54 protein-coding genes and 1 pseudogene (2 of these 55 cut by a window edge) are annotated in these 57,671 nt (G+C 44.1%); 9 read left to right on the forward strand and 46 right to left on the reverse strand.

Translation table 11 applies throughout. The features are described 5' to 3' along the window. From IE064_RS08495 to IE064_RS08510, 4 genes are all read right to left on the reverse strand, one after another. A protein-coding gene (locus tag IE064_RS08495; RefSeq protein ID WP_189617460.1) for a nucleotidyltransferase domain-containing protein crosses the window boundary here: on the reverse strand, positions 1–977 show its 5' portion. 238 nt of this gene lie to the left of the window's left edge; the window shows 977 of its 1,215 coding nt (coding positions 1–977); it begins with the start codon at positions 975–977; its stop codon lies off the left edge, out of view. Further along, positions 937–2,646, reverse strand: a complete 1,710-nt coding sequence (locus IE064_RS08500; protein WP_189617461.1) for an ABC transporter ATP-binding protein — start codon at positions 2,644–2,646, stop codon at positions 937–939. Before IE064_RS08500 ends, IE064_RS08495 begins: the two co-directional genes overlap by 41 nt. Before the next feature lie 70 nt (positions 2,647–2,716). Next, positions 2,717–3,163, reverse strand: a complete 447-nt coding sequence (locus IE064_RS08505) for a lasso peptide biosynthesis B2 protein (protein WP_229799923.1) — start codon at positions 3,161–3,163, stop codon at positions 2,717–2,719. Between the two features lie 8 nt (positions 3,164–3,171). Next, positions 3,172–3,456, reverse strand: coding sequence for a lasso peptide biosynthesis PqqD family chaperone (locus IE064_RS08510; RefSeq protein ID WP_189617463.1), 285 nt, complete (start codon positions 3,454–3,456; stop codon positions 3,172–3,174). Between the two features lie 201 nt (positions 3,457–3,657). Between IE064_RS08510 and IE064_RS08515 the strand changes: the two genes are divergently transcribed. The 6 genes from IE064_RS08515 (at position 3,658) to IE064_RS08540 (ending at position 9,879) form a co-directional block, all read left to right on the forward strand. Further along, positions 3,658–5,526: an asparagine synthetase B family protein gene (locus IE064_RS08515; RefSeq protein WP_189617464.1), complete on the forward strand. Its 1,869-nt coding sequence runs from the start codon at positions 3,658–3,660 to the stop codon at positions 5,524–5,526. 120 nt (positions 5,527–5,646) lie between these two features. Continuing rightward, positions 5,647–5,814 carry a hypothetical protein gene (locus tag IE064_RS08520; RefSeq protein ID WP_189617465.1) on the forward strand — a complete coding sequence of 56 codons (168 nt, stop codon included), beginning with the start codon at positions 5,647–5,649 and terminating at the stop codon, positions 5,812–5,814. Positions 5,815–6,283: 469 nt separating this feature from the next. Then, positions 6,284–6,445 (forward strand): hypothetical protein, encoded by a 162-nt coding sequence (locus IE064_RS08525; RefSeq protein ID WP_189617466.1) that lies wholly within the window; start codon positions 6,284–6,286, stop codon positions 6,443–6,445. Positions 6,446–6,882: 437 nt separating this feature from the next. Continuing rightward, the gene (locus IE064_RS08530) at positions 6,883–7,770 is read left to right on the forward strand and encodes a hypothetical protein (RefSeq protein WP_189617467.1); all 888 of its coding nucleotides are present in this window, start codon (positions 6,883–6,885) and stop codon (positions 7,768–7,770) included. After that, positions 7,767–8,696: a sulfotransferase domain-containing protein gene (locus IE064_RS08535; RefSeq protein WP_189617468.1), complete on the forward strand. Its 930-nt coding sequence runs from the start codon at positions 7,767–7,769 to the stop codon at positions 8,694–8,696. The genes IE064_RS08530 and IE064_RS08535 overlap by 4 nt, the downstream gene beginning before the upstream one ends. Continuing rightward, entirely contained in the window at positions 8,653–9,879 is a 1,227-nt protein-coding gene (locus tag IE064_RS08540) for a sugar-transfer associated ATP-grasp domain-containing protein (protein ID WP_189617469.1), read from the forward strand. Before IE064_RS08535 ends, IE064_RS08540 begins: the two co-directional genes overlap by 44 nt. Before the next feature lie 797 nt (positions 9,880–10,676). On the opposite strand, the gene IE064_RS08545 is transcribed toward IE064_RS08540, so the two are convergent. From IE064_RS08545 to rfaH, 17 genes are all read right to left on the reverse strand, one after another. After that, entirely contained in the window at positions 10,677–11,732 is a 1,056-nt protein-coding gene (locus tag IE064_RS08545) for a DUF1972 domain-containing protein (RefSeq protein WP_189617470.1), read from the reverse strand. Next, positions 11,732–12,280, reverse strand: coding sequence for a dTDP-4-dehydrorhamnose 3,5-epimerase (gene rfbC / locus IE064_RS08550; protein WP_189617471.1), 549 nt, complete (start codon positions 12,278–12,280; stop codon positions 11,732–11,734). Before rfbC ends, IE064_RS08545 begins: the two co-directional genes overlap by 1 nt. 8 nt (positions 12,281–12,288) lie before the next feature. Continuing rightward, positions 12,289–13,167, reverse strand: a complete 879-nt coding sequence (gene rfbD / locus IE064_RS08555; RefSeq protein ID WP_189617472.1) for a dTDP-4-dehydrorhamnose reductase — start codon at positions 13,165–13,167, stop codon at positions 12,289–12,291. A 143-nt stretch (positions 13,168–13,310) separates the two neighbouring features. Then, complete coding sequence (gene rfbA, locus IE064_RS08560) at positions 13,311–14,180, reverse strand: glucose-1-phosphate thymidylyltransferase RfbA (protein ID WP_189617473.1); 870 nt, start codon at positions 14,178–14,180, stop codon at positions 13,311–13,313. A gap of 75 nt (positions 14,181–14,255) precedes the next feature. After that, positions 14,256–15,320: a dTDP-glucose 4,6-dehydratase gene (rfbB, locus tag IE064_RS08565; protein ID WP_189617474.1), complete on the reverse strand. Its 1,065-nt coding sequence runs from the start codon at positions 15,318–15,320 to the stop codon at positions 14,256–14,258. Positions 15,321–15,331: 11 nt separating this feature from the next. After that, positions 15,332–16,495, reverse strand: a complete 1,164-nt coding sequence (locus tag IE064_RS08570; protein ID WP_189617475.1) for a glycosyltransferase family protein — start codon at positions 16,493–16,495, stop codon at positions 15,332–15,334. Next, entirely contained in the window at positions 16,485–17,456 is a 972-nt protein-coding gene (locus IE064_RS08575; protein WP_189617476.1) for a glycosyltransferase family protein, read from the reverse strand. Before IE064_RS08575 ends, IE064_RS08570 begins: the two co-directional genes overlap by 11 nt. Before the next feature lie 962 nt (positions 17,457–18,418). Continuing rightward, entirely contained in the window at positions 18,419–19,489 is a 1,071-nt protein-coding gene (locus IE064_RS08580; RefSeq protein ID WP_189617477.1) for an EpsG family protein, read from the reverse strand. Positions 19,490–19,548: 59 nt separating this feature from the next. Continuing rightward, positions 19,549–20,484, reverse strand: coding sequence for a WavQ (locus IE064_RS08585; protein WP_189617478.1), 936 nt, complete (start codon positions 20,482–20,484; stop codon positions 19,549–19,551). Continuing rightward, positions 20,481–21,983: a lipopolysaccharide biosynthesis protein gene (locus IE064_RS08590; protein ID WP_189617479.1), complete on the reverse strand. Its 1,503-nt coding sequence runs from the start codon at positions 21,981–21,983 to the stop codon at positions 20,481–20,483. Before IE064_RS08590 ends, IE064_RS08585 begins: the two co-directional genes overlap by 4 nt. Positions 21,984–21,988: 5 nt before the next feature. Continuing rightward, complete coding sequence (gene rffA, locus IE064_RS08595; RefSeq protein WP_189617480.1) at positions 21,989–23,125, reverse strand: dTDP-4-amino-4,6-dideoxygalactose transaminase; 1,137 nt, start codon at positions 23,123–23,125, stop codon at positions 21,989–21,991. Beyond that, complete coding sequence (locus tag IE064_RS08600) at positions 23,122–23,682, reverse strand: acyltransferase (protein WP_189617481.1); 561 nt, start codon at positions 23,680–23,682, stop codon at positions 23,122–23,124. Before IE064_RS08600 ends, rffA begins: the two co-directional genes overlap by 4 nt. 15 nt (positions 23,683–23,697) lie before the next feature. Next, positions 23,698–24,936 carry a nucleotide sugar dehydrogenase gene (locus IE064_RS08605; RefSeq protein ID WP_189617482.1) on the reverse strand — a complete coding sequence of 413 codons (1,239 nt, stop codon included), beginning with the start codon at positions 24,934–24,936 and terminating at the stop codon, positions 23,698–23,700. 169 nt (positions 24,937–25,105) lie between these two features. After that, the gene (gene wecA, locus IE064_RS08610; RefSeq protein WP_189617483.1) at positions 25,106–26,146 is read right to left on the reverse strand and encodes a UDP-N-acetylglucosamine--undecaprenyl-phosphate N-acetylglucosaminephosphotransferase; all 1,041 of its coding nucleotides are present in this window, start codon (positions 26,144–26,146) and stop codon (positions 25,106–25,108) included. Positions 26,147–26,190: 44 nt separating this feature from the next. Then, a complete protein-coding gene (locus tag IE064_RS08615; protein WP_189617484.1) occupies positions 26,191–27,162 on the reverse strand; it encodes a Wzz/FepE/Etk N-terminal domain-containing protein in 972 nt (323 codons plus the stop codon). A gap of 192 nt (positions 27,163–27,354) precedes the next feature. Beyond that, on the reverse strand, positions 27,355–30,141 hold the full coding sequence (locus IE064_RS08620; protein ID WP_189617485.1) for an SLBB domain-containing protein: 2,787 nt from the start codon (positions 30,139–30,141) through the stop codon (positions 27,355–27,357). A 509-nt stretch (positions 30,142–30,650) separates the two neighbouring features. Further along, complete coding sequence (rfaH, locus tag IE064_RS08625; protein ID WP_189617486.1) at positions 30,651–31,151, reverse strand: transcription/translation regulatory transformer protein RfaH; 501 nt, start codon at positions 31,149–31,151, stop codon at positions 30,651–30,653. Positions 31,152–31,546: 395 nt separating this feature from the next. Here rfaH and IE064_RS08630 point away from each other — a divergent pair, with 395 nt between their 5' ends. After that, positions 31,547–33,022, forward strand: a complete 1,476-nt coding sequence (locus tag IE064_RS08630; protein ID WP_189617487.1) for a peptide MFS transporter — start codon at positions 31,547–31,549, stop codon at positions 33,020–33,022. A gap of 42 nt (positions 33,023–33,064) precedes the next feature. On the opposite strand, the gene IE064_RS08635 is transcribed toward IE064_RS08630, so the two are convergent. Both IE064_RS08635 and IE064_RS08640 read right to left on the reverse strand, forming a co-directional pair. Continuing rightward, positions 33,065–34,174, reverse strand: a complete 1,110-nt coding sequence (locus IE064_RS08635) for a response regulator (protein ID WP_189617488.1) — start codon at positions 34,172–34,174, stop codon at positions 33,065–33,067. A gap of 90 nt (positions 34,175–34,264) precedes the next feature. Next, positions 34,265–35,053: an MlaA family lipoprotein gene (locus IE064_RS08640; RefSeq protein ID WP_189617489.1), complete on the reverse strand. Its 789-nt coding sequence runs from the start codon at positions 35,051–35,053 to the stop codon at positions 34,265–34,267. Positions 35,054–35,278: 225 nt separating this feature from the next. Between IE064_RS08640 and IE064_RS08645 the strand changes: the two genes are divergently transcribed. Together IE064_RS08645 and IE064_RS08650 are read left to right on the forward strand one after the other, a co-directional pair. After that, on the forward strand, positions 35,279–37,099 hold the full coding sequence (locus IE064_RS08645; protein ID WP_189617490.1) for a hypothetical protein: 1,821 nt from the start codon (positions 35,279–35,281) through the stop codon (positions 37,097–37,099). A 12-nt stretch (positions 37,100–37,111) separates the two neighbouring features. Next, a complete protein-coding gene (locus tag IE064_RS08650; RefSeq protein WP_189617491.1) occupies positions 37,112–37,429 on the forward strand; it encodes an EscU/YscU/HrcU family type III secretion system export apparatus switch protein in 318 nt (105 codons plus the stop codon). Positions 37,430–37,453: 24 nt separating this feature from the next. Here IE064_RS08650 and IE064_RS08655 read toward each other — a convergent pair whose 3' ends face one another. The 23 genes and pseudogenes from IE064_RS08655 to fliJ form a co-directional block, all read right to left on the reverse strand. Then, on the reverse strand, positions 37,454–37,855 hold the full coding sequence (locus tag IE064_RS08655) for a DUF2802 domain-containing protein (protein WP_133038623.1): 402 nt from the start codon (positions 37,853–37,855) through the stop codon (positions 37,454–37,456). Positions 37,856–37,914: 59 nt separating this feature from the next. Beyond that, the gene (locus IE064_RS08660) at positions 37,915–38,409 is read right to left on the reverse strand and encodes a chemotaxis protein CheW (protein WP_189617492.1); all 495 of its coding nucleotides are present in this window, start codon (positions 38,407–38,409) and stop codon (positions 37,915–37,917) included. Positions 38,410–38,416: 7 nt separating this feature from the next. Further along, positions 38,417–39,307, reverse strand: coding sequence for a chemotaxis protein CheW (locus IE064_RS08665; protein WP_189617493.1), 891 nt, complete (start codon positions 39,305–39,307; stop codon positions 38,417–38,419). Then, positions 39,291–40,082: a ParA family protein gene (locus tag IE064_RS08670; RefSeq protein ID WP_189617494.1), complete on the reverse strand. Its 792-nt coding sequence runs from the start codon at positions 40,080–40,082 to the stop codon at positions 39,291–39,293. The genes IE064_RS08665 and IE064_RS08670 overlap by 17 nt, the downstream gene beginning before the upstream one ends. A gap of 41 nt (positions 40,083–40,123) precedes the next feature. Beyond that, the gene (locus IE064_RS08675) at positions 40,124–40,612 is read right to left on the reverse strand and encodes a hypothetical protein (RefSeq protein ID WP_189617495.1); all 489 of its coding nucleotides are present in this window, start codon (positions 40,610–40,612) and stop codon (positions 40,124–40,126) included. Further along, on the reverse strand, positions 40,605–41,723 hold the full coding sequence (locus IE064_RS08680; protein WP_133038535.1) for a protein-glutamate methylesterase/protein-glutamine glutaminase: 1,119 nt from the start codon (positions 41,721–41,723) through the stop codon (positions 40,605–40,607). Before IE064_RS08680 ends, IE064_RS08675 begins: the two co-directional genes overlap by 8 nt. Positions 41,724–41,742: 19 nt before the next feature. After that, entirely contained in the window at positions 41,743–44,061 is a 2,319-nt protein-coding gene (locus IE064_RS08685; RefSeq protein WP_189617496.1) for a chemotaxis protein CheA, read from the reverse strand. Positions 44,062–44,076: 15 nt separating this feature from the next. Beyond that, positions 44,077–44,814, reverse strand: coding sequence for a protein phosphatase CheZ (locus IE064_RS08690; RefSeq protein WP_189617497.1), 738 nt, complete (start codon positions 44,812–44,814; stop codon positions 44,077–44,079). Between the two features lie 13 nt (positions 44,815–44,827). Further along, on the reverse strand, positions 44,828–45,211 hold the full coding sequence (cheY, locus tag IE064_RS08695) for a chemotaxis response regulator CheY (protein ID WP_133038538.1): 384 nt from the start codon (positions 45,209–45,211) through the stop codon (positions 44,828–44,830). 45 nt (positions 45,212–45,256) lie between these two features. Beyond that, positions 45,257–45,976 carry an RNA polymerase sigma factor FliA gene (locus IE064_RS08700; protein ID WP_189617498.1) on the reverse strand — a complete coding sequence of 240 codons (720 nt, stop codon included), beginning with the start codon at positions 45,974–45,976 and terminating at the stop codon, positions 45,257–45,259. Then, positions 45,969–46,850, reverse strand: coding sequence for a MinD/ParA family protein (locus tag IE064_RS08705; RefSeq protein WP_133038539.1), 882 nt, complete (start codon positions 46,848–46,850; stop codon positions 45,969–45,971). Before IE064_RS08705 ends, IE064_RS08700 begins: the two co-directional genes overlap by 8 nt. A gap of 7 nt (positions 46,851–46,857) precedes the next feature. After that, on the reverse strand, positions 46,858–48,243 hold the full coding sequence (gene flhF / locus IE064_RS08710; protein WP_189617499.1) for a flagellar biosynthesis GTPase FlhF: 1,386 nt from the start codon (positions 48,241–48,243) through the stop codon (positions 46,858–46,860). Between the two features lie 12 nt (positions 48,244–48,255). Next, a complete protein-coding gene (gene flhA, locus IE064_RS08715) occupies positions 48,256–50,355 on the reverse strand; it encodes a flagellar biosynthesis protein FlhA (RefSeq protein ID WP_133038541.1) in 2,100 nt (699 codons plus the stop codon). A gap of 58 nt (positions 50,356–50,413) precedes the next feature. Then, positions 50,414–51,550, reverse strand: a complete 1,137-nt coding sequence (gene flhB / locus IE064_RS08720) for a flagellar biosynthesis protein FlhB (protein WP_133038542.1) — start codon at positions 51,548–51,550, stop codon at positions 50,414–50,416. Further along, positions 51,550–52,347: a flagellar biosynthetic protein FliR gene (gene fliR, locus IE064_RS08725; protein WP_133038543.1), complete on the reverse strand. Its 798-nt coding sequence runs from the start codon at positions 52,345–52,347 to the stop codon at positions 51,550–51,552. The genes flhB and fliR overlap by 1 nt, the downstream gene beginning before the upstream one ends. Before the next feature lie 3 nt (positions 52,348–52,350). Beyond that, complete coding sequence (gene fliQ, locus IE064_RS08730; RefSeq protein ID WP_133038544.1) at positions 52,351–52,620, reverse strand: flagellar biosynthesis protein FliQ; 270 nt, start codon at positions 52,618–52,620, stop codon at positions 52,351–52,353. 9 nt (positions 52,621–52,629) lie between these two features. Further along, positions 52,630–53,376, reverse strand: a pseudogene (fliP, locus tag IE064_RS08735) (flagellar type III secretion system pore protein FliP). Beyond that, positions 53,373–53,741: a flagellar biosynthetic protein FliO gene (gene fliO, locus IE064_RS08740; protein WP_189617500.1), complete on the reverse strand. Its 369-nt coding sequence runs from the start codon at positions 53,739–53,741 to the stop codon at positions 53,373–53,375. The pseudogene fliP and the gene fliO overlap by 4 nt, the downstream one beginning before the upstream one ends. Positions 53,742–53,748: 7 nt before the next feature. Beyond that, positions 53,749–54,126, reverse strand: a complete 378-nt coding sequence (gene fliN, locus IE064_RS08745) for a flagellar motor switch protein FliN (RefSeq protein WP_133038547.1) — start codon at positions 54,124–54,126, stop codon at positions 53,749–53,751. A 12-nt stretch (positions 54,127–54,138) separates the two neighbouring features. After that, on the reverse strand, positions 54,139–55,167 hold the full coding sequence (gene fliM, locus IE064_RS08750; RefSeq protein ID WP_133038548.1) for a flagellar motor switch protein FliM: 1,029 nt from the start codon (positions 55,165–55,167) through the stop codon (positions 54,139–54,141). A gap of 30 nt (positions 55,168–55,197) precedes the next feature. Continuing rightward, positions 55,198–55,719, reverse strand: coding sequence for a flagellar basal body-associated protein FliL (gene fliL, locus IE064_RS08755; protein WP_189617501.1), 522 nt, complete (start codon positions 55,717–55,719; stop codon positions 55,198–55,200). A 54-nt stretch (positions 55,720–55,773) separates the two neighbouring features. Beyond that, entirely contained in the window at positions 55,774–57,399 is a 1,626-nt protein-coding gene (locus IE064_RS08760) for a flagellar hook-length control protein FliK (protein WP_189617502.1), read from the reverse strand. A gap of 109 nt (positions 57,400–57,508) precedes the next feature. Beyond that, positions 57,509–57,671, reverse strand: partial view of a flagellar export protein FliJ gene (gene fliJ, locus IE064_RS08765; protein ID WP_189617503.1) — the end only. Its footprint extends 293 nt past the window's final position; the window shows 163 of its 456 coding nt (coding positions 294–456); its start codon lies off the right edge, out of view; it ends in the stop codon at positions 57,509–57,511.

The following is a 57,671-nucleotide window of genomic DNA, read 5'->3' on the forward strand; positions in this document are numbered from 1 at the left end:
ATTTTGCTTAATGTGGCATGAACCGCGCGGGACTCATAATCCTGTAGCATTAATAGCGCAAATCGCGCAGCATCCATTGCTAAGTTTTGGCCCTTACTACCTATATCATCAAGCGACTCCATCTGTATCTCTGGGAAATAATACTTCACCATATGCAACACTAAAGAACAGCCATCTTTACCATTACCAACTTGCACCTTTTGCCAAAATAACGACCAGTCAATGGTGCAATGTTCGATCAAATAGGCAATATCGGTCAGAACCAGCGGACCATTATTAAATCGATGGTCATAACTAGCATGCATAATCAGATGCAGCAATAAATCGGTAGGTGACATAAATGGGATTTGTTGGCCTGCAACATTCGCGACAATACAACGATGCCAAAAATTATCATCGGCCACTAAGTCTTCACTCGGACAATTTTTTGGGTGAAAAACCTTATCATGCAGTTCTACTACAACTCCGGTTGGAGAAAGCAATGGTGGAATATGCTTACTGAATTTTAGCCAATTATCTGGGCTTCCTTTGTATTTTGGCGGGTGGCGATATCCATGCTTAATCAGTTGTTCATAAACGCCAGCCAGTTGGGTCTTGGGGATCAGCAGATCAATATCACGCATGGGTCTAAGTGCGGCATGAGGGTATACCACGCTGGCGAGATAACTCCCTTTCAGGGCAATATAACGGCTCTGCTGCGATGACAACAGTTGGTGTAACTTGAGCAGTTCTGCTTGCATCTTAACCGTTCTTATAGCTGACTTTTTATAGACTTTTTGCAAACGCTCGCTTACTGAAACAGGAACCACTAACGTTTTTTGTTTCAGTTGCCAGTAAAGTAAAGGCGCAATCCGATGCGATACGGACATATCACATACTCTTGTCCAATCAGCATCAGTTAATAGATCAAGCTGCTGCTGGGTAATGGTTTGGCGCTCAGAAATTAAGTCGAGTAATAGCCTTTTTAGATGCATCATCACCACCGTGTTGTTGTTTCAGTTGTTGCCACGTACCTTGCGCAACAACACTTCCCTGTTCAAGTTTAATGACCTGATCGGCATGTTCCAGTGTCGGTAATCGATGACCAATAACCAGCACCGTCATATTACCGTGCAAATTTTCAATCGCTTGGCGAATACGCTGTTCATTGTCCATATCAAGTGCACTGGTTGCCTCATCTAAAATAAGTAATGAAGGCCGTTTTAGCAGGGCACGAGCCAACACAATACGCTGGCGTTCTCCACCAGATAACCTGATACCGCTATCACCTACCACCGTGTCAAGTTGTTCGGGGAGTTGAAACACAAACTCCGCGGCAGCCAATGTCAATGCTTTTAATAAGTCCGCTTCCGACGCTTTGGGATTGCCCCATAGTAAGTTATTACGAATGCTGTCATTAAACAAAAATACCTCTTGCGGTACATAGGCAACCGATTGCCGCCATTGTCGGCGTAAAGGCCCAGTCAGCAAGATATCATCCAATAAAATCTCACCACTATCAGCGGCTAATAACCCCATCAACAGATCGGCTAGCGTACTCTTCCCCGCGCCAGAGTGGCCTATCACCGCCGTAGTGGTATGCACTTTCAACGTCAATGACACTTGTGCTAGTGAAGGTGAATTTTTACCCGGATATTGAAACGACACATTCTTAAGTTGAATCTGCTGGCCGATGACAATAGGTTGATGGCTGTCGAGTTTGGTAGGTTCGGCATTAACACGATAAGCATCTTGCAGTCGCTGAGCATCTTCAAGTGCCGGCAATGCATGTAAACAATGGTGTAACTGCTGTTGCGCTGACATAAACAACGGAATCATGCGCCCAAACACAATCACTAAAGTCAACAGTTGCGCGACCTCAATATGCCACAGATTCAACCCAGCTAGCAGATAGCCGATAAGCAGCGTCGCTCCAAAAATTTGAAACAATACTTTTGATAAACTAGTGTCCTTTTGGAAAGCCAGTTGTTGCTCACGTAATGTTGAAATTGTGTGGTTAAAACGTTCAATAAAACTCGATTCCTGACCTAAAATTTTGGCGAGTTTTATACCCGCTAAACTCTGCTGTACTGTTGCTTGCATGCTACGGTTAGCCAGACCTAACTGTTGCCCCAACGACAGTGCTTGTTTTCGCTGACCACTTAGCACTAACAAAATGAGGCCACCACTGATAAATGCCAGCAGCGTCACTTGCCAAGATAAACTCACCGCTGCAATCAAGTACGCCAGTAACGTCATCAACGATGCCAGCAAACCCAGTAGAAAATTAAACCCTACGCCGATGCGGTTAATGTCGACTAGCAAGCTGTTAGCCTGATCAGATTGATTTTGCTGAGTTAACCAACGCCATTCAGCATGTAACAACAGCGCGAAACTATGCAGTCGCATTTTGTCGACTAGCTGATGTTGCATAATGGCGCTGAGGCGCTCACGGGCGTACTGTAAAGTTGCTCTTAATATAATCAGCAATAATACAATGCCCATCAGGAATGAAGTTGATGTGGGAACACCTAACTCCGCCATGCGCTGTAGCATCTGCCCTGACACATTGTGTGTCACCGCAGCAGATTGTAATGATTGCAACAATGGCACCAGTAATAAAATGCCCGAACCTTCGGTTAAGCCCGCCAGAATCATGAGTAGCAATATGAGTAACACTCGTTTAAATGTCACAAGTGCAATTAGCGGCTTAATTGTAGCGTAAGAGGGCATCATCTCAGCTCATTTTCAATGTAAATAGGTAAGCACCTACTACGGTAAACTGATTAAAACTGTAACCACCAGTCACTCTTACCGGTCCAGCGCATACCCAAGCATGGGCTTTAATCTGCCCCGCGTCTCTGCATAAGCCAAAATATAACGTACCTGGAATGCCATATAAGTCCAACAATAAACGTGCGGTAATGGCTTGCGGAAAACAGTTGGATTCCCAAGGCGTATAGGGCGCAATTCCTTGAACGAGTTTACTTATAAGCTTTGCCCTTAGTCGCTGCTTTTCAGATATCAGCGGTATCCAATAACCATTATGCTGCATAACACCTAATCGTGGCGCAAGCTTGCGAAACGATAAGCGAAAAATAGCCAGCTTGCTTAGCCCTAACAGCAGCCAAGTGGGAAGTGCCCAACATTGAATAAACAGCGGTTGGCGTAAGAATTTAATCAACGCGGAGGTCAAGACTGAATATCTACCAGTTGATTGTCTACTAAAGATTGACAAAAACTTAAGGTGTCTTGCTGACACTGCTGTTCGGTAACTTCATATTCGTTACAAATCTGCTCAACAATGTCAGTAATAGATTGTGGCGCTTCAAGAAGCTCCCAAATACGGCTCCCCGTTCCGCTAATACCGAAATAATTACCAGTTTCAGGTACCATCATTACTGTATCACCATCCATATCAGTAAAAATCTGATCAGGCTTACGGCGCAGTTTGCAATCAAGTGTCAGCTCAGACATGTTCATTCCTTGTACTAAATAAGCTATTGATAAATCCGATAATACTTAATAAATAAGTTATATTCTAACAATAATAATCTAGCCATTTGAAACTTTGGCTAACATTCATCCAAGCACCGATAAAGTGATGGTGACCTAGAGATATACATTATCGATAAGTGATTATAATATGGTGCATCCATCTTTATTGTCAGATTTTTTATGTTTGCTGGAGTCTATTCTACTCATTCTCAACTTCCCGCAGTTAATACTGATGTGATAAAGCAGTCCCTTGCACCGTACCATCAACCCGATAATGATGGCTTTTATACTGAGCCGAACTTCTGGCTCTATGAACAACGCCACCACCACGGCTATTTTGACCGTGATCCGCACCTGCCACTTTATTGTGAACAAAAAGGCGTGGTCGTGGCATTTTGGGGGCGACTCGACAACCGCGAACAATTAGCCGCCACACTAGGTTTAAATCATAAAGATGAGCAACTCACCGATGCGCAGTTAGTGCTTGAGGCATGGTCACATTTCTTACAACAGCTACCCGAACAACTTTTGGGTGATTTTGCCATCGCGATTATTGATAAACCACGACAAAAACTATTTTTAGTACGCGACCCGTTAGGGGTTAAACCACTGTATTACAGCTGGCAGCAAGACAAACTGTTTTTTGCTTCATCAGCTGCGGCACTTAAAGCTATGGATAGCATTGTCCTGAGCAAAAGTACTGAGTGGATGGCGCGCTATCTTTGGCTGGGCTTATCCAAAGATCCTATCAAGACTGCGTACAACGAAATGCGCAAATTACCACCCGCCCACTGCCTGTTATTGGCGCACAATGCCGAGCCACAGCTACGTCGCTGGCATTTTTGGCGTGATGATGCACCAATAGCTAATCAACGGGATGAACGCTGGGTCAATGACTATCGGGCAGTGCTGGAAGAAAGCATCCGTTGCCGCATGCATAGCCCTTACTCTTTGGGCACCGAAAACAGCGGTGGCATCGACTCGGCAACACTCACCGCCTACCTAGCAAAATTCTTGGATAACCCAGTAGAACAACTACACAGTTTTGGCTTTGCGATGTGTGAGCAAGAGCCGGAATATATTCTTGAAACCAGCCAAGCCTGCGGTATTGCCCATAATTACTTAGTGAGTGCTCAGCTTGGTAACCAAACTGAGCGGATGGAACGTACCTTAAAAGTATTGGGGTATCCTGAGGAACATGGTAACGCCAGTTTTCATCTACCGTTTTATCAGCAATGTCAGCAGCGCAATATCAAAGTGTTGTTCTCAGGTTTTGGCGGTGATGAAGTGGTCACCAACCCGGCAAATTTGGCGCGTTATGAGTTCCTCGATAATCACCAATATGGCGCGTTATTCAACATTCTGTCTGGCAACGCAATAACTCGGCCATTACGCCTTGTTAAAGCAATATTGAAACCGCAAAACCCCGCCTATCGCCCCACTTTTTTAACCGCTTGGCGTCAGCGCTGGCCCTACTGCCTATTAAAAAAGGAGGTGATCGAGGCATACAATATTCAGCACGATTATATGGAAAGCGCCCGTTATGATGCACCTTTTAGACGAGTCAATGATTTTATTCTGCAACATCACTTGCACGAACTGCATGTGACCACTCGCCTAGATAACTGTACTCTCATGGCAAATTCATTTGGCATCGACTACCGTTGGCCACTCTGGGATGTGCGTTTAGTGCAGCAATATCTGTCCACCCCAACCATTGAAAAAATCGGTCCCAAAGGTATTGGGCGTTATCTGCACCGCCGCGCAATTACTGGCACAGTACCCAATAAAGTGGCTTGGAAGCCTAGTAAAGACATGGGCTATGGTGCTCAGCACGTAAAACGACAACAAGCAGCGATTGCTAAGCCACCAGTATTGATGGATTTACCCCCCAACATACAAGATTTGTTGGATCCGTTTAAGTTTGCACAATGGCAACACTGGTGTACTCAAAATGCTTCAAACGGTAACGTCACTGTATTAGATAGAGTATCGATTGAGAAAAACAGCCAAGCGTTAATATGGCTAACAAAATGGCAACAAGGTTGAAATCTATTTATATACAAGATAAAGTCATAAAGTTTAACTAATATCAATGTAATGACATCCAGCGCTATTCATAGGGTTGGTTGTTTAACATAAAAACTGATTGAATTGATAGGAGACGATATGAAATCATCTGTAGCAAAGACTGAAATGGTTAAAAATTCAGGAAAAGACACAGAGACTAAGCGTCCATATTGTCCTCCAAAGTTAAATAACCTCACTTTGGGCGATACACAAGGAAAAGCCTACTCGCCAGTGGAGATGTCGATTAATTCTGGAACAGGTTCCTAAGTTCAGAGATGCGGCTAGATTGAAAAGTCCCGCCCCCAGCAGCCGCAGCCAATTAGCCGCGGCTGTGTTGTTTTATGGAAATAATAGCCGTTGCATTTGCGGCGCATATACCACCTGTTGCTTTAGCCTAGCCCGCCGATAAGCCATGCCCTCCACTGCGCAAGATAACGTCGTACCACCTGCACCGGTTGTGCTTGCTCGTGAAGCTGAGCTAAATGCCGTAACAGTTGGGTTAAGGCGGTCCTGCAGGCATAAAGTGGCGTGGCGACCATTCATCAACGAGCCAGACGGTGAGTTTGGATAGAATGTCGGTTGCTAGCAACCAGTAAGCATTGGGCTGACTGACTCAATGGTCATCGCGGTATCATTTCTTGTGCTATACGAACCAGAATGTTAAAAAAACGAAACTGCTGTAATCATCACTATCTGTCTGTTTTAAAAGCTTAAGTCAATTTTCAAAGGATAAATTATGAAGTTATTACCCGAAGACACTCCCTTGATCGATGCTAAAAAAAGCATCAAATTAAAATACGCAACACCAGAATTAATCGTCATATCACAAAAAAATGTAAATGGAAAAGCATCCTCCGCACCAGGTGAAGGTGCCGTCTTTTCCTACGGTCCAAGTTAAATAACAGCAAATTGCGCTTAGATGTTCGAGGGCATTAAGGCGTTTTTTACAGCAGCTAATTAGCCGCAGCTGTGTTGTTTTATTTGGATAATAGCCGTGGCATTTGCGGCAAAAAAAGTGGTGACATGCTGCATGAGTATCGCTTACTGCCGCTTTCAAACCTCCATGCCCTTTGACATGAGTGCTTCGATGGGAAAAATGCGGTAATAGATATTGAGCGAGGAGTTGCTGCCACAATCGCTGTTGCAGCAATTCATCATTTGAATACACGGCATTGAGACGGTGTTGGCGGTAAAAGCACACAGGCATTGTTAGGGCTAAGCCTAAATTTACGCGGTTGTCGCTAATGTTTATTAAACTCAATATGTTATGCTCCTCGCTGATATTTATTATCATAATCACAATTTTTTAACCATAGCTCAGGATACTCGGACTTCATGTATTACTCCGCTTACCAACTAACCATTGCCAGTGAGTTGCCCTTACCAGAACTTGTACAAGTTAATGGCACACAGACTGACGTCACAATTCGCTTTGACAATGTTGCAGAAAACGGGCTAGCAGACGGAGAACAATTGGGACCATTTTTATGGGCAGCGCCCAATACACTGTGGTTGCAGGTACCGAACGTTGCGCGTTTTTTAGTGCGCAATGGTAACGAGATTATTATTGACCCTGCTGATGGCATTGATGACGATAGTATAAGAGTGTTTTTGTTAGGTTCCGCGTTCGGAGCCTTGCTGTTCCAACGTGGCTTGTTGGTGATCCACGGCAATGCAGTGCGCATTGGTGATGAATGTTTAATTTGTGTAGGACCGTCCGGCGCAGGTAAATCAACCTTAGCCGCGGCGTTTATGCAGCGTGGGTTTGATGTGCTGGCGGATGATGTGGTACCGGTAAATGATGCGGGTTTGGCACTGCCGGGATTTCCGCGGATTAAATTATGGCAGGATGCCGCGGAGCAATTTGAGATTGTCACTGATGACTTACGCCGTATTCGCCCCGAGATGAATAAGTTTAACCTGCCGGTTAATGGTGTAGTGCAGCAAGCATTACCGATCCGTTGGATTTATATTCTAGGTAGCGACCATATCGATGAAATCACCTTTGAAGCTATCAACGGTATGGCGAAATTTATGCCACTGCAAAACAATACTTATCGCGCTAAGTTCCTCCATGGGATGCAGCTAAAATCGCAACATTTGGCGCTGTGTGGCAAGTTAGCCAGTAAAATCCGCTTGTCACGGCTAACCCGACCTAAATTAGGATTTACCGCCAATGCGATGGTGGATGCCATCCTCAAGGATATTGAGGTTAACCCATGAGTAGTCTCTATTGGTTAGCGTCCTACCCAAAATCTGGCAACACTTGGTTTCGCGCCTTTCTGCAAAACTTGCTGGAAGATGGCGATAAGCCCGTGGTGATTGATGAACTCAGCACCGGCAGTATTGCCAGCGCGCGCGGCTGGTTAGATGAAACTTTAGGCTTTGATACGGCAGATTTGACTCAAGATGAAATCGATGCGCTGCGCCCCAGTGTGTATGACTGGCAACATGACGCTACTGAGCTTGGTTACCATAAAATTCATGATGCTTACACTACGGCTGACGACGGTACGCCTATTGTCGGTGTTGTTGGTACTAAAGGCGCGTTGTACATCGTACGCAATCCGTTAGATGTAGCCCCTTCCTACGCTAATCACTGCCAGTGTTCTTTAGATCAAGCCATTGAATATATGGGCAACACTAAACATTGCATGGCACAAAATAAACGCCGTTTAACCAGTCAAGTACGGCAACAACTGTTGACGTGGTCTGAGCATGTGCGTAGCTGGTTAGATGCGCCGCAGCTTAACCGCTTAGTTATCCGCTATGAGGATATGCTCAATCATCCGTTAGCTACCTTTACGGCAGCTTGCCAATTCTTGGAGTTACCGCTTGATCAAGCGCGCATAAAAAAGGCAATCGCCTTTAGTGATTTTAAGGTGTTATCACAACAAGAAAAGCAACACGGCTTTAAAGAGCGCCCTCCACAAACGCAGCAGTTCTTTCGACAAGGTAAAAGTGGTGATTGGCGAGATAAACTCACAGGGGAACAAGTGGCGCGGATTATCCAAGACCATGGTGAAATGATGCGGCGCTTGGGGTATTTAGATGTGAATGGTCAACCTTTGGTCACACCACGCCCATGGTGCGAGCTTTCAGTTGATGTTGAACGCCGAGGTGATGGTGTTGCATGCGTTAATCAATAGACTCAAGCGACTGTCTATGCGCCGCCACCCCCATGGCTTGCTAAGTTGGCGTTATTTACTGCCGCAATTAGCATCGCCGTTAATGCAACACCGAGCTTATTGGTGGCATAGTTGTGGGACTCGTTCGCGGCTGTTGTGGGGTCTGTGGCAGTTATATTTATGGTTACGTTGGCTCGCATTCAGCAGTTGGCGCGCGAGTTATCGTACGGTGCAGTTGCATGGGCCTCATGTCAAAAAGCAACACAACATGAGTCAATGGCAGCAATTTTGGCGTGTACAAGCATTAGCCTTGCGCTGGTGTATTCCGCCTGCGGCTGCTTATCGTTTCCAATTGTACCGTTATCCTGAGCGAGCACTAGAGTATGTCTATGATATAGAAGCGGGGGCTTATCATCGGTTACAAAGTGAAGCACTAGGACTCACTAAAAAGTCGCTACAGCTGTTGCAAGATAAGCAACGACTAGCCGAAAAACTCACGCCTTTGGGAATAACCATTGTGGATGGCTATCCCGTAGAATTTCGCAGCACTAATAAGTTAATCGACACGCTCGCTGGCGATGGGAAATTTTTTGTAAAAACGCGTAGCGGTAATCAGGGTATTGGCGCTTTTGCTGTAACAGCAAAAGATGGTCAATTGCAGGGAAAAACCTTTGCTGGGGAATTGTTACCTGATAGCAAGGCAGTGGAACGCGCATGGCAGCAATTGTTGCAACTCGACGATGCGCTGATCCAGCCATTGCTGACAAATCATCCTGCATTACAGACATTAACCTCGGCTGATGAAGCCATTACCGTGCGTGTGATTACCCAATGGTATGAGCAAAAACTAAGGGTGTTCACCGCATTCATTGAAGTACCGTTTCAAGATATACAACGCACAGTTTACAGTGTGTTGCCGATAACTTCGGCGGGTGCTTTTGCCCGTCACCCGGTAGAAATTCTGGATGAGCAAGTGGCACAGCGGGCAAATACCTTATGGCAGCATGCACAAGCAATTGGCCTACTACCCTTTTGGTCTCAATTAATAGAACAAAGCATGAAAGCTCATCAGCCGTTCTCTGATGTTAAAGCCATCGCTTGGGATTGGGTACTAACCCCACAAGGGCCAACACTACTAGAAGGCAACACGGGTTGGGGCACCACAATGCCACAACTCATTACTGGCCCATTTCTCAGTAAATAATCCAAAGCGAGTGGTAACTTTTTCTACATCCGCGATGAGTTAATCTCGCCGTTTCCTATTGGGATGATTACCGATGAGCGGATCGTCTTGCAGCGCTTCAACTCTTAATGATTGAAAAAAGCTTCTGGATGAGGGTTATCTCAACAGTTTCCTTCGGCTCATGCTTTGGGCTAGCTAACATTTTTGCATTAAGGCTCGGTAATCGTTTACGCAGTATTGACAATCTCAGACGCTGTAGACAAGCACGCCTATAGGACAGCCTCGGCGGAATAACACCTTCTTCCATCAGTCAAAAACAAGCTCAGATGTCATTCTACTTGTCATAGACCAACCTACCACCGTGCGAGAGTAAAGGCTAAAATTACAGCCAGATAGAGCCATCCTTCATCGATGTAGTAGAGTAAGAGATAGTGCGTAGTCGGACTATTTTTTTATCTCTCTTCTCCGAGCCGTACACTTTTCAGCGCATACGGGTCTCAGTTTAATCAAGGCTAACGTCCATGGCAATATCACCGTACTTCGTTATGACAGTGCTTCAGGTTTCGTCGTTAGATAGGGCTGAACGCAGAAATAGGGAAAAAGCATTCTTGACTAAATCATCAATGCCAACCACCGTGATAGAAATATTCTTTACTTCCGTTTGACTGCACCATAAGTGTAGTACAGCGACAATTGAAAGGGCGTTTATCCATCTCATAAAACCAACTAGCAATTCCAAATTATGTTCGCGAACATACCTGAGCATTCATGATAAAATAATAACTAACACTGTTTATATATTTCAGGGTGTAAAAATCTTATTTATAAGTTGATTCATACATATCAGCGATAACTTTCCATGTATAACGACTTTCAGCAATCTGCTTCATACTCTTAGAAATAATATCTAATTTTTCACTATTTGTTGATATTAACTGATAGCAAAGCTCATCAGATGATGAAAAGAACAAAGCCTTATCATCTGTGCTATATCTATTAAATGCACAATCGAAGGCAAAAATTGGCTTTCCAAAGTGCATTGCCTCAACTAAAGATGGATTTGTCCCTCCCGCAGAGTGACCATGAATATACCCCTTACATTGACTTCTTAAATTATACAACTGAGTTATATCATATATCGGATCAAGTATTTGAATGTTCGATTTAACAGAATACTTTCTTTTTAGTTCTTTCCCAAAATTACTAGCATCCCAATTGCCAACAAACTTTAATTCATGATGACTATTGGAAAATGCTTCCAAAATCATTTGAACATTATTTTCAGGTTCAATCCGGCATATAGACAAGAAATAATTATCAGTTGGTTTAGCATCAATACCGTCAATAATTGCATGATCACCACCATAAGCAATAACCACATTACTTCTTGAGTACTCTATATCAACATAATCGCCAATAGCTTTATTATCAGTTATAATCACGTCAGAAAATTTTACGGCAAATGATTCAGATAGTTTCAAAAACTTTTTGGCTAACCCGCCCCATTTTTGACGTTTCCACTCCAATCCATCTATATTAGTAACTATTTTTGAGCTTGAAAGCAAACGATATATTGGAAGAAAAAAACAACCAGAGACTCCTAAAATCAGCGTAACATCGGGCCTTTTAAAAAGACAATAGATTAGTGAAAATATATCATATGCTATACTTTGAATACCATTTGCGTTCAAAGGAATATAACTTAAACTGGCGCCATTATATTCAGTTATCTTTTCAGAATATGATTTACTAGAACAAAAAACATGATATTTTACATTGTCACTTGAATAACTAGTTAAATTCTCAACCAATGACTCAAAACCTCCATAGCAAGCAGGTATACCAACAGTACCGATAACAGCAACATTCTTCATTAAAGTAAATCCTGTTCACACATATGCAATGCAGCAATATCTTTAGCTGAAAGAAATGGTTGACTATCAAATAATGGCCAATGAATTTCTATATCTTTATCACACCAAAGAATTGATTGTTCCGCAGATGGATTATAATAATCCGTACACTTATAAACGAACTCTGCGTCATCACTGGTTACATAAAAACCATGGGCAAATCCTTCCGGGACCCATAATTGGCGTTTATTCTCAGCAGATAAATACTCGCCAACCCATTGACCAAATGTTGGTGAGTTTCTTCGAATATCTACAGCAACATCAAATACCTCACCACTAACTACTCTAACTAGTTTACCTTGAATATTTTTAGTTTGATAATGTAGACCGCGCAAAATACCTTTTTTCGACTTTGAGTGATTATCTTGCACAAAATTAGTCGGCTTACCTGTTACTAGATCTTCAAATTGCTTCTGGTTCCAGGTTTCCATAAAAAAACCACGTTCATCACCAAACACCGTTGGCTCAATAATTTTTACATCGGGAATTTTTGTATCAATAACTTTCATAATATTAATTACTTATAAGCTTGAATATTGTTTAAAGCAACACGCCAATCGCTTGGTTGAATGGCAAATTGTTTTTCGATTTTAGAACAATTTAAACGAGAGTTTGCAGGGCGTTTAGCTGGTGTTGGATAAGCAGATGTTGGAATAGCCGATAGTTTAGGTTGTTTGGTTAACACCTGATGCTGCTCTGCGGCCTGGAATATTGCTGTGGCAAAATCAAACCAACTAGCGTATGGCATACCGGAGAAGTGGTATACACCCCACTTGGCTTGCTTACCTTGCTCTATGTGTTGCACCATTGCGATCAATGCATTTGCAATGTCACCGGCATAGGTTGGGCCACCGAATTGATCTGCCACTACGCTGAGTTCATCTCGGGTTTGCGCTAAACGAAGCATAGTTTTGACAAAATTATTGCCTGTTTCGCAAAACACCCATGCTGTTCGCATAATAATATGACGTGGGCAAGAAACCGCAACAGCTAGTTCGCCTTCGAGCTTACTTTGACCATACGCCCCCTGCGGTGCTACATCATCTGTTTCAATATATTCACCGTCTTTATCACCCGCAAATACATAGTCAGTGGAAATATGTAATATTGTCGCACCAACACGATTAGCAGCTAGTGCTAGAAATTTTGGACCATCTCGATTAATGGAGTTGGAAAGCTCAACTTCTTTCTCTGCTTTATCTACTGCAGTATACGCCGCTGCATTGATAATAGCGTTTGGTTGAAATTCGTTGACCAGTTTATTTACTGCTTTACAGTCAGTTATATCTAGCCGTTCACGATCTACAGCCAAAAAATCAATCTCTGGCATCTGGTTTAATAGCTTTACTAGGCTGCTACCTACTTGGCCATTACTACCTGTGATAAGGATTTTCATAATAGCTCTCGAATTTTAGTCCGTCATTCCCATGTATACTGACAAATATTACCAAAGAATGGATCATTGCGTTAGATAACTGTTTGTGAGTTATTCTACTTTCAATATCCATACTGTCGTTCTCAGGTATGGTAAAAGCACTGTTAGTTGCATTGGGATAACGAATTTAAATACCGCCCATAATCATTTTTAAGCATAGGCTTAGCAAGCTCTTTGAGTTCGTCTGCGGTTAACCAGCCATTGCGATAAGCTATTTCCTCTAAACACGCAACCTTTAACGCTTGAACATGCTCAATTGTTTGCACAAAAGAGGATGCCTCATGCAGGCTCTCGTGTGTTCCGGTGTCTAGCCAAGCAAAACCACGCCCCAGAAGCTCGACATTTAATTCTCCTACATTGAGATACATCTCATTAAGAGTAGTTATCTCAAGCTCGCCACGGTGTGACGGCTTAACTTTTTTAGCAAATTCAACCACTTTACTATCGTAAAAATATAGTCCTGTCACAGCATAAGAAGATTTAGGTTTACTAGGCTTTTCTTCAATAGAAATTGCCTTCATATCAGCATCAAATTCAACTACGCCAAAGCGCTCGGGGTCTTTAACCTGGTAGCCAAAAACGGTTGCCCCGGTTGAGCGGCTCGCAGCATTTTTAAGTATTTTTGAAAAAGTTTGACCGTAAAAAATATTATCACCAAGTACCAAGCAAACATTTGAGTCACCAATAAAGTCTTCACCGATGATAAAAGCCTGAGCTAGACCATCGGGAGATGGTTGAACGGCATAACTTAAATTAATGCCAAAATCTGATCCATTTCCTAATAATCGTTTAAAACTATCGTTGTCCTCGGGGGTCGTGATGATCAATATATCTCTAATTCCAGCCAGCATAAGCGTGGATAACGGATAGTAAATCATTGGTTTATCATAAATAGGCAACAGCTGCTTTGACACACCACGGGTGAGTGGATACAAACGCGTACCAGACCCCCCAGCTAAAATAATTCCTTTCATTAAAAAATAAGCTCCTACATAAATAAGCTCTATGTCTATAAAAATAAGGGCCTCAATACAAAATAGTCAGAGGGATTAAATGCCTAAACGTTCGCGCTGATAAGTACCGTCCTGAACATGCTGACACCACTCTTGGTTCGCTAAATACCACTCTACTGTTTTACGTAGGCCAGTTTCAAAGGTCTCTAGAGGATGCCAATCAAGTTCTACGTTCATTTTTGTTGCATCTATAGCATAGCGACGGTCATGACCGGGTCTATCTGTCACATAGGTAATTTGATCAGCATAGGGTGCGTCTTTAGGTACTAAAGAGTCCAATATGGTGCAAATTGTTTGAACTACTTCTAGATTTTGCTTTTCATTATGCCCACCGATATTGTATGTTTCACCAATTTTGCCCTCTGTCACTACTTTGTAAAGCGCACGTGCATGGTCTTCGACATAGAGCCAGTCGCGGATTTGATCGCCTTTCCCATAAATTGGTAATGGCTTACCTTCGAGCGCATTTAGTATTACCAGTGGTATCAACTTCTCAGGGAAATGATAAGGACCATAATTATTTGAGCAGTTAGTCACAATAGTAGGTAACCCATAGGTACGCAACCAAGCTCGAACTAAATGGTCGCTAGACGCTTTTGATGCAGAATAAGGACTACTTGGTGCATATGATGTAATTTCGGTAAATAGAGGCAGCTCACCTTCTCGTTCAACTGGATGAGGCAAATCTCCGTATACTTCATCGGTAGAAATATGATGAAAACGGAACGCAGCTTTACGTTCAACATCGAGTTGCATCCAATAATGACGAGATGCCTCGAGTAATGTGTAAGTACCCACAATATTTGTTTGTATAAAATCAGCTGGCCCGGTAATAGAGCGGTCTACATGTGACTCCGCAGCAAGGTGCATTACAGCATCGGGTTGATGTTGTAAAAAGACTCTATCGAGTTCCGAACGGTCACATATATCAACTTTTTCAAAGGAATATCGCACGTTGTTAGCAACGCTTCTCAAAGATTCCAAATTACCTGCATAAGTTAGTTTATCAACGTTAATAACAGTGTTTTGAGTGTTGTTGATAATATGGCGTACGACTGCAGAACCAATAAATCCTGCCCCACCAGTAACAAGTATGTTCATGTTGTCAAAACCTATTTCAAATTTAATTTTGTTATTGAAGAAATACAATCACAAATAGACGTTATAAGTAAGTCATCATCAGATAACAAACTGAGAATCTCGGAATCACCTTCTTTAGAAATTATATCATCCAGAAAAAAATTAGCATTCACGAATGAACAAGAATTATAATTAAATATATACTTTTCGCTCTTAATTTCAAAATCTTGAGATGTTATAACAGGTTTAAGATAGCGGATATATTCATAAAGTTTAAGAGGTGAACCATCATGAGATTTAGATACAATATAAGGTAAAAGTCCAACTTTGAATGTATTAATTAAAAATGGTATCTCCGAAAAGCTAAACTCACCCATTAACGTTACATTATCAAAACTACTGAGCTGCTTTGAAATAGCGGTATCTAGAACAGCACCATATAAAACAACAGAGTATTCTTTTGGCAACCGCTCAATAAAACTAATATCAAACTTATCTGTTACAAATCCTATAAAACCGAAATCATACTTCTGTACACAGTTGTTAACTAATCGATTTCCATCACTCATGGCACTATCAATTCTACACCTATAAGAGCCATCAAAATCAAACAGCTTATTAGATACAACTTTATAAGAAAATGGCAAATCAACATTTGAATACAAATTAGCTAAACAATCATTGCTAACAGCAGTAACAAAATCAGCATTATTGAAAACAAATTGATATTTCATATTAACTAATAACTTTTGTTCTGCAGTAAATCTATTGTGCTTCATAAAGTTATCAATGAAATCATACCAGTAAATCCACCCATCTAAAGACCTTTCATCTGGGCTACCTATTGGTAGAAAATCTAAAAAAACATTACAACGGTCATCTTTATGTAAAATCTTTAATTGAAGATCTAAAAAGCCTGGATAAACCTTATGAAACCAACCTCTTTTCTTTAATGGGCCGACTAAATCATAAGATGTATAGTCAACGGTCTCTATGTCACCATAGTTAACTTTCTTTTTAGGAAACTTTTTGAATATCAATCGTTCATAAATCGAAACAGGCTTGTTTAGAATTGTAATTTCAACATCTTTAATCTTTGACAATTCGAATAAAAACTGCAAATCCCTAACTGCTGCACCATAAACATCATAGAAATAACTATCTCGATAAAGGGCTACAACAAGATTAATTTTCAAAATTATTCCTCTTTACCATTTCACACTTAAACATTTTAAAACCAGAATAAATAGCGCTGTTAAACAAAAATATTCTTTTAAAGTCCAAGTAAAAAAGAAATTGTAAAATAAATATAGGATAGAATACAATCATATTGACAAAAAACAAAAATTTTGAATTGCTATTTTTTAGCGAGAAAAAAACTTGATTTCTAACCGAATAATATAACTGCAACTTATTCGCCTTAAAATATCGATTTTGAAACAATGAATATTTTTTTGAATTTTTTTCAACCAAATGAAAACTACGTTCCAAATCATGGATTAAGGAAACTTCGGTATACAATATCTTAAAATTTTTCTGCATTACCAACCTAAAGGTGTAATCATAATCATCTGCATACAAGTAAAAAGAATCGTTAGGCAATATATTACTTTCTAAAGATGAGCGAGACAATAATAGTCCGCCATAAGGAGCAGCTAACAAATCACCATCATAAGACAAATCCTCATATGTACCACCAAAAACACTTCGGCCTAAGAAATTATTAACAGCCCCCAGTAATAAGCTTGGCTTAGATTCGTAATATGATTTATATGGTAAAACTCTATCTGGACGGTGAAAATAATATAATACATTATCTGAAAAAGTTAAGCCTCTCGCCTTATCAACAAAATCGGGCTCTAAAGCATTATCATCATCCAAAAGTAAAACTAAATCTGAAGAATCATTATCTGCAATATATTTGATCAGACGTTTATATCCACCTGCGGAACCAAGATTACGTTCACTCTCTAATATTTTAATTCTTTTACCTTCACACCATTTATGTAAGGAATTTAGAACTTCAATCTCTAACCCATTAGCAAATATATATATATTTTCAAAATCTTGAACTAAAACATTCTCTAAGGAAATAAATAAATAATTTAACCTATTACCATATGTCAAAAATGAAACTGAAAATGTTTTTTCTTTCAAAACAATACCTATGATAGTTAAAAATTAAAACAAACCAATTAATATACTTTAACTTAAAAAGTGAACTAGCAAAATATTTAATAAATATTAGAACAGACATTAAACCAATAAGCAATAATTTTCATATCTTAAGATATTTTAACTCTCTAAAAGATATAACAACATATAATTCAGAAAGGAGATACCAATTAAAATAAAACTAAAAATTTTTAATTTTTGTTACTGGCGTCTGAATCGAAAATTTATAATCCACAACAAAATAATGACCGTAGACATAGTAATCAGCATAAAGATAATAACTGGTATCAGGAAATGCTCTAAATAAGCGTTCTCAATACCAGGTCACAGAGGCCATTCCCAACGTCGACATGCATAAACCCATCCATAGGGTTCCGCCGCGCCATCCCTGACGCAGAGGTCTATTTATCGAAATAACCTCATTCCTAGGTGAATCGCAATAAGGAACAGCTAGTTAGTCCAGTTACCTTTCTCACAGCCCTGAGCAAAGTGTTACCAGTAACCAACATCTTCATAATAAGATAGCAGGATACTTTTTTTAGCCTAAATTCTTTGCCGCATTACCGGAAGCCAAGATTGATACAATCAATATTACTACTTTGTTGGTTAGTATACGATAAAAAATCAGAACCATTCAAATTGTGAAATCTATCACATGACAGAAACTATTATTATCCAGCAACAATAATTAATTCAGGTCACCAATATATATGAGCAACCGGTAATAGTTATCGAGATAACCTAAGTCGGTTTCATTAGTTAAAAATCTCACCTTTGTCTGACTATACAGCTCTCTAATTTTCTGTTGAATCTATGTGATACTTCATTGCAGAACACAAAAAATTTAGAGAAATTTTTTAATACTATTTAAAACAATTGATAGTACATCTTCCTGTTTTGATGAGTAAGGATTACGAAAAATATTTTCAAAAACAACACCAAGATTAAAATATTTGGAAGAATTCGAATGAACTATATGTTTTCGTTGTGTAAGTAACCATAGCCATTGCCAATGCCATAGCATATAGCAAACACTGAGTTTTAACAGGACATTTTGTTCTTTCAGATAAGTATGCTATTAACAAAATCTGAAAAGGATATGCTAAGAACATAAATCTATAAGCATACTCGCTGAAAGATACTGCCGCGTATAGCAATAACAAAAGTGTACTTATGTAAAATAGCCTAATAAAGATATTATCTTCTTCAATATGTTGGACCATTTTAGAAAGATATAAAATGGTTACAGACAGCAACAATGAAACAACCATAAAATAGAGTTTCACATTTTCATCCATCAATTGCTTTTCAATTACCAAATATCGAACAAACTTACTGAAAACTGAATAACCTTTTGTGTAACTATCTAAAATAGCCAATAGTTGGCTGACATCCATAACTCGCCAAAACAAAAAAATGAAAAAAACTAATACATTTAACCTTACTAACAATTTATACTTTAGTTTAAAAGATGATATAAACTGTACAAAAAGCACGATAAGAATTGAATAATGAACAGAACTGGCAATTATCACACTAATCCTGTTTAATATATTAAAACGTAACGAAAAGGTAATACAAAAACATGCAATAGATAATGCCAACCCCCCTCGAATTCCATTAGTCAGCATATCTAATCCTGGCACAAACGATACATACATTGCCAAAGGCAATATTGCATTACGACAATTAAGCAATTTTATTGAAACATACATTAAAACCAACTGAAAAGCTGTTATGAGAAATATATATGCTTCATAACTATCAAATACCGTTGTGGCCAACGAAAAATAATAAAAGCCAGGTTCAAACTGTTGATAAAAGTCACTCGGCCTAACAAGCAGATTATTATAAAATTCGACGTATCCGTGTGTATCCACACCGGAAAACTCCCCCCTCAGGCCAAGGATTAAAGAAATTATGTATACAAAAAAAAACGATAACGCCGTAATCACACTTTTATTTTTATAAAAAAACAGTGATAAAATACAAAACAATATAACTACAGCAATCAATGACTAATGTCCTATTAATAATATTTTAGACCGAATATATATCGACATTAAAATATCTGTCAACCAAAGTACCGTTGTATCTCAGCTATGCATTGTTTAACAGCAATCGTACTTTGATCTGTATGCTCCCAAACTCTACCAAGAACTAAGTGTTTTGTCTCACTTGCTTGAGATAGTTCGCTTTTACTCAAGCCATATGCAATCCCATATTGATCTTCGACGTTTGGGTACCACTGTTCTTTTGTCACACCATTATCAGGGATAACAACAGATTCGCAACCACACAAAACGGCAAAAATTGAGTATGCGGTTAAAGTATCATAAGAAATAAATCGTTTAACAGACTTAAAAATCTTTGCAGTTTCAGCATGTGATAAACCGTCAATTAAAATAGAGTTTTTTAGGTCGTGCACTAGAGGTTTTCCACGTCCTTTTCGAATACAATATGCAGTGCCTGACCGTTGTTGGGCAACGTCAATTTGATTGTAATGCTCAAGAGGATAATGAATAACCTTTAGCTCTAACGGTGACATTGTCGACCCCTGAACGTGGAAATCATAAATCGCCGAGTTAAACTTAAAGTAAAGCTCACCAGGACCATATAATATATTTCCATTATGAAACCCAGGTTGATGTAGCAACCAACGTACTACATTTTTCGCTCCAAGAGGATTTCCTAACACCACCTCTGGATAAATGACAACCCAGTTATCGCTATCAATATCTTTAGGAATATTCTTAATGATTGGTGTACTCAAACTTTTATTTGTCTTAAATCCTCGACTTAAAATTTTTAAATAATTTTTTGTTACCCCATACAAACTAGAAAAAAAGGCATTGGAGTTAAGTAAATAATTATCTCTATAATGGAAAAGATAGGCTTCTTCGCCAAGTTCATTTAAAATATGGCAGAGCTTATGCAGAACTACGACGCCACCATTTATTTCATTAAATGATGGTGACATAACGATATATTTAAACTTCTTTTTTTTCATTTTTTATATTTCATGAATTTTTTAATGAAATTGGAATAAATCAGTAAAATTCCAACCAATGATAAAGCCATCATCATTGCTATTGCTAGCGCTTTCTCAACTCGGATATCTGATTTATAAATATGAGTCCATGAAATGGCTTCAAACGAAATACAATTAATCAAAATAATAGGCAGCAACAGACATGTAAAAAAATATCTTACTCGATAAAGATATTTTTTTATTAACCAAATAGAGTAAATAGTAAAAAACAGTGCATTTTGAAAAAGCCAAAACCATGCAGCGCCCTCTTCCTTAAATAAATAAGCAATTCCAGCTGAACAAGGTATAGCAAATGCGCCGAATGTTACATACCGTTGACTATACTGTTTTATTTCATTCTTTGAATAGCTAATAAGGAATGCGAAATTGGTAAGTCCAGCAAAAAAATTTCCAGCAGCCAACAATGCTAAATAGTTATGGGCCGAGGTGGATGCTTCTAATTCTCCTGTCCAAACATACAATAACTGCTGTCCAGAAAGCCAAAATAGCATAGTTATAGATAAAAAGATGACTACATAGGAATAAAAGGCTAACGTTAACAGACGAGAGAAATCCGATTCTGAATTTTGTTGAACTAGTTTAGTAAGTCTAGGCATCAAAAGTTGGTTGAGAGGCACGCCAAGCGTCAGCATCGCACCAGAGGCTGTTACGGCCAACGTATAAATACCGAAATCGGCTAAACTAATTGTTGACGATAATGTTAGTTTATCAATCTGACTTAGAAGTACCCAAGTCAGCGACAACAGCCATAATACGCTGGAAAAGCGCACCAACTCTCTAAGTGATAGTTCTGAGGTTACTTTTGAGCTTGGTTCTAGTTTGGTATGTATTATGACTTTGTTCAAATATCTCACAGAACAGCTAAACAACAGAGCTAGCTCGAGCAACATAACGCCAAGTTGAAATTCAAAATACAGACTGACATCGTTTTCGATATAACTCAGTAGCAGTACTGCACCTGGATATCGCAACGTTGCCACGAGTAGGTTAATTGAGCTTATAGCTCTATGCTTCTCAAACCCGATGATAACGCTTCGACCCAATAATCCGACATATTTAACACAGATTATCACTATCATAAGCAATACACAGTAGTTAACGGTCGTTGTAGCTAGGTTAGATTTGAACCACCCAGAGAACAGCGCATTATGATACATCAGCAACGAAATTGTGATAATCAAAAAACATATGCTGGTTAATAACAGTTGCAGGTGTTTAAGATTTCGTCTGAACTGACTAAAACAGCATTGATTTTGCGAGCTGATGGCGGCCTGTCGAGACAAGCTACCACTTATGCCACCGTCAAGAATTTGTAATACCGTTTGAATAACTAAAAAGAAGCCAATCAGTCCAAAACCATCAGCCCCCACTAAACTCAATAGAAAGGGTGTAAAAAGAATAGTGATCACCACTGAATAAATTTGTACACCGTAAACGGAGAGCAGATTTTTAATCATTATAACTATTTAGCATCAAAAAAATTAACAATACTTTTGATGATATGGTCCGACTCGGCACTAGATAAACCATAAAAAAGTGGTAACCTCACCAACCGCTCACTCTCTTTGGTAGTATGTACATCTTTACCGCAAAATTCACCGTAGGTTAAACCCGCACTAGATGAGTGCAGTGGGATGTAATGGAACACAGCCATAACTCCCTGCTCAGCAAGATATGAAATAAACGCCTGTCTTTCATCGAGATCCTTAACCTTAATGTAGAACATATGGCCGTTATGAGAACACCCCACAGGAATCTCTGGTAGTTCGATCGTCCCCCTGGACGCTAGATCAGCTAAACCCTGATTGTATCTTTCCCACGATGACAATCTATCAGCCAGAATAATATCAGAAAACTCTAATTGTCCCCAGAGATAGGCGGCTTGAAGGTCACAAGGCAAATAGCTGCTTCCAAGATCTACCCATGAGTATTTATCCACAGCGCCTCGGAAAAACTTACTTCTGTTGGTTCCTTTCTCACGGATAATTTCTGCGCGCTCAATAAAACTATCATCATTGATTATTAGCAGACCACCTTCTCCTCCACTGGTGTAATTCTTGGTTTCATGGAAGCTAAGTGCAGCAAGATGGCCAAAAGTTCCGAGTGGCTTCCCTTCAAAACTCGACATCATGGCTTGGGCAGCATCTTCAATCACAAACAAGTTATGCCTATTAGCGATATCCATAATCTTATGCATATCGCAACACATTCCTGCATAGTGAACCGGTACGATGGCTTTCGTTTTTTGAGTGATCGCTTTTTCAACCAATTCTTCATCAATGTTCATAGAGCCGGGAATTACATCAACAAAGACGATTTTGGCACCACGAAGCACAAATGCGTTAGCTGTACTTACAAAGGTGAAAGACGGCATTATTATCTCATCACCAGGTTGTACGTCTATGAGAATCGCTGCCATTTCCAATGCTTGAGTACAGTTTGGCGTTAACAGAGCTTTGGCGCAATTCAGTTTTCTTTCAAACCAAGTGTGGCACTTTTTAGAGTAAAATCCATCACCCGAAAATTTTTGGCTAGACATAGCATCCAGCACGTATTTCTCTTCGTTCTTAGTAAAAGGAGGTTTATTAAATGGAATCATTTGGGTAGTCTCAAAAATTGCTGCTCTAGCTCTAATAAGTTCTTTTGACGCTCTTTAACTCTTCTCGCGGGAGTACCGAGGTATATTCCCCAAGGGGCTGTGCTCTTGTTTACCAGAGTCATAGCTCCCACTGAACATCCCTCAGCCAATTCTACTCCAGGCATAATTACACTATTAGTACCCACAATACAGTGTCTGTGAATTGTTACACTCGCGAAAATTTCATTCTTAAATTGTTTGGGAACTAATGAATTAACCATAGTAGCCCCAGAATAGTCATCTGACTGTGAGAAGACCTTGACACCATATGCCAATGTTGCAAAGTCGTGCAGTGTTACTCCTGGCTTACCTCCGGCAATCAGACACATAGGAGTAACATGTACATATTTTCCAATAGTGACGCTGCCGGAGATAATACAAAAATCGTCAATTCTTGAATTATCATCAAGAGAAATTTGGTCGGTATTATAAATACACGCCATCTTACTTATTTTGACGTTTTTTCCTACATACTTTAAGCCAAGCCCTAACACTTCTTCCTCGGAGTAATAAGCCATATGAATTCCATGATATTAGTTATTTTTAACTAGACCTTGAAAGTCGTAAATATACTTATCTTTAAAACGCTCAATATCTTTAAGGAACTCTTTATGCCCTACAGCCAAGAATCCCACATCGAAGTCATTATCAATATGCTGCTTTATATCGATCCCATATTCAGACTTAACTTCATTAAGCGATGCCCAAGGGTCATAGATAGTTACTCCAAACCCTAAATCCACTAAAGAATTATACAGATCAAAAACCTTTGTATTTCTAATATCCGGACAGTCAGCTTTAAAAGTGAACCCAAATATAGCAACACGACACTCTAAAGGATTTATCTTGCGTTTAATGAGACTAGTCAAAAAATCCTTGGCTAAATAATCACTCATACCGTCGTTGATTTCACGGGCATGACGGATCAAATCCGGGATATAACCTACAGACTGAGATTTGTGAAGTAGATAATATGGATCAACGCCAATGCAATGTCCACCAACTAACCCTGGGCTTAATTTCATAAAGTTCCATTTTGTACTGGCCGCTTCGATAACCTCACGTGTATTAATATTTAAGCGATTAAAAATATGATGCAATTCATTTATTAAAGCAATGTTGACATCACGCTGAGTATTTTCAATAACTTTAGATGCTTCAGCAACTTTTATGGAAGAAGCTTTATGTGTCCCTGCTGTAATAATAGTGTTATACAATTTATCAACAAAGTCAGCCACTTCCGGTGTTGAACCACTAGTTACTTTCAGAATATTAGTAACGCGATGAACCTTATCGCCTGGATTAATTCTTTCAGGGGAATAGCCTGCAAAAAAATCTTTATTAAATTTTAACCCAGATTCTTTTTCGACTACGGGAATACACTCCTCCTCTGTAGCACCTGGATACACAGTAGATTCATAGATAACAATATCCCCAAGGGAAACAACTTTCCCTAACAGTTCTGAAGCTTTAATCAAAGGAGTTAAATCGGGCTTTTTATGTTGGTCAACCGGTGTAGGTACTGTTACAATAAAAATATTACACTCTCTAAGAACATCAAGAGATGTAGTGTAAACTAGATGAATTGCTTCTTTTAATTCACTCTCAGAACATTCTAAGGTATTATCGATTCCCTTACTCAGCTCATCGATACGTTTTTGGTTAATATCAAAGCCAATGGTACGGCGTTGCTTACCAAACTCAACTGCTAATGGTAACCCCACGTATCCTAAACCAATAATTCCCACTTTTGCATTTTCAAGAATAAACATCGTATTAAACTACCTTCAAATAATAAAATTTCCACTTTCTCATCTAAAATTTTTAGTTACTTCAAACAGATTTTTGCCATTTTGAGACGCAGAAAAATCACTAACTTACTGTAATTAATTGCTAAGAAGGCCCTTCCACAATAGGTCTCTTTTTCTCTTAATTTATTAATTAGCCTGGTTTTCTAAACCAACTCAAGACTTGCCAGATGTGTGTCAATATCCATGAATAAGACAGGAACATGGCCATAAAACACGTGAACATAATCCACTCGGGGACAGTGTATATTTCTGATAGGCAGCCGATAATCGCTAAACTTGAGCCCATGAGAGAAATAATTGCAAGTGTTTGTCGGCGATTAAAACCTGCACGTTCGAAGATATGGTGTAAATGATTGCGATCGGGCTGAAATGGCGACACACCTTTACGGATACGGCGATACATTATAGATGTCATATCCATCAGCGGAATAGCAATTAAATATAAAGCGGTAACGGGCCTGAAGGCTTTAACACTGCTGTCAGTCCCTATCACCAGCAACCACACGACGGTTAAACCGATGAGCATACTGCCCGCATCGCCCATAAATATTTTGCCAAAGTTCTTTGGCCAGCTTAGATTAAACATTAGATAGGCCATAATAGATGCAATAAATAGAACCGGCAGTAAGTACCAATCGTTATTCACTCGGCTTAGTAAAAATGCCAAAGCAGCAAAGGTAATTAAACTTAGCATTCCAGCCAATCCATCAATACCATCCACCATATTAAAAGCATTGATGGCGCCTATTACCGCAACAATGGTGATTATCGTACCCACAGCGCCCAGATACACTTCAAAACCAAGAATAAATCCCAAACTATGTAGGTAGTAACCCGCACCAAAAATCATCATGGATGCCACAATGACTTGCGATGCTAACCTCAATCTGACCGATAAATCGTACTTATCATCAAGCACGCCCAAGAACAGTAGCATTGCCGCAGATACAAAATAAATATTAAGCGTTTGACTATCTTTGATAAAAAACATCGACGCCATCAATACGCCGATATAAATACAAATTCCCCCCACCAATGGGATAGCCCCATTGTGTAGTTTTCGCTCATTGGGTAGATCCACCAAACCCGCTTTTACCGCGATAGGCCGAATAATCTTCACCGCGAAAAAAGAGATCAAAAAGCTTGATATCAAGGGAATTACATAGTCCATTTCAATGTCCTTTTTGAATACTTCATGACTTTATAACTGAAATCTCAGTTTCCTTTTTTAACAAAATATCTTACTAATACGATAAAGACTGCCAGCATGCCTCCCAGTAGGGTTCCCAGCACACAAATCAACGCTCTCTTTGGTTTAAATTTATCTTCCGGTACCAACGCCGGATCAATTGTTTTAAAAATATACTCGTCACGCACTTCAGCAAACATAATGGTTTTAGCTTGTTCTTCCACTAGCTTATAAAGCACAGATTTGATGTCAGCTACATTGGTTTGTTCTATCTGTTTTTCCAAATATTCAGTACTACGCTTTGCTTCGGTAACATCTCGCTGTTTCATTACCTGATTGATATCGGTCACCAACCAGTCGACCCATTGTTTAGCAATATAAGGCGACTTATGTTCAATAGAGACTTTGACGAACCCTGTTTCTTTATCTTTGGTCACCGAAAAAATTTTCGAAAACCTTTTATATGCCTCTTGCATTGACGGTTTAATTTGCTTTGGTGGTTTTACTTTGCGCACCCACTTTTTGCTGGCCTCGTCATACACCTTAGGGTTATAAGAAATTTTATTTGTTTTGAAATCCCATTTATCCACTGCCATCAAGTCTGGCAGGATTTGGTGTTTTTCAATAAAGTCAGAGGTGAACTTGCGTGACTCCATAACTTCTATTGCGAGTTCAGTTTTATCTGTACCACCGCGTTTTCCCAAATTAATGCCAGCCAAACTTGCTAGACCACCAAACTGGTTTGCCAAAGCAGCCAAACCGCCGCTTCCTTGAGCTTCATCTGCCGGAGCGAGTAATACTTCTGACTTATAGATATTTGGCATCCACAATGCCAAAGCAACCGCTCCTATAGCAAACAATAGTGTGATAGCGATAATGAGCTTCTTCCCGGCCCAAATGACGCTAAAGAGCTCTCTCAAGTCAATTTCGTCATTTGCTGCGAAATGCTGCTGTTGGACAAATTCAGCGTCCTGCGGATTAGAAATAGTATTTGACATAGAAATTCAGTGTTAAACCGTAGCTACGAGTTATAGGTAAAAAGCTAAGCGATAGCGCATCAGCTATTTTGTATGAATTGACACATAAGCACCAAACTGATGCGTAAACAGACGACACACACTTTAAAATGAATAACTGATTGCTTAATGCCGCATGCTAATTGCTATGCACACGGCATTAAGCGGAATAATTTACAATGTCGCAATTGCAGCAAGTGCAACCGCCGAGTTATAGAAGATTGAAGTTACCTGGGACCACAAGGTCAGACTATCTTTGTATTCGGTATCAAGCGGCACTACGATGGTGTCACCAGCAGCAAGATTATCCTCACTGGAGAACCAGAATGAGTTGTGCGGCATCATAACCGAACCATCAGCTTTGATGACATAGATGCGTTCAGTATCAGCACGTTTTCTGGTGCCTCCCGCCATCTCTATATACTGATTTAATGTCAGGCCACTTTTAAATCTGTGAGTAGAAGGATGCTGTACTTCCCCCATCACTGAAATGGTTTGTTTTTTCGCTGGTACATACAACACATCTTTATTTTCAAGTTGTAAATCGGCCTGTGTTATTCCTAAAGATATTGCTGGTAAGTCAATAACTAAACGCCCAACGGCTTTAATGTTTTCTAAATCCGCCAACATTTTTTGAGCATCATCATAATTCACCACAGTACCTTCTTTGGAAATGCCCCGAGTGGCGATATCTCGGCGCATTTGATCAGCCAGTTGTTTGATTTCAATCTTTTCCTGCCTTTTTATGGAATCACGCACAAATACAGCTGAAGGCAGATAGGCGTTATCAGTAAAGCCGCCAGCTCTGGCTAACACTTGCTCTAAAGTTTCCCCACGCCGAATACTGTAGACGCCTGGGAACTTAACCTCGCCGCGAATTTCTACTACCTGCGTATCCTGCCATTCCGGGGTTTTCATCACGGTTAACACATCGCGAGGTAACAAGCCTATATTAGCACCTGCCTGCAGTTTTATGGCTTGCTCAATATTCACATTGATATGTGTAATAGCGGAAGAATTAGCATCAGTAACCGTACGCGTTAATTCTGCCCTTTGAGTGTAAGCACCTTCTTTAAGGCCCCCTGCCGCAGCGATAAGATCACTAACATTTGCGTTTTCGGCCAGAGGGTAAATTCCGTCATAACGCACCTGGCCGTTAACGGCAACCACTTTAGCCTCCTCGCCAGCGCGGCTTTGCGATTTGAGTTTGGCGATAATTGGATAAAGCAGTTCTTGGCGGTTAAATTCAGCGCTTAGCTTGATTAATCCCCTATCGTTAAACAACTGTGACAGCATTTTTTCAACTTCATTTGACACCAAAGTTGGTTCATCCGTGGCGTCATCGCCATTGATAACAACACCAGCCAATTGAGTCCTTTGCATTACCTTCGCTTGTTCAAGTTGCGCAAAACCGGACTGGAATAAGTCAGCATTGACCAAATTGCTATTGTTCTTTGAACCTTCATTCAAGGAAACATTAACAACAGCAGAAAGTTCCTTATTAAGCTTTTGCAGCTTATAGATACGCTCTTTCACCAGTCGATTCAGCTGATAGCGGCTGCGGCTGTTATCAGACGCGTTAAAAATGACAATTTTATCTTTAGGTTGTAGTAGCAAGTTGTCGTTAGAATCAGGGTGAGTGACCGCTTTAGCTGGTGAGAATTGCAGCACACTGATATCACCCACGGCATTAATCTGACGCACTACCAGGGCATAATTTAGGTCAGCACCTGGCAATAAATCGCCATTAATGGTTGGTAAAAGATTGCTAACTTTTTGCCCTTTGACCCACTGATAAATACCGGGCCTTACAGTCGCGCCTAGCAGTGTAACAGCGTTATCGTATTCTGATGATGCCCCCTTAACCCTTAAGTAATCACCATCTTTGGCGACTATTTTTTGGCCTGTAACAGTGGTTAGGTCAACACTGATGACGGTTTTGAGCCCATTACTGTTATAACGCTCAACAGTACTGCTTTTAGGATAAGCCCCCGGCTTTAATCCCGCCGCCATTTTCACAACATCCCCAAAGGTCTCGTTGGGTCTCAGTTCGTATATGGCAGGTCGTTGTACATCACCGGATACACTGACTGTAGGCCCAGAGGCAGGAATAAATACTACGTCACCAGAACGAAGGGGAAGATCTTTGGATGAGTCACCGTCAAGCAACAACTTATATAAGTCAAATGTTGCGACAACTTTCCCTTGACGTTTCAACTGAATATTGCGTAAAGAACCGATATCACTAACACCGCCTGACACAAACAGTGCTTGCGTGATAGTAGACAGACTAGACACTGTGTATGAGCCTGGCTTGTAAGCATCACCCGCAATAAAAACCCTGATAGAACGCAGTTCGCCCATCGTGATATTGCTATCCACGCCAATCATCTGCTGTTTAATTTGCTTGGACAATACATCTCTAAGTTCAGAGAAAGACAAACCACTGACATTGATAGGCCCCAGTCCTGGAAACTGCAGCACGCCGTCTCTGGTCACCGTCAGGTCATATTGCTCATTGTCCTTTCCGTACAATTGCACTTTCACGGTGTCACCGGGGCCGACCATGTAATTTGTTGGCACGGGAACGTCAGATACCGGAGCAAACGTGGTGGGCGACCCAGCAAACATGTAATAACCAAACCGTTTCAAAGGTTGATTCTGATCGTCTTTCAGGAAACTCAGATCGTCATTTTGTTTTGTATTTTTTTGCTCGTTCTGCTGGTCATTTCGAGGTTGAACAACATCGACATTATAGCTATCACGGTTCTCAGAAGAATACGGATTCTTAGAAGTGAATTGTGATGGGTCAATACCATATTGCTGCGCCAGGCGTATTTGCTCTGATTTAGGGAGATTTTTGAACTGCTCAATCATCTGCGGCGAAATGGTTATCGCCTCAACTTGAGTGACTCCGAAGGTCACCAGTGCTGCCAGCGCGAATATTATCTTTCTTTTCATAAGTAACACGCAATATTCTCCATAAACCCAATAATGTGCACGCAAGCACATATAATTGCATCTTCATTGATTAACATATGAGCGCCAAAATAATGACACCAGCAGTTATTTTGGCCAAACTGATTGTGAGACTTTACTCATCCGTATGGTTAATAGAGCACTTCAGCTTCGCTAGTTTTATGAAATTATTTATAAAACTGCTTTTCAGGCACGCTACCGCCCATGGATTATGGCTTCCAAATTGCCCCGTTTTTACATTTTCTATGGTAATCCCTTGTATTTCTAAACAATTAAAAAATACAAGCAATGCCGATTCTACTGCATCGAATAGGGCAAGTCAGTTCAAATCTGCCCTAAACTATGCCATATACGAATTTTGTTTAAAAAATGATAAAAACCTCTTTCGATGTGAAGCAAACACATCAAAACCCTAGCAAACACTGTACAATTGGTTATTACCTGGAGAGATAAATATCATTTGTCGTCAGCAAACATTCAAACTAACAAAATCAGGCACATATATTAGTCACCACTGAATCTTCATCGACGACAAGCGACTGCATTCTACCTAAAAAGCTGAACAATATTCGGCAACGAGTATCACCACATTGTTCCTGAAAAATGCCTTCCAACTCTGCGAATGGCCCGCCTGTAAAACGGACCTTATCGCCTTTTACAAGAGCTTTAGGTGCTAATACAGGTTCGGTAATTTCTCTGCGTTTGAGACGAGTTATCAATAAATCATCGATGGGGGTCATATGTTCACGGCAGTCGACCAAACGGGCAACGCCACGGGTAGCATGTAGCTGGCGGACACTGGTATGTTCAGGATCAAATCTAACGAAGAGATAATTGGGAAACAGTGGTTGTTTCCTGATAACTGCTTGGCCTTTTTCCTTTTTTTCCAACCGCAACATTGGCAGGTAGGTTTCTAACTGCTGCATTGTAAGATGCTGTTGTGCCCGCAATTCACTTCGGGGTTTACAGTACAATAGGTACCAGGCCTTCATGCTGAGTCTCTACTTCTTTGTTGGGTGACGTCCTATCACGGTGGTGAATCATAGCAAAGTTGTCTCACAGATTAAAAGCTAATTTCCATGATAACGTGTTGTGAAACATAATAACTTTTTAACATTTCTATGATGATTCATCTTAGGTTCCACTAGCTGAATCATTGCTGAACCATTGACCCGCCATATTGTTATAATGTATACAATTTTAAGATACTAACATTAACTATATGTAATTGATTGTAAAGATTGCATATTGATTTTAGTAATCGCTAACTAAACAGATTGCCATTTCCTATGCTATTCAACAGAATTTATGATAGACATTGCTGGCATCAGACTTTTTAACAATTTGCTGTGAATTTTGCAGCTATTTGCTTAGGGTGGAAGACCATATGAAAGCAGCGACACCAGGGAAAACCTTTTTCGGTCACCCACAAGGCCTGTTCCTGTTGTTCTCAACTGAGCTCTGGGAACGCTTCAGTTATTACGCCATGCGGGCAATTTTGGTGTTGTATTTAGTGGATAAAGTCCGCAGTGAGGGCGGCTATGGTCTTGGCTGGCAGCAAGATGAGGCCTTGCGGCTATATGCCACCTTCACGGGATTGTTTTATCTCACGCCACTTCTGGGTGGCTGGTTAGCAGATAATTTCTTGGGACAACGTAAGGCCATATACATCGGCGGAGCGTTGATGGCGGCGGGTCAGTTTGCGCTGGGGATGCCTCATAATTGGTTACCCGGAAATGAAACCATCTTATTTTACGCGGGGTTGACCGGCTTAGTGCTTGGCAATGGCCTGTTCAAACCTAATATTTCAACCATGGTTGGCGATCTCTATCAGGACGGCGATCACCGTCGCGATAGTGCTTTTACCATTTTTTATATGGGGATCAATCTGGGCGCCTTTCTTTCAGCTATCGTTGTGGGCTCCGTGGTGCGTTACTTTGATGGGAATTATCAGGCTGGTTTCGTGTGTGCCGGTGCCGGTATGTTGATTTCGCTGCTGCTACAATATCTGTTTGCACACCAATTACTGGGAGACATAGGCACAATTCCGTCCGCCAGATTGGATAAGCTCAAGCAAGGGAAGCAAGATAGTGAGGGAAAAACACCGCTAACGCAGCAAGAGCGTGATCGTATCAAAGTGATTTTGATTATGGGCATTTTTACCGCGATTTTCTGGGCGGGCTTTGAGCAAGCTGGAGGACTTTTCAATCTTTTTGCTCACAATTTTACCGATCGCATGATTGGCGACTGGGAAGTGCCAACGGAATGGTTTCAGTCACTTAATTCTCTGTTTATTTTTATTTTTGCTCCGATTGTGGCATCGCTCTGGATCCGCTGCGGTGAGCGGGAACCGAACTCGCCGGTAAAATTCGCCATGGCATTGGCATTTCTCGCTATAGGCTTTTTGTTCATGATTGCCGCGGTGCTACAAGTTGATGAAACTACTTCTGCTAAAGCCAGTATGTTGTGGCTAGTGGCAGCCTATTTCTTTCATACATTAGGGGAACTCAGCTTGTCCCCCATCGGCTTATCCATGGTCACCAAATTAGCACCACTCCGGCTTATCTCGCTCATGATGGGCAGTTGGTTTGTATTTACCTTTATTGGCAACTACGCCGCCGGAATGGTCGGTTCACTGATAGGCAACAGTGAAGATCAAAACCTACAACTCAACAACGTATTAGCCATCTTTGCGGGTATTGCCATCACGTCGGTGATTGCTGGGATCATTTTGTACTTTATGGCTGATAAGCTGGTTGACTGGATGCATGGGGCTGAAACCAAATTACACACTCGCCGAGAGGAAGAACTGTTGGAACAGGAAATGGCGGTGACAGCCGCCCATGAGGCGATAAAACGTTAATTTTTCGGTGGTAAGGGGTCAACAGGCCCCGTTATCCAACCATCAACTGACCGTCATTTGCACAAAACCGCCTTCTGCAGCATCCGGAGTATACACCAATCCCTGAAACTCGTTCGCCATCAGCATATGTTGGTGTTTGGGAATAGCGGTCACCAGACACAAGGTGTCATTATCAGCCAATTGTCGTGATTGCTTAGACGGCTGTCCCCAGGCAAAAAGCCCCATTTGCATGCTATCAGCAAGCGCCAAACGGGTGAGTTGTTCGCCATGTCGCAGATAACATCTGAGTCCTCTGCCCGCTTGGGCAATCTGTAACTTCCTACTCGTCAAATGCAATGCCACGTAGATAATGTCGCAATACAAATCCAACCCGGCAGCGACCAGCCGTTCATTCAAATACTTAAGCATTAACTCTGGATTTATCACAATATCATCCAGATGGTTACTGCTGTCTTTTACCTTTTGATTTACAAAACTTTTCAGCAGAACACAGGCAAACGCAGCACGGTTATCTTCCGGATGGAAATGCGCCATATACATGATGAAATGCTCACTCCCCACCATGGCAGAGTCAATGAAGTAAGGACTTACTCGATTGTGGGTCAGTAAGGTGTAGTCAATATGAATTTTGGGATAATCGATGCTAGAGCTTGGAAACAGTTGTTGTTGCACACATTTGGCAGCCTCGGTGTTTTGCTCCAGCAACGCCAAATTTTCATGCAATTCCAGATAAGAGAGTTCGTCAATATTTTCATCCAGCGCCCCTTGCGATGCACCAACCGATGTCAAACACTGATTAATCGCAAATTCAACGGCGTGCAGGTCGCTCAAAGGCTTAACCAAGTAATCGCTGGCCCCAAGACGCAAGGCTTCGGTCACCAACGCCATACGTTGATTGCCGGAAAGGATGATAGAAGGGATTGTTGAACCACTTTTATAAATATTGCGCAACATGGTCAAACCGTCCATGTTTGGCATATTTAGGTCGGCCAGAATGATGTCAAAACGTTTTTTGACAAATAATTCCAGCCCCTTACGTCCATCTTCAGCTTCGGTGACCAAGGCCCCTCGAGTACGTAAGAATCTGGAAAGCATATCCCGGAATACCGGATCATCTTCCACCAATAAGATATTCAAAGCTTCAAGCGCCATATAAACTTCCCGGCAAGAACTGCTATGCTGGCACCATCATCAAAGATCTATTTGTCCGACAATCCGGTCTAATTAGATGATAGCTAAAGGCTACTCCAGCTCCTGCATATATTCGTCAAGCAACTCATCATCATCCTTTTTTGATGGAACTTTACCGTCGTACACCTTGTAATCCACATATTGGATATACGCATCCTTGACGAAGCTGTACGGGTCGAGTGCATTGTCTACCAAACGTTCCTGTTCAATTGCAGCAGCACGGGCGTTAAGGCTCTTAACTCCCCATTTAAGGACCTGCTGCCATAAAGTCAATTCTGACAAGGGGAAGTATAGTTCATCCACCCAGTCTGTTGTGATTTCACGCGTTACATAGGGGCCGGCAAACGGCGCCATAAAATATGGGCCATTAGGCACTCCGTAATAGCCTAGCACTTCGTTAAAATCATCCTGTTTTCGTGGCATTCCCATCATATCCGCCACATCAATCAATCCGAGAATACCTACGGTGCTGTTGACCACAAAGCGACCGCCAGCATTCAGCGCCCAGTGCCACTTCCCTTGCAGGGTATTGTTCACCAAGCTGTGGGGTTCATCCAAATTCTGCACAAAGTTATCAAGTCCAGTTTTTACTGGGTCAGGAACATAGTCCCGATAGCCGTGCGCCACAGGTCTAGCAACGTATTTATCGAGATAGTTGTAGTTAAAATTCCACATGGCCCGGTTAAACCCTTCCCAGGGATCCCGAGGGTCTTTGTAGGTGATGGAGACTTGTTTGTCAGCGCTCACCTGATTGTTATCGCCCTTAACCGCTTTATCTTCCGCCAGAGCGGTATAAGAAAATGTCAGAGCAAAAATTGCTAAAAGCCACGGATACTTCATGTCTTTCTCTTCTGGGATAGCATATTCAGAATATTAGTCGGGATTGACTAAAGGATGTAACTGTTCAGGCCGATACAGTGATAATAGTAGCGTGCAGTAAACGTCAAACGTCCATCCATTGACCTGTTTCCTTGGTTGTTAAGGATACTGCTCTGAAAAAATAGATCAAATTGATATTTAGAACCTATCGTTCGAAAATACCCATTAAAACCCCGGATTGAGACAATGAATCCAATAAATGGCACAATACCACCTAATGCACCCGCCACAGTAACGCCTGTCTCTGGCGGCGCGACGGTAGTGCCAGTAGCCGTTGCATTAGCTAACGGGCAGCTTCAGGTGCAAATACAGGATCAGCAATTTGTACTGCAGACCGACGGCGATGCCCAACAGTTACAAGCCATATTGCAACAAGCCAACGCAGCAGCACTGGAGATACAGCGGCCGTTACCCGAAGTGTTACAGGGTCGCGCAGGCAGTCAACTGTTGGTATTGGCTGAGCCAATTCAGATCCGCTTACCGGATGCCTTGACCCAACTGGCATCACAAAATGGCATTCCCTTCCAACTGTTACAACAGTTAGCCAGTCGCCCTCAAGGATATCCCTTGCCACCAGTAACCGTCGACAAGTCAGATATTCGCTTTGCAGGTGGCATTGTCATCACTATTCCGCAAGATGTAAAGCTACCGCAAGGGCAATATTTAGCGAAAGTCATCAGCCAGAATAATGGGTTACAGTTACAATTACAGCCGGTCATCAACCGTACGGAAATTACCTTGAAATCGGGCCAGCAGGCTCAATCTTCAGCGAGCGCTCACGTGGAATCATCACCAGTACTGCTCAATAAACCGGATATTGGCACCACATTCACTCAATGGTTTAAAGCCATGGAACAGTTGGCAGTACCGCAAAGCAAGGAACAAGCAACAAACATCCAAACCGCCACGTCATCCACTAATATTGCCACGCAAGCATCTGAAAATACGCAGTTGTCCAAAAATAGTGCCTTGGAGGGGGCTAACAATCCGGTCGACACAGCCAAAACGTCCCTGTTGACGGGCAATGCGTCAACAGCTAAAGCGCTAACGCTCGATCAGCTTGCACTCAAAACAGATGTGAAATCAGCAACGAATAACCAGCCATCCAATCCAGTAACAACGGCAGCCGACAGCGGTAGCGCCTCCAGTGCAGCAGCTAAACCTCCAGAGATGATGCCGTCGCTCAATTATCTACAGCGTGCGTTTAACAAGTTGGGCGCTGTTCCTCGTACCGAATTACACACCATGGAACTGCGGCCAAATGTTGCCTCAGAGCTACTAAAACTGTTACCCGCGCTGCAGCCAAAACCCTTAGGCAGTCTTGCATTGCCTGAAGTATTACAGGCGGAACTAACCGCACAGTTGGCATTCCAGCCCGCGGTGCCTGTTACGACACCGAATGCCACACAAACCGATGCAATCAGCACTTTATTACAGTTACTCATCGGTGCGAAGGCCTTTAATCAGCAACTAAATATCAGTCCTAAATTGCGACAGTATCTGCAAGCACTACAGAGTCGTACCGGCATTGGCACCGCGTTATTACAAACGTTGAATGAGCATGACTCACTAGAGCACGTCAGCCGCATGATGCAGGGAATTCGTGTTTATCAACAAGCTGGCAGTGCCGAAAATGGTAGTCAGTCTTGGTACGCCACTTTGCCTTATTATCTGGATCAGCGACAGGAACAACTGGAAGCAAAATTTGATCACTCGGACGCCAAACAACAGGGAGCTGGGAAACGTCAGCAATGGCAGTTACAACTGAAATTTAATTTGAATTCTGGTGCCTTGTTGGCAAAAGCCCAAATACAGGAGCAAGGGGTAAATTTACACTTTATTGGCAGTAGCCAACGACTGATTGACAAGGTAAACAATCATCTGGAACTACTAGGCAAGAAGCTGACACAACTCGGGCTGGTCCCCACAGAGATATCGGCGCATGTCGCCCCGGTACCCGCCACTTTGTTGCCTGGCGACCATTACCTAGTCCACATTAAAGCTTAAGGAAACATGACAATGGCAGATACCATTCCGCCAAAAAAGCCAAAACAGGCAGTCGCGCTGAGCTATGATGGTAAAACAGCGCCTAAAATTACCGCCAAAGGCCAAGATTTGCTGGCAGAAGAGATTATTGCCGTTGCTGAAGCTGCTGGCGTACATATCCATCAGGACGAACATCTGAGTAATTTTCTGCAGATGTTGGAATTGGGAGATGCCATCCCTAAAGAGTTGTATCTGCTAATCGCTGAGTTAATTGCGTTCGTGTATATGCTGGACGGCAAGTTTCCAGATCAGTGGGACAACATGCATAAAAAAATTGTGGCGCAAGCATAAAAAAGAGGCGGAGGCCTCTTTCTGCTATCGTTTACTGTGCAAGCGAATAAGCAACTCTGCTTCCGCTTTAGGCAACTCACATTCTCGCATTAACTCTTCGGCACCGGCACCCAGTTGTACCATCTTAATTGCACGACTGTACAACTTTGCTTGCGGTTCCTGATGCATCGTTTCATCGAGCTTTACATCCTGCTCAGCCAGCTTACGTTCCAATGCTAGGACACGCCGACCAACCCCTATAGTGCCACTTCGCAGTTCGTGTAATTCACGTTTGAGCGCCTCGCGCTGTCGGTCACCTTCCTTTACCAACAGCGTCAGCGCTTCCACCTTATTACGCAACCGGTTTCCTTGCTTTTGCAGGAATAACACTAGACCAAGACAGGCAACAATATAAATCAGCGCTGCGATCAAAAAACCATCGCCTATCATCGGTACTTTACTCCCTAACTGCTACCGTAACGTTATTACTGTCTGTTTCAGACCGATTATAACTGAGCCAATTCTGCCCACTCTTCATCGGACAGCAGTTTATCCAAATCCACAAGTATCAGCAGTTCTTCACCACGGTTGCTGACACCCTGGATAAATTTGGCACTTTCTTCAGTACCAACATTTGGTGCGTTATCAATTTCAGAACGGCGTAAGTAAACCACCTCTGCAACACTATCGACCAGAATACCAATAACCTGTTTTTCTGCTTCAATAATGACGATACGAGTGGAATCATCTACTTCCGCGGCAGGTAAACCAAAACGACTGCGAGTATCGATGACGGTAACCACATTACCACGAAGATTGATAATCCCCAGTACGTAATGTGGAGCCCCTGGTACTGGCGCAATTTCGGTGTAACGCAATACTTCCTGTACCTGCATCACATTGATGCCATAGGTCTCGTTATCCAGCTTGAAAGTGACCCATTGCAGTACCGCGTCATCCTTACCTGTAGACACAGCAGCTACATTTCTTGATTCTGTCATATTTACCTCAGTCTATCGGATCCTGACATCCCAACCCGGCATTGAGCATTTCAACAAGTGCTCGGACATGCAAAATGCCACACATCTGTTCCTTCACCACCCCTGCCAACCAAGGGCGTTTTCCTGCTTTCCCACGCCAATTGACCTGGGACTTATCAATTTTGACGGCATTGACCAGTGATTCACAGGCCAATCCCCAGTTACTTTCTTCCAATACTACAAGATATTGATAATTTATGGATTGTGCCAGTTTCTCATCATATTTTTCCGGCATTACCCACGCGGCGGTATCCACCACATTAAGCTGCGACTCCCGATAGCTCTGAACGCCCTTGAACCAGCGAGGTCTACCGATAATATGATTAATGTGCTCGACCTGTACAATGCCCCCCAAACTTATCAAAGGCACCGCTAACGTTAGCCCCGCGACATTGAAAAACAACACCTGAAATTCATCATCTAGCAATTGTTCCAAAGGTGTTATCACCTGTGGTGGTTGCGTACCGGCTTGCGTTTGTGGCTTAACAGCAGCAATCGGCGCTTTAGTTGCCATTACCGTCGACACTTGAACTATTTGCGGTGCAATAGTGGTCGCGTCTGCCACGGGTGTTGCTTTAACAGTAGTTACTTTTTCAGCACTTTTAAGCACCACAGGTTGCTCATGGGTGGTCTCTGTGGCAACCGGTGCAACTTGCGCCAGTAAACGTTGTAGCGCTTGTTTATCTATCGCAGGCTTAGTCTCCGCAACTGCTTCCAGTTTATTTATCGGCCTGGCAACTGCCGCTGGTTTAGGTTGTACTGCAGACACCAGTGTTGCAGTAGGACGCTTCTCTGGTTCGGGTTCACTCAATAGAACACTGAAGTAGTCAAAAACAGTTTCGTCAACCGATTTTGGCATGAGCGAACTCTCCCTTCATCAGGAAATCCAACAAACGTTCATAAGCCTGTACCCCGCGAGACTGTGGCGCATAATGACTAGCAGGGAGATGCGCCAAGCTGGCGTCTCGAAATTTAGTATCAACCGGGATGACATCGGGCCAAAGCCGTTCACCATAGACATCGCCGAGAAACTGTAATGCGGCTGATGACGCTTTAGTACGTCGGTCATACATAGTAGGCACAATGGAGTAGCTGTAACGGGTGCGTTTAGAACGTCCCATCAACTCCATCGTTTTTATCATGCGCTCCAGTCCTTTAATGGCCAAAAATTCTGTTTGAACCGGTACAATGATATGTTGACTGGCCGCCAGCGCATTCACCATAAGTACCCCGAGTACTGGTGGGCAATCAACCAAGGCAACATCATAATCAGAATCCAGCAACTGTATAAGATTACGCAGAACCAGGCCCATACCTTCGTGATGGCCAAGAGCACGATCTAAGGTTGCCAACGCCATAGTTGCAGGTAACAGATCTATGCCATCCACTGACGTTGGTACAATATGCTGCTTTACCAAATCTCTGGACAAGTGATCATGGGCCATAAACACATCATAAAGCGAAGCGGGCACCTCTTCGGAATCAATCCCAAGATAGTACCCCAATGACGCATGGGGATCGGTGTCAATCATCAACACGCGCTGACCACGCTTAGCTAACACACCGGCGAGACTGGCCACCGAGGTCGTTTTACCGACACCGCCCTTTTGATTTGCGATGGTCCAGACTCTCACATTTAGCCCCTTTTACCGGAAATAGCAGTTCCAGTTAGCGTTCACTCATCGTTTACATCCCGGGTGGTGACCCGGATACCGCCGTGCGGTAAACGTATTACTTTGACACCATTTTGCAATTGTTCCACCATGACTGGTGTTTCTGCCACAGACGAAGCCCCTGGAGGTAACTTATCGTTATTAGCAGGCTTGTTCACAGGCTTTGCTTCCAGTGCCTGGGTATGCTGCTTAAGGCGTTCATCATCCAGTGATTGCTGCAGCGACTTCTTTCCTTCCTGCACAGGTTTTACCACGTCCAGTAGCGACGCGGTTTGCTCGGGATGCTTTACCATCCAGTCAGCAATTTGCCCAGCCTGTTCATCCGGCACCATCAATACCACTTGCGATGCCCGAAGCTGTTCGGTTTCTTGCTGCAACAACTGATTTCTTATATGCAACTGCCAACTGACAGCCGCAAGAACGACTACCGCCAACGACAACAGGAATAGCGCTAACAAATACCCTGTTTGCCGATCAGCCCTATCAACCACGCCCGGACTCCCGCAATATAGCGTCCGCCATGTTATCTAGCGAAATCGACTGACTGGATAAGCCTGCCACTGTCACGGCCTGAGGCATACCGTAGACAACACATGAGGCTTCATCTTGCGCCCAGATAATGGAACCGGCACTTTTTAACAAGCGCGCACCCTCGCGACCATCGGCGCCCATGCCGGTTAATACTACCGCCAATACGTCGCCGCCATAGGCTTTGGCTGCTGAGGCAAAGGTGATATCGACTGACGGCTTATAATTCATTTCAGGCGTACCGCTGACGATTTTAATACGGCCACTGGTTCCGGCACGCTCTACCATCATCTGCATGCCGCCCGGGGCTAAATAGGCACAGCCAGGTCGCATGGCGTCGCCGTTACTGGCTTCTTTTACCTCAATCTGGCACAAGCTATTCAGTCGGGCCGCAAATGCTGGCGTAAACGCGGCAGGCATGTGCTGGATCAGCACGATAGGATGCGGGTAGTCTGCCGGGAAACGGGTCAGAATACGCTGCAACGCTACCGGTCCGCCGGTAGAGGTTCCTATCACCAACAATTTGTATTGCTTGCCACTGGCCCTGGCTGGTGCGGCACTTCGGCCAACACTGCGCTCCAAGGGTTTTACAGGTTCTTCTTCACGTAATGGCCGTGACACATGACTATCGACAGATGGTCGAGTCGTCAGTGGTCGACTCACCGGGCGAAATACCCGACGACGGCCTAGTGCTTTCACTCTTTGCTGTAATAACTCAATCGCGGCTTCTTTATTTGTCGCAATATCCTCAAACCGCTTTGGCAGAAAGTCGAGCGCACCTGCGTCCAGTGCATCCAACGTCGCTTTAGCACCTTCGTGAGTCAAAGAGGAAAACATCAGGATAGGTGTTGGCGTGCTTTCCATTATTTTACGAACAGCAGTGATCCCATCCATCACAGGCATTTCGATATCCATGGTGATGACGTTTGGTTTGAGTTCAGCGGCCATACGTACCGCTTCCAACCCATTTGTCGCCATACCGACCACTTCCAGCTCTGAGTCCTGATTTACAATTTCACTCACGCGCCGACGAAAAAAACCAGAGTCGTCAACGACCAACACTTTAATAGCCATTCAAATCCTTATTTACGGTTTAGCGTCTTGATCGGGAGGCGTAATGCTTGAGAAGTCCCGGAACATCAAGAATAAGCGCAATCCCCCCGTCCGAAGTAATAGTGGCTCCGGCCATGCCCGGCGTTCCATGCAACAAGGCGCCCAAAGGTTTAATCACCACTTCTTCTTGACCAATCAATGCGTCGACCACAAAACCTATCTGTTTCATTCCTAGCTGCACAATAACCACGTGCCCCAGGCGTTTTTCTCCACTTTTGAAACTGCGGGGATGACGATTGAGCCATTGTTCGAGATAGAACAGCGGTATTGCCTTCTCCCGCACAATAACGGTCAGTTGTCCATCAACAACGTTAGTCTTGCCAAGATCCAGATGGAAAATCTCATTGACACTGGACAACGGCAAGGCAAAGACCTGTTTGGCCACTTCCACCATCAACGTTGGCATAATCGCCAAGGTCAGTGGCACTTTGATTTCCAGCCGAGTTCCCTTACCTTTGGCAGAATCAATGTGCACCGAACCGTTTAGCTGAGTAATGCGGGTTTTCACCACATCCATACCAACGCCACGGCCAGAAATGTCTGAAATTTCGGTCTTAGTAGAAAAACCTGGGGCAAAAATCAGATTATAGGCGTCCTGATCTGACATTCTGGCGGCGGTATCTTCATCCAGCACACCGCGTTTAATCGCAATGGCTTTAAGCTTTTCAGGATCCATACCTGCGCCATCATCTTCTATTTTCAGAAGAATATGGTCACCTTCCTGACTTGCCGATAGGGTTATGATACCCGTCCGAGATTTACCGATAGATTCACGCACATCGGGCATTTCAATGCCATGATCCACAGAGTTACGTACTAAATGCACTAATGGGTCTGCTAGTGCCTCAACCAAATTCTTATCTAGGTCGGTTTCTTCGCCGACCATGCGCAATTCAATGTCTTTATTGAGACTGCGGGCGAGATCGCGCACCACTCTAGGGAAACGGCCAAAGACTTTCTTGATTGGCTGCATACGGGTTTTCATCACCGCGCCCTGCAGATCAGAAGTCACCAAATCCAAGTTAGCCAACGCCTTGCTCATTGCCTCATCTTCGCGGGAAATGCCAAGACTCACCAACCGGTTACGCACCAGTACCAGTTCACCCACCATGTTCATGATCTGGTCCAAACGTGCAGTATCGACACGCACGGTAGTCTCTGCCTGAGGGGCACTACTCCCCGCTGGGGCGACAGCCTTACTGGCAGTTTCTTTGGCCGGAGCCGGAACTTTAGGTTCGGATGATGCTGCAGCTTTCATCGCTTTAGGCGCTTCTGCAGCTTTGGGGGTTGCAACGGCTTTAGGCGTTGCAGCGGCTTTGGACGTTGGAACGTTAGCGGCAGGTGCAGCTTGAGGAGTTACCTTTGCGGCAGGAGCTTGTGTCGCGGCAGTATCTTCAGCTTCAAGGCCAGGCGCTTTACCTTTACCATGTAACTGATCCAGCAAAGCTTCAAATTCATCTTCAGAAATTTCATCCGAGTCAACTGTGTGCCCGGCCGTTTCAGCCGCTACAGGTTTAGCATCGGGATTGACTGAAAATTTGCCCTTGCCGTGGAGATCGTCCAACAACGCTTCAAACTCGTCATCACTGATGTCGTCGCTGTCGCTAGCCGCCGGCGCTTTCGCATCTGAGCCTGAAGCACCGGTTGCAGAGGGGCCTTTGCCTTTACCATGCAAGGCATCAAGCAAGGCTTCAAATTCTGATTCTTCAATATCATCGATGCTGCCGTTAGCCGCTGGCGCTTCAGCCGCTGTAGGTTCTGTCGATGGCGTTGCTGCGACAGATTCAAGCATCTCATCAAAAAGCGCATCAGCACTATCAGTCGTTTCTTCTATGGCAGCCTCAGCTGTAGTATCTTCAGCAGCTTCTTCTGTCGACTCAAGGCTATTACTGGATTCTGAAGGCAATGGGGCACCAGAACTCAGCAGTTTCAGATTGGCCAGCAGCTGCGGATCTGCTGGTTGCTGTTCTTCACCTGCTTGAGTCTGGCTAAACATCACATTGATGGCATCTAACGCCTGTAGAATGATATCCATCAGTTCGGCGCTGACACTGCGTTTACCGGTACGCAATAAATCGAAGGTGTTTTCCGCCTCGTGGCAAACATCCACCATGGGCGCAAGTCCCAGGAACCCGGCCCCACCTTTCACGGTATGGAAACCGCGGAAAATGGCATTCAACAGGTCGGTATCTCCTGGATTATTTTCTAACTGCACCAGCTGCTCCTGCAGCAGCTCCAAAATCTCTCCGGCTTCGATTAAAAAATCCTGCAGGATCTCTTCATCAACATCAAAGGCCATCAATATGACTCCTCATCAGAATCCCAGACTAGAGAGCAAATCGTCTACTTCATCCTGTCCGGTAACCACGTCCTGACGTGATCCAGCATTATGAATAGGTCCTTCAGCATCAATATTACTTTCACGAATGCTGACTAGACTCTCGTTAGGTTGTGCCCCAAACATGGTCAATAGTGATACAAGATTTCTTTCTACTTCTTTTACTAAATCAATCACCCGGCGGATCATCTGCCCAGTCAGATCCTGGAAATCCTGTGCTAACAGTATTTGGTTGAGCAGTTCGTGCAGTCGTCCAGAGTCAGCCTCAGTCTGCACCATAAAGTGCTGCACATCGTGACACAGGGTCTTGAACTCATCGAGTGACAGATTCCGACGCATCAGTCTGTCCCACGTGGGTTTAATATTAGCAAGGCTAACGCTGAGCGCATCGGACAGTGGCAAACACTCTTCCACGGCATCCATGGTTTTATTGGCCGCCTGTTCTGTCATGTCGATAACAAAACTCAGACGTTCTTTCGCATCTGGGATATCGTTATTCGCCAGCTCCACTAATCGATTATCCAGCTGAAACTCGTTCAATGCATTGTGGAGCTGCCGCGTCAGTTTACCGACTTCAGCAAACAGTTCTTGCTGGATAGGTTGCGATAACTCACGGACCAGTTCATCAGCTTGTTGTTGTTCGCCAGCTGATAGCAGTTCCACTAGGCGCTGAGCCTGTTCGAGCGTAATGAGTCCGGTGTTTTCTGCCTTCATAGCGCCCCCAAGCTCAACCAAGTCGTTCAAAGATTTTGTCCAACTTCTCTTTAAGGGTTGCGGCGGTGAAAGGTTTAACAACATAACCATTCACTCCGGCCTGGGCGGCAGCGATAATCTGCTCACGCTTAGCTTCCGCGGTAACCATCAACACCGGAATATTCTTAAGATTTTCATCCGCGCGAATTGCTCTTAGTAGATCAATTCCTTGCATACCCGGCATGTTCCAGTCGGTGACCACAAAATCAAAATCACCTTTCTGCAGCATTGGCAGCGCAGTAGACCCGTCATCGGCTTCTTGGGTGTTATTAAACCCAAGATCCCGTAACAGGTTTTTGATAATCCTTCGCATCGTTGAAAAATCATCAACAATGAGAATCTTCATGTTTTTATCCAAAGTTTCCTCCGCAGAGCTGAATTTTAAAACCGCTCAAAAAACCGTTTAGTTCTGTGTCCAATGCCTGAGTTTTGCTTTAAGCCTGAGCATTGCCTGACTGTGGATCTGACTAACTCTAGACTCACTAACATCTAGAATGGCACCGATTTCTTTTAAATTGAGCGCTTCATCATAATAAAGCGACAGAACCAGCGCATCTCTTTCCGGCAAAAGCTTAATCGCGTCTGCCAATGCTTCTCGAAACTGATCGTTTACCAGCGTGTCATAAGTATCGTTTGCTGCCATTTCATCGGCAAAAAGCGCATCTGGAGCTCCGCCAAGATCCTCGATTCCTATTATTTTACCAGCAGATACGTCACTTAATATGTGATGATATTCATCAAGTGACATTTCCAGCCGTTGAGCGATCTCAGCATCTCTAGCATCCCGGCCCAACTCCTGTTCCAGTTCATCAATGACTTGGGCAATTCTACGTTGATTACGATGAACGGAACGGGGCAACCAGTCGCCACGGCGGATCTCATCGATCATCGCTCCGCGAATACGAATACCGGCAAACGTTTCAAATTTGGCACCTTTGCTGCCATCAAATTTGGAGGCGGCTTCCAGCAGGCCCATCATCCCGGCTTGCAGCAGATCATCCAGCTGTACCGATGCGGGTAAACGCGCCAGCAAATGGTGGGCGATTCGTTTCACCAGCGACGCATACTGGTCAACGATCAAGCTTTTATCGTTAAACCCGGTATACGCGGCCATTTTATTCACTGGCACCTTCCTCCTGATATTCAGGCTTTTGCACCAACCGCTCGACAAAGAACTCCAAATGACCACCGGGCTGTTGCGGTACAGGCCAGCTAATCACTTTGTTTGCCAGCCCTTGGTAAGCAATACTCGCTGGCGATTTAGGAAAGGCTTCTACGATCAGTTTCTGCTTACGCACCGACTTACGCAGATTTTCATCAAAAGGTATGGTGGCAACCAATTCTAGCGCAACATCGAGGAAACGATCGGTCACTTTGCTCAGTTTAGCAAATAACTCCATGCCTTCCCGCAAACTGCGCACCATGTTGGCTACAATTTTAAAGCGAAAGACACCGTGTTCCCGACTCAGAATCTTGATCAGTGCATAGGCATCGGTGATGGATGTTGGCTCATCACAGACCACCACCAGCACATCCTGTGAGGCCCGAGAAAAACTCAGCACCATGTCAGAAATACCGGCCGCAGTGTCAACGATTAGCACATCAAACTGCGTTTTCATTTCACTGAAGGCTCGGATCAGTCCGGCATGCTGCGCGGGGCTCAATTCAACCATTGACTGAGTACCCGAGGTAGCGGGAATGATCCCAATACCTTTGGGTCCACGGACGATGATGTCATCCAGTTCAGCTTCTCCAGACAATACATGTGACAAGTTGCGTTCGGCCCGCAATCCGAGCATTACATCGACATTTGCCAATCCCAAGTCAGCATCCAATACCATTACCCGCTTGCCTTTCTCTGCGAGCGCCACGGCGGTATTGATAGCAACGCTGGTCTTGCCTACGCCACCCTTGCCGCCGGTAACGGCAATTACTTTCACTTTTTCGTTTTGTTGTTGATTTATCATTCGTAAACCACTCGCTTGATCCTGGGTCATAGCTTTACTACTCAAATGCATAGGTCATTTCATTTGACCTGACTTCAGGGTTGAATTCTGTTGTTTCGCTTTTGTTTAATACGGCCAGCGCCTGTTTGGCTAATCCTAATGTATCAGCCACCCGCATATCTTCGGGCACCCGCTGACCATCCGTGGTGTAACTCAATGATAAACCACTTTGGATTAATACACTTAGTGCTGCTCCTAAAGAAACTGATTCATCCAGTTTGGTTAATATAGCGCCTGCCAGTGGAATACGCTTGAACTGGTTGATGGCCTCTTCCAGAACGCGCCGCTGCCCTGTGGCTGACAGCACCAAAAAACTGCGGATAGGTAGACGGCTGTTGGCGGTAAGGCTATCCAGCTGCTGGCATAAACGCATGTCTCGCTGCCCCATTCCAGCGGTGTCAATTAATACCAGTTTACGATTACGGAACTGGTAGACAATCTGTTCCAACTCATTGAGATCTTGGGCTTGCTTCACCGGACATCCCATTATCTTGCCATAAGTTGCCAATTGCTCAAAGGCTCCAATGCGATAATGATCGGTAGTGATCAATACCACCGAATCTGGACCATGGTGAGCCACGAATCTGGCAGCAATTTTCGCCAGCGTTGTCGTTTTACCGACCCCCGTGGGTCCCACTAAGGCGACAATGCCGCCCTGGCGCACGATATCGTCACCTTGATTGCTCAGCAGATTAGCCAGTGACTGTGGTAATGCCTTAACCAAATCCGCAGGCGCATAATGCTGTGACAACCCGGCCAATTTGGCCGCGACTTGCGGCGCAAACTCTGCCTCTAAAAGCTTACGTTCCAACATGGCACCAACCGGATCATGACGATTTTTATGATCCATCATCAACTCATTGAGCTGGTGCGTTAACAGGCTGCGTAAAGAAGATAACTCCTGACGCATAGAATCCAGTTCGAGTTGCTGTTTTGCGTTACCATTTTTGCCATTGAGTGTAGACGTTGGCGTCATATCTTGCAGATTTTGTCTTGGTTTAGCGGTGCCAGTTTCACCGTTCAAACCTCGCGCCCACGCTGGCAGCTCATTATCTCTTGCTGCAGCTGGCTGTTTAGACAATTGCTGAGTGAGACGATTGTGCTGCCGCTCAAGCAATGCTTGTAATGAATCTGCGGCTGCGGCAGGCTTGGCTTTAGTTTCGCTGCGTACATGGCCGAGTGACACTTTGTCTTCACTCAAATCACTAAATACCGGCGCTTGTGGAACATTAGCCTGCGGTTCGTCATAGTCCACCGCCGCCACAATCTCAATGCCGCCGGTGACTTTCTTGTTCGACATAATCACCGCATCGGCCCCGAGGGTATCTTTGACTTGCGCCAGTGCGGCACGCATATCTTTGGCAAAAAAGCGTTTAATTTTCACTCTCTGTTACTCCTACTGGCCCACAGCGGAAACGATACGGATTTGCTTTTCGTCTGGCACTTCCTGATATGAAATCACCCGAAGATTAGGAATCGTGTGCTTGACGAAACGAGACAAGGTGGCACGCAGCATACCCGATGTCAGTAAAATGGCGGGTTGTCCAACCATTTCCTGCTTCTGCGCTGCGCTGGCGAGGGACTTTTGCATCCGTTCCGCCAGACCGGGTTCGATATTCGGACCATCGCCGCCTGTCGCTTGCATTGACTGATGCAACATCTGTTCCAATTCTGGCGCCAAAGTAATGACAGGGATCTCTGCCTCAGGGCCGGCGATTTCCTGCACAATCATCCGCTTAAGCGCAATGCGCACCGCGGCAGTAAGCACTTCGGTGTCGTTGCTCTTCGGTCCATACTCCAGCAATGTCTGGACGATGGTACGGAGATCGCGAATAGAAACCCCTTCGTTAAGCAGATTCTGCATAACTTTAACCACGTTACCCAGCGACATAATGTCAGGCACAAAACCATCCACCAGTTTCGGGGCGCGTTTGGCCAACATATCCAGCAGCTGCTGTACCTCTTCGTAGCCAAGCAACTTGGCGGCATTATTGGTCAGCAACTGGCTCAAGTGTGTGGCAATCACCGTTGAGGTATCCACCACGGTATAACCTAGGGTCTGAGCATGTTCACGCAGCTCAGGCGCAATCCATACGGCATCTAGGCCAAACGCTGGATCTTTGGTTTCTACACCGTCGAGTTTGCCAAATACCTGACCTGGATTGATCGCCAATTCACAATCGTGGCGCACTTCAGCCTCACCACACGCGACCCCCATCAGCGAGATCCGATAGGCACTGGGAGACAAATCCAGATTATCGCGAATATGCACAGCCGGGACTAAAAAGCCCAATTCCTGTGACAGTTTCTTACGAACCCCTTTGATGCGGCTGAGCAATTCACCGCCTTGCCCTTTATCCACCAGCGGGATCAAACGGTATCCGACTTCCAAACCTATGGTATCCACTGGCCGCACATCGTCCCAGCTGAGTTCTTTAGGTTCAGTAAGATTCTTTTCTGTTGGGCCTTTTTTAGCCAGTTCCAGTGCCTGCTGTTTGTTCTTTTCATTGCGTCTAAAGATAAAAAACGCGCCAGTAGATGCCAGCAGCGCAAAACTCAAAAATGCCAAATGTGGCATCCCGGGGACAATCCCCATCACAAACAAGACAGCAGCAGCAATGATGAGTGACTTGGGATTGTCAAACATCTGCTGTACGACTTGTTGCCCCATGTCGCCAGACTCGTTCTGACGAGTCACCATTAACGCCGCGGCAATGGACAGCAGCAAACCGGGGATCTGAGCAACCAGACCATCACCGATAGTCAACAAGGTATAGATTTCTACTGCCTGAGAAAACCCCAAGCCATGCTGCACCATACCAATGATGAAGCCGCCCACGATGTTGATACAGAGAATTAAAATACCAGCGATGGCATCGCCTTTGACAAATTTCGAGGCACCGTCCATGGAACCATAGAAGTCAGCTTCGCTGGTCACTTCGGCCCGGCGCAAGCGCGCTTGATCTTGATTAATAATGCCAGCATTCAGATCGGCGTCGATTGCCATCTGCTTCCCTGGCATGGCATCTAATGTAAAGCGGGCGCTTACTTCTGAGATACGACCAGCACCTTTCGTCACAACTGCAAAGTTAATGATGATCAAAATGAGGAAAACCACCAGCCCCACTGCATAGTTACCACCAATAACCACTGAGCCGAAGGCCTCGATCACTTTACCCGCGGCATCAGGACCATTGTGGCCTTCCAGTAACACAACACGGGTAGATGCCACGTTCAGCGCCAAGCGTAGCAAGGTGGCAACCAACAGCACCGTAGGGAACGCTGCAAAATCCAGCGGTCGACTCGTGTACACCGCAACCAGCAAGACCACTAATGCCAGCGCAATATTGAAGGAAAACAGAATATCCAGCAAAAATGCCGGCATCGGCAACACAATCATCGCCAGTGTCGCTAAGACAAGTAGCGGGGTACCAATGCCTTTCAACGATGTGGGCTTAACCTGACGTAACTGTCCGAACGTTGCTCTTACATCCATCTTTCAGCCTGAGTTTTGACACTTTGTCTGGTGTAGGCAAAATCCAGGCCAACCAACGTCAATATTGCTTAAACTCTTCGGGGATCGGTTGACTAAGCGGCAAAGGGGTAGGCTTTCGACCCCGGCCTTTCTGATACTGCCGCAGCTGATAAACATAGGCCAGCACTTGCGCCACGGCGGTAAACAGGCCATCAGGGATCTGTTGTTCCAGTTTGGTGGTGTGGTAAATAGCGCGGGCCAGCAACGGTGCGGCCACGATGGGAACATTATATTCGCGAGCAATCTCACGGATTTTAAAAGCGATGTCATCAGCCCCTTTAGCAACCAAATAAGGTGCCGGCGATTTTTTGGCATCATATTTCAGTGCCACCGCAAAATGCTCAGGGTTGACCACAATCACATCAGCCTTGGGGACCTCTGCCATCATCCGCCGCTGTGCCATTTCTCGCTGTAACTGCCGAATACGCCCTTTAACTTCGGGTTTACCCTCAGTGTCCTTGTACTCATCTTTGACTTCCTGTTTGGTCATCCTCAACTGTTTGTTGTGATTCCAAATCTGGTATGGCACATCGATGACGACAATTAACAGTGTTGAGGCACACAATAAGATAAACAACCAAATCAGCAACTTGAGTGCATGACCAACATTACCGGGCAGATTGTCTTGTGATAGATTGAGAATATCGGGGAAGTAGTAGGTCAGCAAAAAATAGCCTGAGAGGGCTACCACCGAGAATTTGGCAATTCCCTTGGTAAGTTCCACCACGGCCTGAATACCGAACATGCGTTTTAGGCCGTTCACCGGGTTCATTTTAGTGCCTTTAGGCATAATCGCTTCGGTGGAAAAAGTAATTCCCCCCAACACAATGTTGCCAATAAATGCCACAGCACCAAGCATCAGAATAAAACCAAGCACGGGCCAGCCTAACTCGCTTATCACCGTCTGCCACACAGTAAACATGCTGTTAGTATCAAAAATCTGTGACCGGTCCATGGTGTAGACTTTGGTCATCATTTCCATCAGGCTTTTAGCTAGACTAGGACCAATCACCATGAGGCCGATGGCTGCTGCCAACAGCACCGCAGAGGTACCCAATTCACGCGAACGCGCGACCTGTCCTTTTTCTCTTGCCTGCTCCAGTCGCCTCGACGTCGCTTGTTCGGTCTTTTCTTGACCATCCTGATTTTCCGCCATCAGGGACCTCCATCAAGCTTGCATTGCAACTGAGCAATATCACACAACAATACCTGCGCGTCATGCCAGACATCATCGAAATGTGCCATCACAGGCCCCAATGTAAGCCACAATATCAGCAAGCCGCCAATCATAGTGACGGGAAAGCCAATAGAGAAGATATTCAATTGCGGTGAAGCACGCGTCATCACACCAAAAGCCAGATTCACCGTCAGCAGGGCCACAATGGCTGAAACGGACATAGTTAGCGCCGCGCCAAACATATAGCTGCCCCACTCTGCCAAGCTGCGATAACTGGCAATACTAATACCGTGAATAGATACGGGGATGGTATTAAAACTGGCAACGAGCATGCGGATCAGTACCAAGTGACCATCAACGCTGAGGAAAATCAGTGTTGTCAGCACCAGAAAGAAGTTGCCCACAACCGGCGTTTGCTGTCCAGAAGCCGGGTCAACCATAGACGCAAAACCTAAACTGGTTTGCATGCCGATAATCTGCCCGGTCAAGACAAATGTCTGCATCAACAATAACGTCACAAACCCCATCGCTGAGCCGATAAGTAGTTGCTGAACCGTCACCAATACCGATTCCAGTGACATTAGCTCAATGTTGGGCATGGGAGGTAATACCGGTGCCACGGCTACGGTAATGGCTACCGCCATCAACAGGCGCACTCTGGTGGGTGTGGTACTAGCACCGAAAATCGCCATCACCATCAACATACTGGCAATACGAAAAAGTGGCCAAAGATAAGCGGCCAGTACCTGTTGAATGGAATCAAACAGGATTTCCATGCACTAACCCACCACTTGCGGGATCCGCTGCACCATTTCCATAAAGAAGTCCATCATCGTCTGCACTAACCAGTGGCCGAGAAACATCAGCGCTAATAAGGTTGTTAGCAAACGCGGTAAAAAACTCAGCGTCTGCTCGTTGATTGAGGTGGCAGCCTGAAAAACCGACACAACCAGACCAATGATCAGACTAGGCACGATAACCGCAGACACGATGATCACAATCACCGACAGCGCTTCACGCAACACATCGACAAAAGCTTCAGGTGTCATGGTGCTCTCCTATTGCCCGAAACTGTTGGCTAACGTACCCATTACCAGCGTCCAGCCATCCACCAGCACAAACAACATAATCTTAAATGGCAGAGAAACAATCATCGGAGACAACATCATCATCCCCATGGCCATCAGGATACTGGCAACTACCAGATCAAGCACCAGGAATGGAATAAACAGCATAAAACCGATTTGAAATGCGGTTTTAAGCTCGCTAGTGATAAATGCCGGGATCACTACTGTCATTGGGGTATCTTCCGGTTTTTGAATATTCTTGTAACCGGCAATTTCAATAAAGGAATTCAAATCAGTGTTACGGGTTTGCGCCAGCATAAACTGTTTCAGTGGCCCCTCACCGGTTTTTATGGCTTGTTGCAGTGTCATGGTTTCATTCATGTAAGGCTGCACCGCATTGTCATAAATTTTATCAAACACTGGCGACATGATAAAAAAAGTCATAAACAGGCTGATACCAATCAATACCTGATTTGACGGCGTCTGCTGCAACCCTAGTGCTTAACGCAAGATAGCCAGCACCACAATTATCCGGGTAAAAGAGGTGAGCATGATGACCATTGCGGGCAAAAAGCTCAGCGCTGTCATCAGCAACAGGATCTGCATGGTCACTGAATATTCAGTCGCACCATTAGGCCCTGTGGTGACGGTCACCGCAGGAAATAAAGCATCCTGAGCCTGCGCCATTGAAGGCAGCAGCAATACCAGCAGCGCGACAAGCGGCAGCGACCACTTCATTGCTGACCCTGCCTGGCCATTTTTAGCCGATTCGCGAAAGTATTGGTTTCAATCAACACTGGCTGCTGCAATTTGTCCAGTAAGGTGATCTGCCCGGCGGTCACGCCCAATAAATACTGCTGTCCGTCAAGCTCAGCCAATACCAAGCGTTCCTTCGGTCCCACAGGTGTCTGCGCCAGCGTTTTGATCACAGAATGAGTGCCACTGACCAGATTCAGGCGTTTCAGCAGATAAGCCAGCAAAAAAATGATCAGCAATACCAACAACAGGCCACCAAACATACCGGCAAAAGCGGTGATATCCACGGAGCTTTTACCGGTAACCGCTTGGGCTGCATCTGCGGTAGTTGCAAGGGTCTGACTCATAAGAAGCTCACTTGAGTTTTTTGATACGTTCAGTCTGGCTGATAACATCGGTCAGGCGGATACCAAATTTATCGTTAACCACCACCACTTCACCATGGGCAATCAGCGTGCCATTTACCATTACATCGAGCGGCTCTCCGGCCACTCGGTCCAGCTCAACCACAGACCCTTGGTTTAACTGCAACAGGTTGCGAATGCTGATGAAGCTACGTCCTACTTCCATTGAAATAGTGACGGGGATGTCCAAAATGGTATCCAATTTAGCGTCATCTACTAAGGTGGTTTTAGCTGTGCTTTTCAGCTCATCCAGCTCCACCGCTTTAGCTTCTTCGTCGGCTTGTTCTGCCATCGCGGCAGCCCAATCGTCCATCTCATCGTTACTCATGCGTATTGCACCTTATATTTCAGAGAGATCTTTTGACTTGTTTTTATGGGTAACCAGCTGTAACTCGGTCTTGACCGTTTCTGGCCGCTGGATCTTGGCGGCGACTTGTAGTGCCAGATTATCCTGAACTTTACCAAGTTTACAGCGATAGGTCGGCAGATCTTCAATGCGCATCACCAGATATTCAGGTAACTCGACCGGAATAACATCACCCGCTTTAAATTCCATCACATCTCTGAGTGACAGTTCTTTTTCCACCAAGGTGGCATCAATCCCCACTTTGACATCCATGATTTCATCTTTAAGCGCTTGCGACCAGCGCATGTCGGTATCTTGTTTATCACTTTGCACACCGGCATCAAGTAACTCACGGATAGGTTCAATCATGGAATAAGGCATGGTGATATGGAAGTCCCCACCACCACCGTCGACTTCAATGTGAAATGAGTTGACCACCACAACCTCAGTCGGGCTGACGATGTTAGCCATTGCCGGGTTAACTTCAGAATCGAGAAAATCAAACTCCACATCCATTACCGGTGCCCAAGCATCTTTGTAATCTTCAAAGACGATCTTCATCAGTAACTGAATGATTCGCCGTTCCGTTGGGGTGAATTCGCGCCCTTCAATCTTGGCGTGAAAACGCCCGTCCCCACCAAAAAAGTTATCCACGAGGATAAATACCAGACGCGCTTCCATGGTGATCAGCGCTGTGCCTTTGAGCGGATTGAAACGCACCATGTTAAGACTGGTGGGCACAAACAACGTATGCACATACTCGCCAAATTTCAGCATTTGCACACCATTGATGGAAACTTCTGCTGAGCGCCGCATCATATTGAACATGCTGATCCGCAGATGCCGGGCAAAACGCTCGTTGACAATTTCCAGCGTCGGCATACGTCCACGGACGATGCGATCCTGAGAGGAAAAGTCATAGTTCTTGGCCTCAAGGCCGGACTCTTCTACCTCTTCTTCATCGATATCATCGACACCATGCAACAGCGCATCAATTTCGTCCTGGCTTAATAAGTCGCTCACGATACCGCCTCTATTTTGTCAAATCCGGGGCTATTGCATCACAAAGCCGGTAAACAGTACTTTTTCGACCACTTTGCGGCCTGTTACCGGTTGCAGCGTATTCTGTACATTCAATAGTGCCAATTGTCGTAACTCATCTTTTCCGGCCTGGGTGCTGAGTTTCTCAACACTGCCGCTGCTGAAAGTGGTCAACAACGCATCTTCCACCAGTGGAATATGCTTTTTCAACAACGTGTCATCATCACTGCCACGCACCATCAACTGCACTTTAATCTCCACCAGCCGAGTTTGATTATTTCCCGGCAGATTGAATAAAAAGGGTCTTGGCATTGCCACATAAAATGCTTCTTTGGCCGTGTCAGGCTGTGCCGTTTTAGTGGCGTCAGCCGCGGCAGGTGCTTCCTCTTTACTGCCGCCCAGCACCAACCACAGCACAACGCCAAGCAGCACCAATACCAGTACACCCGCACCGCCGAAAATCAGTAACTTTTTCTTGCGTTTGCTATTACCTTCCTGGTTTTCCTGCAATTGCAGTTCGTCTTGTTCTGCCATGAATTATTCCTGTTACGCTGTCCGATAACGTTCCCGGCCTAATAGGTTACCTGCTCACGCATAATAATCTATAGCAGATGTCGAAGTTAACGACGGTTCTGGGGCCGCGCTGAGTTCTTCGGCGGAAATTTCACCAACAGCTGTTGAAGAAATGTCACCATTGCTGGACATCTGCCCCTGCGGCTGACTCTGCTGCCCACCACCTTGAGATACTTGTCCGTCTGCCAATTGCATTCCTTGCTGTTGTAACAACTCTCTTAATCTGGGCATCGAATGCTCAAGCAGATCTCGGGTTTGCGGCTGGGTGACATGGAACTGCACCTGAGTGTGGTCCCCTTGTACTTGCAACTTGACTGTCATCGCCCCAAGCTCTGGCGGATCGAGGCGGATCTCCGCATGATGCACACCATTGTTAACCATCGTCAGCAACTGTTGCCTCATGACCGGGGCAAATCGTTGCGCCAATTCCTGGGCATTTTGTAATGGCTCGCCCACCTGACGCATTGACAGCTGATACTGAACAATTTCATGGCGCTGATTAGTATTCGCCGCACCCAGCGCCAAGGAGTTCTGTGTCGATTTGTTGTCTGTAATAACGTTATCCGACAAGCTCTCTTTGTTTAACGGGGACTTTACAGCGTTATCTGCAACGCTTTCGAGTGCCGCCTTGATGCTGTCGCTGAATTTATCTAGGCTGCTTGCTTTAGCTGCGCCATCACCGTCAGCGCTCAGCATAGTGCCTTGTTGTTCCGCTTTGTTGGCTGCGAGCCCCGCCAGCAGCGACTTGTCAGTCACGCTGTTGTTATCGCCGTCTTTTGCTGACGATTGCTCATCGGCCAATAATTGCGCCAATAGTTGCTGTAACTGCCCTTGAGGCGATGCCTGTGTTGAACCGTTGACGTCAAGCAACTCGTCACCACTCGAGGAGTTTGATGGTTGTGACGTCTGATTTACCGGCAACTGTTGTAGTGCTGCCAATAACTCTGCTAGCGCTTGTTCAAGCGGAGAATCCGCTTGTGATTCATCGTCCTTGTTAACCCCAGTCTTAGCGGTAGCACTTTGGTCAGAGGGCGCCGTATGCACCTCGGAGTCAGTTTGCTGCAACTGAGACAATAATGCCTGTAATGTTTGGTCGGTGTCTGTTGTCGATGCATCACCTTGCTGCTGACTTTGCTGTAGCAACGCCGCAAGTGCATTAAGTAATTTAGCAAGCGCAGAGTTGCTGCTATCCCCAATAGTATCACTGCCAGAGTTCTCGGCGGACTGACTGTTCAGCATTGCGGCTAATTGCTTTAGCATTGCTTTGGGATCTTCCGCTGAAAGCTGTTGTAACTGCTGTTCGTCCAGCCCGGCTAATTGGGCCAGTTTGGTGACAGCATTTTGTAATTTTTCTTCCGGCGGCAACTTCTTGCCCATCGAAATCTGCCCTAACACAGAGGCGACTTTATCATCAGCGTCAGCGTTGCTGCTGGATAAGGTCTTCTTACTACCCGCGGCGGCTGATGCAGAGTAAGCACTCACCTGTGCGCTGGCTTTATTCCCGGCGTAATTATTACTGGATTGCGCTTGTTGAAAAGCATCAAAAAAATCAGATTTATCAGAACCTTTAGCAGAGTCTGTGATGACTTTCCCCGCGTTATTCTGAGGAGATAATAATACGTTGTTGGCTAGCTGTTGCATGCTGTCCTCCAGCGTGAAGCCACTGCATTATTGCTGTTCTGCAGTGACCTGAAATTTGGCGATATCTACCAGTAGTAATGACATTAAGCAAAAAACAGGCCAGATAGTTTTATAGATGAGTGCTCAGTTTTCGTCGCTGGAACTGTTGGGAGGCAAATTCGTCAATGAGCTTTTGTTCTTGCTTATTTTCTCGTTGTTGTTTTTGCAGAGCTTTCTTCTCCAGCAGTAGTTCTACCGCTTTACGTTTCTGCTGCTTTTCCATCCAGTGTTGC

Origin of the sequence: Shewanella fodinae, from assembly GCF_014651955.1 — a bacterium.
Lineage (GTDB): Bacteria > Pseudomonadota > Gammaproteobacteria > Enterobacterales > Shewanellaceae > Shewanella > Shewanella fodinae.

Bases quoted from the DNA above. Each gene is read 5' to 3' on its own strand.
- IE064_RS08510 (WP_189617463.1), bottom strand. From the start codon at position 3,456: ATGTCTGAGCTGACACTTGATTGCAAACTGCGCCGTAAGCCTGATCAG.
- IE064_RS08515 (WP_189617464.1), top strand. From the start codon at position 3,658: ATGTTTGCTGGAGTCTATTCTACTCATTCTCAACTTCCCGCAGTTAAT.
- IE064_RS08520 (WP_189617465.1), top strand. From the start codon at position 5,647: ATGAAATCATCTGTAGCAAAGACTGAAATGGTTAAAAATTCAGGAAAA.
- IE064_RS08525 (WP_189617466.1), top strand. From the start codon at position 6,284: ATGAAGTTATTACCCGAAGACACTCCCTTGATCGATGCTAAAAAAAGC.
- IE064_RS08530 (WP_189617467.1), top strand. From the start codon at position 6,883: ATGTATTACTCCGCTTACCAACTAACCATTGCCAGTGAGTTGCCCTTA.
- IE064_RS08535 (WP_189617468.1), top strand. From the start codon at position 7,767: ATGAGTAGTCTCTATTGGTTAGCGTCCTACCCAAAATCTGGCAACACT.
- IE064_RS08540 (WP_189617469.1), top strand. From the start codon at position 8,653: ATGTTGAACGCCGAGGTGATGGTGTTGCATGCGTTAATCAATAGACTC.
- IE064_RS08545 (WP_189617470.1), bottom strand. From the start codon at position 11,732: ATGAAGAATGTTGCTGTTATCGGTACTGTTGGTATACCTGCTTGCTAT.
- rfbC (WP_189617471.1), bottom strand. From the start codon at position 12,280: ATGAAAGTTATTGATACAAAAATTCCCGATGTAAAAATTATTGAGCCA.
- rfbD (WP_189617472.1), bottom strand. From the start codon at position 13,167: ATGAAAATCCTTATCACAGGTAGTAATGGCCAAGTAGGTAGCAGCCTA.
- rfbA (WP_189617473.1), bottom strand. From the start codon at position 14,180: ATGAAAGGAATTATTTTAGCTGGGGGGTCTGGTACGCGTTTGTATCCA.
- rfbB (WP_189617474.1), bottom strand. From the start codon at position 15,320: ATGAACATACTTGTTACTGGTGGGGCAGGATTTATTGGTTCTGCAGTC.
- IE064_RS08585 (WP_189617478.1), bottom strand. From the start codon at position 20,484: ATGAAAAAAAAGAAGTTTAAATATATCGTTATGTCACCATCATTTAAT.
- IE064_RS08590 (WP_189617479.1), bottom strand. From the start codon at position 21,983: ATGATTAAAAATCTGCTCTCCGTTTACGGTGTACAAATTTATTCAGTG.
- rffA (WP_189617480.1), bottom strand. From the start codon at position 23,125: ATGATTCCATTTAATAAACCTCCTTTTACTAAGAACGAAGAGAAATAC.
- IE064_RS08600 (WP_189617481.1), bottom strand. From the start codon at position 23,682: ATGGCTTATTACTCCGAGGAAGAAGTGTTAGGGCTTGGCTTAAAGTAT.
- IE064_RS08605 (WP_189617482.1), bottom strand. From the start codon at position 24,936: ATGTTTATTCTTGAAAATGCAAAAGTGGGAATTATTGGTTTAGGATAC.
- wecA (WP_189617483.1), bottom strand. From the start codon at position 26,146: ATGGACTATGTAATTCCCTTGATATCAAGCTTTTTGATCTCTTTTTTC.
- IE064_RS08615 (WP_189617484.1), bottom strand. From the start codon at position 27,162: ATGTCAAATACTATTTCTAATCCGCAGGACGCTGAATTTGTCCAACAG.
- IE064_RS08620 (WP_189617485.1), bottom strand. From the start codon at position 30,141: ATGAAAAGAAAGATAATATTCGCGCTGGCAGCACTGGTGACCTTCGGA.
- rfaH (WP_189617486.1), bottom strand. From the start codon at position 31,151: ATGAAGGCCTGGTACCTATTGTACTGTAAACCCCGAAGTGAATTGCGG.
- IE064_RS08630 (WP_189617487.1), top strand. From the start codon at position 31,547: ATGAAAGCAGCGACACCAGGGAAAACCTTTTTCGGTCACCCACAAGGC.
- IE064_RS08635 (WP_189617488.1), bottom strand. From the start codon at position 34,174: ATGGCGCTTGAAGCTTTGAATATCTTATTGGTGGAAGATGATCCGGTA.
- IE064_RS08640 (WP_189617489.1), bottom strand. From the start codon at position 35,053: ATGAAGTATCCGTGGCTTTTAGCAATTTTTGCTCTGACATTTTCTTAT.
- IE064_RS08645 (WP_189617490.1), top strand. From the start codon at position 35,279: ATGAATCCAATAAATGGCACAATACCACCTAATGCACCCGCCACAGTA.
- IE064_RS08650 (WP_189617491.1), top strand. From the start codon at position 37,112: ATGGCAGATACCATTCCGCCAAAAAAGCCAAAACAGGCAGTCGCGCTG.
- IE064_RS08660 (WP_189617492.1), bottom strand. From the start codon at position 38,409: ATGACAGAATCAAGAAATGTAGCTGCTGTGTCTACAGGTAAGGATGAC.
- IE064_RS08665 (WP_189617493.1), bottom strand. From the start codon at position 39,307: ATGCCAAAATCGGTTGACGAAACTGTTTTTGACTACTTCAGTGTTCTA.
- IE064_RS08680 (WP_133038535.1), bottom strand. From the start codon at position 41,723: ATGGCTATTAAAGTGTTGGTCGTTGACGACTCTGGTTTTTTTCGTCGG.
- IE064_RS08685 (WP_189617496.1), bottom strand. From the start codon at position 44,061: ATGGCCTTTGATGTTGATGAAGAGATCCTGCAGGATTTTTTAATCGAA.
- IE064_RS08690 (WP_189617497.1), bottom strand. From the start codon at position 44,814: ATGAAGGCAGAAAACACCGGACTCATTACGCTCGAACAGGCTCAGCGC.
- IE064_RS08705 (WP_133038539.1), bottom strand. From the start codon at position 46,850: ATGACCCAGGATCAAGCGAGTGGTTTACGAATGATAAATCAACAACAA.
- flhA (WP_133038541.1), bottom strand. From the start codon at position 50,355: ATGGATGTAAGAGCAACGTTCGGACAGTTACGTCAGGTTAAGCCCACA.
- flhB (WP_133038542.1), bottom strand. From the start codon at position 51,550: ATGGCGGAAAATCAGGATGGTCAAGAAAAGACCGAACAAGCGACGTCG.
- fliR (WP_133038543.1), bottom strand. From the start codon at position 52,347: ATGGAAATCCTGTTTGATTCCATTCAACAGGTACTGGCCGCTTATCTT.
- fliQ (WP_133038544.1), bottom strand. From the start codon at position 52,620: ATGACACCTGAAGCTTTTGTCGATGTGTTGCGTGAAGCGCTGTCGGTG.
- fliO (WP_189617500.1), bottom strand. From the start codon at position 53,741: ATGAGTCAGACCCTTGCAACTACCGCAGATGCAGCCCAAGCGGTTACC.
- fliN (WP_133038547.1), bottom strand. From the start codon at position 54,126: ATGAGTAACGATGAGATGGACGATTGGGCTGCCGCGATGGCAGAACAA.
- fliL (WP_189617501.1), bottom strand. From the start codon at position 55,719: ATGGCAGAACAAGACGAACTGCAATTGCAGGAAAACCAGGAAGGTAAT.
- IE064_RS08760 (WP_189617502.1), bottom strand. From the start codon at position 57,399: ATGCAACAGCTAGCCAACAACGTATTATTATCTCCTCAGAATAACGCG.